The 57503-nt window shown below is 61.6% G+C and carries 46 protein-coding genes (1 of these 46 only partly in view); 21 read left to right on the forward strand and 25 right to left on the reverse strand.

Annotated features, from left to right (window positions below; translation table 11 throughout):
* Positions 1-86: 86 nt before the first annotated feature.
* Positions 87-1121: a hypothetical protein gene (locus tag J3R75_RS14485; protein WP_307262867.1), complete on the reverse strand. Its 1035-nt coding sequence runs from the start codon at positions 1119-1121 to the stop codon at positions 87-89.
* 319 nt (positions 1122-1440) lie between these two features.
* Between J3R75_RS14485 and J3R75_RS14490 the strand changes: the two genes are divergently transcribed.
* From J3R75_RS14490 to J3R75_RS14525, 8 genes are all read left to right on the forward strand, one after another.
* Entirely contained in the window at positions 1441-2265 is an 825-nt protein-coding gene (locus J3R75_RS14490; protein ID WP_307262869.1) for a hypothetical protein, read from the forward strand.
* Positions 2262-4259, forward strand: coding sequence for an ATP-dependent DNA helicase (locus J3R75_RS14495; RefSeq protein ID WP_307262872.1), 1998 nt, complete (start codon positions 2262-2264; stop codon positions 4257-4259). The genes J3R75_RS14490 and J3R75_RS14495 overlap by 4 nt, the downstream gene beginning before the upstream one ends.
* Before the next feature lie 36 nt (positions 4260-4295).
* A complete protein-coding gene (locus tag J3R75_RS14500; protein WP_307262874.1) occupies positions 4296-5315 on the forward strand; it encodes an AEC family transporter in 1020 nt (339 codons plus the stop codon).
* A gap of 102 nt (positions 5316-5417) precedes the next feature.
* Positions 5418-6116: a zinc metallopeptidase gene (locus J3R75_RS14505; protein ID WP_307262876.1), complete on the forward strand. Its 699-nt coding sequence runs from the start codon at positions 5418-5420 to the stop codon at positions 6114-6116.
* A 23-nt stretch (positions 6117-6139) separates the two neighbouring features.
* Entirely contained in the window at positions 6140-6694 is a 555-nt protein-coding gene (locus J3R75_RS14510; protein WP_307262879.1) for a DUF2760 domain-containing protein, read from the forward strand.
* 74 nt (positions 6695-6768) lie between these two features.
* Complete coding sequence (locus tag J3R75_RS14515; RefSeq protein WP_307262881.1) at positions 6769-7590, forward strand: biotin--[acetyl-CoA-carboxylase] ligase; 822 nt, start codon at positions 6769-6771, stop codon at positions 7588-7590.
* Between the two features lie 137 nt (positions 7591-7727).
* The gene (locus tag J3R75_RS14520; protein ID WP_307262884.1) at positions 7728-8405 is read left to right on the forward strand and encodes a flavodoxin family protein; all 678 of its coding nucleotides are present in this window, start codon (positions 7728-7730) and stop codon (positions 8403-8405) included.
* A 714-nt stretch (positions 8406-9119) separates the two neighbouring features.
* Complete coding sequence (locus tag J3R75_RS14525) at positions 9120-9791, forward strand: prepilin-type N-terminal cleavage/methylation domain-containing protein (protein WP_307262886.1); 672 nt, start codon at positions 9120-9122, stop codon at positions 9789-9791.
* A 117-nt stretch (positions 9792-9908) separates the two neighbouring features.
* Here J3R75_RS14525 and J3R75_RS14530 read toward each other — a convergent pair whose 3' ends face one another.
* From J3R75_RS14530 to J3R75_RS14600, 15 genes are all read right to left on the reverse strand, one after another.
* Positions 9909-10697, reverse strand: coding sequence for an ankyrin repeat domain-containing protein (locus J3R75_RS14530; RefSeq protein ID WP_307262889.1), 789 nt, complete (start codon positions 10695-10697; stop codon positions 9909-9911).
* 112 nt (positions 10698-10809) lie between these two features.
* The gene (locus J3R75_RS14535) at positions 10810-11325 is read right to left on the reverse strand and encodes a peptide chain release factor family protein (RefSeq protein ID WP_307262891.1); all 516 of its coding nucleotides are present in this window, start codon (positions 11323-11325) and stop codon (positions 10810-10812) included.
* Between the two features lie 46 nt (positions 11326-11371).
* A complete protein-coding gene (locus J3R75_RS14540; protein WP_307262895.1) occupies positions 11372-12181 on the reverse strand; it encodes an amidohydrolase family protein in 810 nt (269 codons plus the stop codon).
* 169 nt (positions 12182-12350) lie between these two features.
* The gene (locus J3R75_RS14545; RefSeq protein WP_307262897.1) at positions 12351-15452 is read right to left on the reverse strand and encodes an efflux RND transporter permease subunit; all 3102 of its coding nucleotides are present in this window, start codon (positions 15450-15452) and stop codon (positions 12351-12353) included.
* A 15-nt stretch (positions 15453-15467) separates the two neighbouring features.
* A complete protein-coding gene (locus J3R75_RS14550) occupies positions 15468-17168 on the reverse strand; it encodes an efflux RND transporter periplasmic adaptor subunit (protein ID WP_307262900.1) in 1701 nt (566 codons plus the stop codon).
* On the reverse strand, positions 17165-18481 hold the full coding sequence (locus J3R75_RS14555) for a TolC family protein (protein WP_307262903.1): 1317 nt from the start codon (positions 18479-18481) through the stop codon (positions 17165-17167). Before J3R75_RS14555 ends, J3R75_RS14550 begins: the two co-directional genes overlap by 4 nt.
* Positions 18482-18576: 95 nt before the next feature.
* A complete protein-coding gene (locus J3R75_RS14560) occupies positions 18577-19041 on the reverse strand; it encodes a hypothetical protein (RefSeq protein WP_307262905.1) in 465 nt (154 codons plus the stop codon).
* Between the two features lie 85 nt (positions 19042-19126).
* Positions 19127-19972, reverse strand: coding sequence for a cell division protein FtsQ/DivIB (locus J3R75_RS14565; protein WP_307262908.1), 846 nt, complete (start codon positions 19970-19972; stop codon positions 19127-19129).
* Positions 19973-19975: 3 nt separating this feature from the next.
* Positions 19976-21442: a 30S ribosomal protein S12 methylthiotransferase RimO gene (gene rimO / locus J3R75_RS14570; protein WP_307262909.1), complete on the reverse strand. Its 1467-nt coding sequence runs from the start codon at positions 21440-21442 to the stop codon at positions 19976-19978.
* A gap of 54 nt (positions 21443-21496) precedes the next feature.
* Positions 21497-22483, reverse strand: coding sequence for a serine hydrolase domain-containing protein (locus J3R75_RS14575; RefSeq protein WP_307262912.1), 987 nt, complete (start codon positions 22481-22483; stop codon positions 21497-21499).
* 173 nt (positions 22484-22656) lie between these two features.
* Complete coding sequence (locus tag J3R75_RS14580; RefSeq protein ID WP_307262914.1) at positions 22657-23688, reverse strand: lactonase family protein; 1032 nt, start codon at positions 23686-23688, stop codon at positions 22657-22659.
* 60 nt (positions 23689-23748) lie between these two features.
* The gene (locus J3R75_RS14585) at positions 23749-23886 is read right to left on the reverse strand and encodes a hypothetical protein (RefSeq protein ID WP_307262916.1); all 138 of its coding nucleotides are present in this window, start codon (positions 23884-23886) and stop codon (positions 23749-23751) included.
* The gene (locus J3R75_RS14590; protein WP_307262920.1) at positions 23879-25306 is read right to left on the reverse strand and encodes an FAD-binding oxidoreductase; all 1428 of its coding nucleotides are present in this window, start codon (positions 25304-25306) and stop codon (positions 23879-23881) included. Before J3R75_RS14590 ends, J3R75_RS14585 begins: the two co-directional genes overlap by 8 nt.
* Positions 25307-25335: 29 nt before the next feature.
* Entirely contained in the window at positions 25336-26334 is a 999-nt protein-coding gene (locus J3R75_RS14595; RefSeq protein ID WP_307262923.1) for an electron transfer flavoprotein subunit alpha/FixB family protein, read from the reverse strand.
* Entirely contained in the window at positions 26331-27131 is an 801-nt protein-coding gene (locus J3R75_RS14600; protein WP_307262925.1) for an electron transfer flavoprotein subunit beta/FixA family protein, read from the reverse strand. Before J3R75_RS14600 ends, J3R75_RS14595 begins: the two co-directional genes overlap by 4 nt.
* A gap of 42 nt (positions 27132-27173) precedes the next feature.
* On the opposite strand from J3R75_RS14600, the gene J3R75_RS14605 reads away from it, so the two are divergent.
* The 3 genes from J3R75_RS14605 (at position 27174) to J3R75_RS14615 (ending at position 29337) form a co-directional block, all read left to right on the forward strand.
* Positions 27174-27722, forward strand: coding sequence for a hypothetical protein (locus tag J3R75_RS14605; protein WP_307262928.1), 549 nt, complete (start codon positions 27174-27176; stop codon positions 27720-27722).
* A gap of 54 nt (positions 27723-27776) precedes the next feature.
* Positions 27777-28535 carry an exodeoxyribonuclease III gene (locus J3R75_RS14610; RefSeq protein WP_307262932.1) on the forward strand — a complete coding sequence of 253 codons (759 nt, stop codon included), beginning with the start codon at positions 27777-27779 and terminating at the stop codon, positions 28533-28535.
* An 82-nt stretch (positions 28536-28617) separates the two neighbouring features.
* Entirely contained in the window at positions 28618-29337 is a 720-nt protein-coding gene (locus J3R75_RS14615; RefSeq protein WP_307262934.1) for a TrmH family RNA methyltransferase, read from the forward strand.
* Between the two features lie 691 nt (positions 29338-30028).
* Here the strand turns inward: J3R75_RS14615 and J3R75_RS14620 are convergent.
* Complete coding sequence (locus J3R75_RS14620) at positions 30029-33817, reverse strand: hypothetical protein (RefSeq protein ID WP_307262936.1); 3789 nt, start codon at positions 33815-33817, stop codon at positions 30029-30031.
* 22 nt (positions 33818-33839) lie between these two features.
* Positions 33840-34322 carry a hypothetical protein gene (locus J3R75_RS14625; RefSeq protein WP_307262938.1) on the reverse strand — a complete coding sequence of 161 codons (483 nt, stop codon included), beginning with the start codon at positions 34320-34322 and terminating at the stop codon, positions 33840-33842.
* Between the two features lie 594 nt (positions 34323-34916).
* Here J3R75_RS14625 and J3R75_RS14630 point away from each other — a divergent pair.
* The 4 genes from J3R75_RS14630 (at position 34917) to argS (ending at position 38924) form a co-directional block, all read left to right on the forward strand.
* Positions 34917-35249 (forward strand): flagellar basal body-associated FliL family protein, encoded by a 333-nt coding sequence (locus J3R75_RS14630; RefSeq protein WP_307262940.1) that lies wholly within the window; start codon positions 34917-34919, stop codon positions 35247-35249.
* 141 nt (positions 35250-35390) lie between these two features.
* A complete protein-coding gene (locus tag J3R75_RS14635; RefSeq protein ID WP_307262943.1) occupies positions 35391-35690 on the forward strand; it encodes a hypothetical protein in 300 nt (99 codons plus the stop codon).
* A gap of 20 nt (positions 35691-35710) precedes the next feature.
* Complete coding sequence (hisD, locus tag J3R75_RS14640) at positions 35711-37000, forward strand: histidinol dehydrogenase (RefSeq protein WP_307262945.1); 1290 nt, start codon at positions 35711-35713, stop codon at positions 36998-37000.
* A gap of 136 nt (positions 37001-37136) precedes the next feature.
* The gene (gene argS / locus J3R75_RS14645) at positions 37137-38924 is read left to right on the forward strand and encodes an arginine--tRNA ligase (protein ID WP_307262949.1); all 1788 of its coding nucleotides are present in this window, start codon (positions 37137-37139) and stop codon (positions 38922-38924) included.
* 269 nt (positions 38925-39193) lie between these two features.
* Here the strand turns inward: argS and J3R75_RS14650 are convergent, their stop codons facing one another.
* Positions 39194-40597 carry an SGNH/GDSL hydrolase family protein gene (locus tag J3R75_RS14650; RefSeq protein WP_307262951.1) on the reverse strand — a complete coding sequence of 468 codons (1404 nt, stop codon included), beginning with the start codon at positions 40595-40597 and terminating at the stop codon, positions 39194-39196.
* Positions 40598-40682: 85 nt separating this feature from the next.
* Entirely contained in the window at positions 40683-43322 is a 2640-nt protein-coding gene (locus tag J3R75_RS14655; RefSeq protein ID WP_307262953.1) for a DUF5696 domain-containing protein, read from the reverse strand.
* 606 nt (positions 43323-43928) lie between these two features.
* Here J3R75_RS14655 and J3R75_RS14660 point away from each other — a divergent pair.
* The 3 genes from J3R75_RS14660 (at position 43929) to J3R75_RS14670 (ending at position 47347) form a co-directional block, all read left to right on the forward strand.
* Positions 43929-44996, forward strand: coding sequence for a class I mannose-6-phosphate isomerase (locus tag J3R75_RS14660; protein WP_307262956.1), 1068 nt, complete (start codon positions 43929-43931; stop codon positions 44994-44996).
* A gap of 73 nt (positions 44997-45069) precedes the next feature.
* Positions 45070-46971, forward strand: coding sequence for a glycoside hydrolase 5 family protein (locus tag J3R75_RS14665; protein ID WP_307262959.1), 1902 nt, complete (start codon positions 45070-45072; stop codon positions 46969-46971).
* A gap of 109 nt (positions 46972-47080) precedes the next feature.
* The gene (locus J3R75_RS14670) at positions 47081-47347 is read left to right on the forward strand and encodes a hypothetical protein (protein WP_307262962.1); all 267 of its coding nucleotides are present in this window, start codon (positions 47081-47083) and stop codon (positions 47345-47347) included.
* A 133-nt stretch (positions 47348-47480) separates the two neighbouring features.
* Here J3R75_RS14670 and J3R75_RS14675 read toward each other — a convergent pair whose 3' ends face one another.
* The 4 genes from J3R75_RS14675 to J3R75_RS14690 all read right to left on the reverse strand — a co-directional run bounded on the left by J3R75_RS14675 (position 47481) and on the right by J3R75_RS14690 (position 53179).
* Positions 47481-48596 carry a DNA adenine methylase gene (locus J3R75_RS14675; RefSeq protein ID WP_307262965.1) on the reverse strand — a complete coding sequence of 372 codons (1116 nt, stop codon included), beginning with the start codon at positions 48594-48596 and terminating at the stop codon, positions 47481-47483.
* 27 nt (positions 48597-48623) lie between these two features.
* Complete coding sequence (locus J3R75_RS14680) at positions 48624-49787, reverse strand: mandelate racemase/muconate lactonizing enzyme family protein (RefSeq protein ID WP_307262967.1); 1164 nt, start codon at positions 49785-49787, stop codon at positions 48624-48626.
* A gap of 1409 nt (positions 49788-51196) precedes the next feature.
* On the reverse strand, positions 51197-51913 hold the full coding sequence (locus J3R75_RS14685) for a DUF1559 family PulG-like putative transporter (protein WP_307262970.1): 717 nt from the start codon (positions 51911-51913) through the stop codon (positions 51197-51199).
* A 516-nt stretch (positions 51914-52429) separates the two neighbouring features.
* On the reverse strand, positions 52430-53179 hold the full coding sequence (locus J3R75_RS14690; protein ID WP_307262974.1) for a hypothetical protein: 750 nt from the start codon (positions 53177-53179) through the stop codon (positions 52430-52432).
* Positions 53180-53375: 196 nt separating this feature from the next.
* Between J3R75_RS14690 and J3R75_RS14695 the strand changes: the two genes are divergently transcribed.
* The 3 genes from J3R75_RS14695 (at position 53376) to J3R75_RS14705 (ending at position 55053) form a co-directional block, all read left to right on the forward strand.
* Positions 53376-53747, forward strand: coding sequence for a hypothetical protein (locus J3R75_RS14695; protein ID WP_307262977.1), 372 nt, complete (start codon positions 53376-53378; stop codon positions 53745-53747).
* A 144-nt stretch (positions 53748-53891) separates the two neighbouring features.
* The gene (locus J3R75_RS14700; RefSeq protein WP_307262978.1) at positions 53892-54233 is read left to right on the forward strand and encodes a hypothetical protein; all 342 of its coding nucleotides are present in this window, start codon (positions 53892-53894) and stop codon (positions 54231-54233) included.
* 133 nt (positions 54234-54366) lie between these two features.
* Positions 54367-55053, forward strand: a complete 687-nt coding sequence (locus J3R75_RS14705; RefSeq protein WP_307262981.1) for a DUF1559 family PulG-like putative transporter — start codon at positions 54367-54369, stop codon at positions 55051-55053.
* A 506-nt stretch (positions 55054-55559) separates the two neighbouring features.
* On the opposite strand, the gene J3R75_RS14710 is transcribed toward J3R75_RS14705, so the two are convergent.
* Positions 55560-57503, reverse strand: the 3' portion of a protein-coding gene (locus J3R75_RS14710) for a dipeptide ABC transporter ATP-binding protein (RefSeq protein ID WP_307262984.1). 60 nt of this gene lie beyond the right edge of the window; the window shows 1944 of its 2004 coding nt (coding positions 61-2004); the start codon falls outside the window, past its right edge; the stop codon is at positions 55560-55562.

Genomic DNA, 57503 nt, shown 5'->3' on the forward strand with positions numbered 1-57503 from the left:
GGATAGAAAGTAGGCGGTTATGCGCAGATCGCAAGCAGCGTGCGGGGATTTTTGGATAGCGTCGCGTCCGATTGGAGAACGGCGTGTCACTGCGGTAGTGTGGACAGTTTCATGTAGAGTTGTTCTTTGCCGTAGCTGCCGCTGTTGTAATAGAGCGCCATGCGGCCGTCGGGGAGACAGAGTAGGTGTTGGCGCCAGAGATTGACGCCTTCGCCCTGGGCGATGGCGTCAGCGGGGATGTCATCAACCCACTCAATGGGATCGGGGCACCAGGTCCAGCCGCGCACAGGGTATTCGTCGTCGCAGTAGGCGAAGCCGCCGAGGCTTGGGGGTGGCTCTTCGCGGTGGACGGCCTGGTCGCCGCTGAGGGGAGCCGTCGGCGAGGCATTGATGACGGCAAGCCAGCGATGACTGCGGCCGGGAATGAGCTGCAGGCCGCCGACCCAGCCGGAACTCCAATGGCCGGCTTGCTGGCAGGGCGGCAGGATCACGCCGAGCTTGCGCGCGTGGCTGTCGCCAATGCCCTGCACGGCGACGCCCTGCGCTGAGCCGCGTGGACTGAACTCGCGCGCCTGGGGCTGTAGCGGATAGCCCATGTAAAAATAGAGAAATTCCTGCCGGTCGGCGAAGTAGTAGCCGGTGACGGCGTCGCAATGCTTGGCGTCAAAATCGTTGTCGGCACCGCGGTCGATGAGCGGCGTCGTTTCCAGTGTCCAGGGTCCGGCGAGTTTTTCGGCGTGGGCGCGTTGGATGATCTTATTGTGGCCGGTGTAGCTGACGGTGACCAGCCAGAAGCGGCCGTCGACTTTTGCGGCGCGGTTGGGCTGCAAGGCGTCCATGACCACAAAGGGCTTATGGGTGCGACCACCGAGGAGCGCCTCGGGATTGCTGAATAGCAGTGGGCCTTGGAACTGCCACTGGCCGGGGCCGATATTTTCACGGCTGGGGCAGATGGCCTGGGCGTGTCCGGGGGGGCTGAAAAACAGCACCATGCGCCAGCCGGGAATGTCGTCGTCCCAGACAATGCAGGGATCGCCCGCGACGCTGCTGCCTTTTTCGGTCTTCATCCGTTCCAGAATCATCCCCTGCCGTTCCCATTGCGTTGGAATGTCGTAGCGCATCGTCCTTCTCCTCACAAATAACGCGAGTTTGTCCTTGTTCACATCTGGATACACGGTCTGCCAGCTTGTCGCGGCCCGTCGCGGCGTGGTGGCGCTACGGTGAAGGCCGCGCATAAACATATACGCTCGGATAGACGGCGAAAGGGCCGCAGTGCGCTTTTGCCGTTATTCGCGGACGGATCGGACGGATCGGACGGATCGGTCTGATCGGTCTGATCGGACTGACCGGAAATGGCTCTGGCTGATTTGATGTTGCCTGTTCCAGCGTGTATCTTTCGAGTTACGCCCGTTGCATAATCGCGCCTTTTTGGAGGTATGGATGGACACATCCGACAAACAATCGCAAAGATCCTCAGATAGCCTTTTTGCCGAGCGTGATGTCACGCATTCAGTCGAGGCAGTGAAGCTCTGCTGGGAGATGGAAAAGGCCCGTCGCCGCCGCTTGTTGTTGCGGGTGGTTCTGCCGATCATGCTGGTCGTTATGGGCGTGGCGGTCTATATGCTGACGCGGTCCGAGTTCGGCAAGCAGCTATTCAGTGGCCATAGCCATTCCGGCGGTTGCTGTGGGAGCGACGGGCCCATGGCGGAAAACGCCGCCGATTACAAGGGCCCTGGGCGTTTTGAAGGCTACGAGGGCGCCAAGATCAAGATATTGGCCATTATTCCCGGCGGGACGCCGCGTTATGGCGATTTCACTCGCGTGCTGCTGGACGCCATTGACAACAAGCCCAGCGAGTTCCATGTGCAGCTCATCGACCTCTTTGACCTCAACGAGGAGAGCGCCAAGGAGTTGGTCGGCGCCTACTGCACGGCGATTGTCATCAACGACCAGCGAGAATTCACCGTGCCCGATGGCGACGGCGGCACGCGCGCGGTGACCTTCATGGAGAATGTCAACCAGGATTTGTCCGCGCAGGATTTGGTCACCGTGCTCAATCAGCTGCATGCCGAGCATTACGGGCCGTCGGCGAAGCCGGTGGTGACTCTGCCGGAGCCCGAGCCTGAGCCCGAGGCGGTGAAGAGCGATCCGCTGCCGAAAGTCGTCCCGGCAAATCATGTGCACGACGAAGGCGCGGACGAGGCTGCAGACGGCGATGCACCAGTGATCCGCCTGACTTTGCCGACGATGAAGGCTGGCGAATGAGTGTTGCGCAGACGGAGGCATTCTTTGGCGCGGACTCGCCATTGCGCTTGGCGTCCAGCACCAAGGCGGGTTTTAGTTATGAGCCACGGCCCCAGCAGGTCGCCATGGCGAAGGCGGTAGCCGAAGCCCTGGACGACGGTGCGAACCTCTGTGTCGAGGCCCCAACGGGCGTCGGCAAGACCTTTGCCTACTTGGTTCCGGCCTACTATTATGCCTTGGCCACTGGCAAGCCCGTGGTCGTCAGTACGCACACGATCAATCTCCAGGAACAAATCATCGGCCGCGACATTCCGCTGCTGGAGAGGATGCTCGACGTGGAAATCCGCGCCGAAGTCGCCAAGGGCCGCGGCAATTACCTGTGCCTGCGGCGCCTGAACCAGCTGGCCGATATGGACCAGACGCTGTTGCCCGATGACTCGATCCTTGGTGAGCTCGGGCGGCTGCTGCGTTGGGCCGAAAAAACCAGCAATGGCGACCGCGGCGATTTCCCGGGGGGATTGTCGCCGGTACTGTGGAGCAGCGTTTGCTGCGAGCGTGGGACCTGCACCAACAAGCAGTGCACCTTTTATCGCAGCTGCTTTCTGATGAAAGTGCGGCGGAGCGTCCACCAGGCGCAGATCGTGGTCGCCAATCACGCGCTGTTTTTCAGTGCGCTGGCTATGAGCAACGACGACGGCGTTAGCGGCTGCGCGGACCCCGAGCAGGTGTCGGACAGCATCCTGCCGGACTACTCGGCGGTGATACTCGACGAGGGGCACACGCTGGAAGACTGCGCGGCGTCGCACCTCGGCCTGCGGGCCGACACCTTCGTCATCCTTCGTTTGCTCGGCCGCTTGTATTCCGACGAGCGCAAGACTGGCATGCTCATGGCCGAAAGCGCTGCCCCGGCGCGGGCGGCGGTAAGCGACTGCCGGCGGCGCGCCGTGCTGTTCTTTCAGCGTCTGAACGACTGGCTGGCCGACCAGCGCCAGAATCCCCTGCGCTACACGGTGCCGGGGCACATCAACAACTACCTGGCTGAGCCGCTGCGTCGCCTTGATTACGAGCTGCGGCAGCTGATTCAGCGTGAAGACGACCAGAGCACCAAGCAGGAACTCACGGCTGCTGCCGACGAACTCAAGGACCAGTGTGCCGCCCTGGACAGCTTCTTTACCATGGAGCTGCCCGAATACGTGTATTGGTTCGAACGGCAGGGCCGGGATGGCCAGGACATCAGCTTCAACGTTGTGCCGGTTGATGTGGCGCCGATCATGCGTGGCATGCTTTTCTCCCGCCCGCCGGTGATTATCACCAGTGCGACGCTCGCCGTGGATGGCAACATCGGCTACTTCCAGCATCGTCTGGGTGCCGAAGAGGCGCGGACGCTGATACTCGACACGCCCTTTGACTTCAGCCGCCAAGTCACCTTGCACATCTGTAATCACATGCCCGATCCGCGCGCTGCGGCCGAGGCCTTTCAGGAGGAGGCGGCCAAGTATATCCAGCATTATCTGCGCCTGACCCACGGCCGGGCTTTCGTGCTCTTCACCAGCTACAACATGATGCACGAGATCGCCATGCGCCTGGAAGACTTCTGCGCCGAAGAGCATCTCACCATGATGATTCAGGGCGAAGGCATGACGCCGCGCAAAATGTTGGAGAGCTTCAAGCAGACCGAAGGCGCGGTCATCCTCGGCACCGCCAGCTTCTGGACCGGCGTTGATGTGCCAGGAGATGCGCTCAGCAATGTGATTATCACCCGCCTGCCTTTTGCCGTGCCCGACCACCCGCTCAGCGCCGCGAGGACCGAAAAAGCCGAGCGCGAAGGGCGCAATTCTTTCTTCGAGTACTCGCTGCCTGACGCCGTGCTCAAATTCCGTCAGGGCTTCGGCCGCCTGATCCGCACCAAGGACGACACGGGCATCGTGGTCATACTCGACAGCCGCATCGTTACTAAGCGCTACGGGCGCGTCTTCCTCAATTCCATCCCGGCCTGTCCGGTGGAGATGTTCTAGGGCAGCGGTATGCGTGTTAGTATCCAAGGAGTTCCGGTGACGATATTTCTGGTCAGTTTTTTGTCGGTAGCCAAGTTGGTCCTGGTGGTTTTACTGGGCGTCGTTCTTGGCAAGCGTGGCGTCATCACGAAGGAAGGCCGGGCCTGCTTGAGCAACATCATCATGATGGTGATGCTGCCGTGTCTGCTGGTGGCGTCGCTGAGCCAGAATGCCAGCGTGGAGAATCTCGGCAAGCTACCCATGCTGATGGTGGCTGCGGCGGTGTACGTCGCTTTCGGTTTGCTTGTTGCGGCGCTGCTGCGGCGCGTGTTCCGCATTGGTCCGGAGAACGCGCGGATCATCGGTGCGGCGACGTCTTTTGGCAACGCCAGCTATTTACCGTTGCCGTTGCTAGCGGCGGTATGCGCTAGTGCGCCGGTGTTTGCCGACGATCCCAGCGGCGCGCTCAGCCGGAGCGTCGCCTACGTGTCGATCTTTCTCATGTGTCATTCGCCATTGTTATGGCTGGTGGCCTTTCCCTATTTGTCCGGCCATTCCTGGCGGGAGCTACGGCTGCGGCAGGTGCTGAATATGCCCATTTTGGCCTCGACGACGGGGGTGATCCTGGGAACCGTGCCGTTTTTACGCGCTCTAATAGTAGATGCCGACGCGCCGTTGCGCATTGTGATTGACAGCTGCGAACTCGTTAGCCAGGGGGTTTTTCCCTGTGCGTTGCTGGTCCTCGGGGCCACGCTAGCGCAACGTTTACCTACTGGCGAGAGTGTGCCGTTACGGGTTTTCAGTGTTGTCGCGCTGGGCAAACTGGTGTTGATGCCCGTGCTGGGCTTCTTCTTCACCATGGCGCTGTGGCGCGGCGGGCTGATCCCCGACGACCCGGTGTGCGTGCTGGTGCTGATGCTGGAGGCGGCGGTGCCGCCGGCGAACAATTTGATTATCATGTGTCAGATGCATCAGCGGGGGGAGGCCGTGATGGCTCGCGTCCTGCTGGTGATGTACTGCTTGGCCGTGCCGTCGCTGACCATTGCCATGATGTGCTTCTTGAAGGTGATCAGCTGAACCGGTCGGTTACGACATAGTTATACGAACAACAAATAGCGCTGCGGTTGCCGGTGGGCTGGTTGCTCCGGCGGTGCTGGTGTAAGAAGATGGAGGTGCGCAATGTTTCTAGGTTTCGATCCCTTGTATTGGATGCTAGCCCTGCCGGGGCTGTTACTGTCCATGCTGGCGTTGTTTTATGTCAAGTCGGCCTTCAGCCAGTATTCGCGGGTGCGTTCGCAGCGCGGGCTGACGGGCGCCGAGGCTGCTGCGGCCATGTTGCAGCGCGCTGGCGTGAACGATGTCCGCATTGAGCGCGTCGGGGGCTTTCTGAGTGATCATTACGATCCCACGGCGAAGACGCTGCGGTTGTCACCGGACGTCTATGGCAGCGAGTCGCTGGCGGCGATCGGCGTGGCCTGCCATGAAGCCGGCCATGCCCTGCAGCATGCCGACAACTACGCGTGGCTGGGCTTGCGGACGAGCCTGGTGCCCCTGGCGAGCTTTGGCAGCAACTTCTCCTACATACTCTTCTTCATCGGACTCTTCCTGAAGAGCATGTTCATGGTAAAAGTGGGCGTGCTGCTGTTTGCAGCGGCGGTGCTGTTCACGATTGTGACGCTGCCGGTGGAATGGAATGCCAGCGCGCGCGCCAAGGTGGCGATGGTCAATGGTGGCATTGTCACCCATGAGGAACGCGACGCTGCGGCGAGCGTTCTCAACGCGGCGTTTCTGACCTACGTCGCCGGCGCCGTCAGCGCCATTCTGACCCTACTGTACTTCCTCCTGCGCTCCGGCCTCCTGGGCGGCCGCAGAGACTGATAGCGAGCATAAAGGATACGAGCATGGGACATTTTACACAGGCATGGCGGGCATTCTGGCAGATCATTCGCTCACCGAAAGCCGCCGAATACTGGGCGGCATTCGAAAAAGGCGCTGGCGTCGCGGCTTTGCCTGCGCCCGCCGCTGAAAAAGCGGGCGCTGACGCCCCGGTGGCCAAGGCCGTCGCGCCCAAAGCCCCGGCCGGCGCTGACGCCGTTTATACCCTGACCTTGTTGCAGCGCGAAGCGCGGCTGGTGGACTTTTTGCAGGAGGACATTGGCGCTTACAGTGACGAGCAGGTCGGCGCCGCCGTCCGCAAGATCCACGCGGATTCGCGGCAGGTCCTCACCAAGTATTTTGGGGTGATGGCTATTCGCGAAGAAGCCGAGCAGGACGCGCTCAGCGTCCCCGCCGGTTTTGATTCGCGGCGGCTGCGCCTCAGTGGCCGCGTTAGCGGTGACGGCCCCTACCAGGGCACGTTGGTGCACCGTGGCTGGGTGGCCACGAAAGTCGCCTTGCCGCAGCGCAATGACGGCGTGGACCCGGCGGTGATCTGTCCTGCCGAAGTGGAAATATGACCGACGCAGGCGTGGTTGCCGGCTGGCGCTGAAGATCTTGGGCGGCAGCTGGTGCGACCGGGCAGGGGAGTGACATGAGTATGGACAATGCACTGACATCGGCGCCGCCGTCGGCCGCCGCGGTGACGCCGTTGTTGACGACACGCTTTTTGGGTCGGCAGTTCATCTACGAACAGGAGCTGGTATCGACCAATCGCAGCGCTCTGGAGTTGGCCGAGGCGGGTTGCCCGGCCGGGCTGATCGTCGTCGCCGAGACGCAGAGTGGCGGCCGCGGCCGCATGACCCGCAGCTGGTTTTCGCCGCCTGGGCGCAATCTGTACTTTTCGTTCGTGCTGCGACCGAGCATTGAGCCGGCGATGGTTCCGCAGCTGGCTCTGCTGGCTGCGCTGTCCTTGCGGCGGGCGCTGCTGGAGCAATGTCCGAGCTGGCCCCTCAAATGCAAGTGGCCGAATGACCTGTGGGCCGACGGGCGCAAAATCAGCGGCATTCTTTGCGAAATGAACTGTCGCGACATGAAGACCAGCCACGTGGTCGTTGGCATTGGCGTCAATGTCAATGTCAGCCGCGAGGAACTGCCGCCGGAATTGCGTGACAGCGCCGGGTCGCTCTGCCAACTGGCTGGCCGGGCCTTGCCCCGCGCTGACATCCTGGCGGCTATCCTCAACCACTTTGAAAGCGATTACAACCAGTGGCTCGCTGACGGCGGGCTTACGGCGTTCCTCGATGAATGGCGGAGCGCGTCCGTGCTCGATAACTGCGCTGTCAAGGTCGAACAAAATGGCCAGCTTCACCAAGGCGTCGCCCGAGGCATCACCCCCGAGGGCTTCTTGCGTTTGGAACAGGCCGACGGGAGTATACGGACTATTCACGCCGGTGACGTGCACGTGCTGAGATAAACAGAAGATCAGACCGATCGGACTGATCGGACTGATCGGACTGATCCGGCAGACTTGATCGGTCGGATCAGTCGGATCCGTCGGATACGTCCGCGAAGAAAACAGAAGATACGTCCGCGAAAAGGAGACAAGGGCAAATGAAGATTCGCATTGTGGGTTTGAACTGCAGTCCGCGTACGGAGAGCAACAGCGCGGCGATTCTGGACAAGTCGGTCGAGATGGCCAACGCGAAGCTTGGCGGCGCGATTGATTTTGAGCGCGTCAATCTGCGCGAATGCAAATTTGATGCCTGTCTCGCCTGTGGCGTATGCGGAAAGCGCAAGGATCGCGAGGAGTTCATGCCCTGCGTGCAGCATGACGATCTCGACGCTGTGATGGAAAAGCTGGTCGCCGCCGACGGCATTGTCGTTGCCACGCCGGTGTATTTTGGTCTGCCTTCGGACCTGTTTTCCAAGTTCATCATGCGCACGCGCTACCTGCGCCACCAGGATTTCAAGTTGGCGAACAAGGCCGTGGCGGTGATGGCTATCGCGGGCCGTCGTTCCGGCGGTGCCGAGACGACGATTATATCGACGTGGCTGCCCTTTATACGCCATGGCTGTTTGATTGTGGGCAACGGCGACCAGACCTGCCAGTTTGGCACCATGGGCTGGGCTGGGCCGAGTGGGCAGATCCTCACGGACGACTGGGGCATGGAGCAGGCCGAACAGACCATGCGCCGGGTCTATGAAGTCGCCTCGCTGGTCAAGGCCGGTACTGGCACTCTCAATCATCAGTGCCCCATGCGCTTCTCATACCAAGCCGGGACGCGCTGAAGGGGGCGACAATAATAGCGCAAGAGCTGGTTGCACAGGGCAGGCTGGTGGCCGTGTCTTCATGAAGGAGTGGCCACCGTTTTTGTGTCCTTGCCTGACCGTGTTCATCGGGAGCAGTGCGTCATCAGTATTGGCCCCCTAAGCGACATGGCGAGGAAATGGTCCCACGCTCATGACGAGCATATCAGAATTCTTGCGTGAGCAATTGTTTCTTCCAGGTAATCGGTCTGTCATTGATAACCAAAACTGTGGTGCCTCTACGAGGCACTGTCTGTTGGCAGGCTGCGTCCCCAGGCTAAAGCCTGGGGTTAAGCATGGTTAAGCGCCTACGGCGCAAAAACATGGATATTGAATGATGGTGGTTTTTGGCCCGAACCGGATAAAGCAGGTTGCCTGATCGGCCAAGTTCGGCCCGGAGGGCCGCACCATGCATAGCCCCGGGTGAGGCGCCCGGAGGGCGCCGCAACCCGGGGTATGATAGCAAGTTAGAATTGCGCCCGGAGGGCGCCACATTGGCGAGGCACGCCGCGTCCCACGCGCCAGCGAGAGGCATGCCGTGCATCCGTTATCAATCACTGACCGATTACTCTTCCAGTATAAAACATTTTCAAGACGCTTGTTATTTATGGGGAAAGTAACTATAATTCGCGTTAGCTATGTCTATTGCACAATGGTCATGAGGATAAGAATTGCACTACACAGGAGATTGCAGATATGAAGTCGCGTCGATTTACCTTGATTGAACTGCTCGTGGTGATTGCCATCATCGCCATATTGGCGGCCATGTTATTGCCTGCCTTGGCCAAAGCGCGGGAGAAAGCCCGCAGCATCAGCTGCATCAACAATTACAAGCAGCTCGGGGTGTACATGATCATGTACACGGACGACAATGCCGGTCTCTACGCCGCACATGATTGGGGTGTGCGCTTTTACAACGATTACATGAACAAAACGACCGAGGGCTGTGCCCGTTGTCCATCTTTTCCGGCGACCAGTACACTTACCAGTGGCACGGTGAGGCCCATCAATTGCAGTTACTCGGTATCGGGCGTTTGGTGGAACTATACGGTGAAACTCTTTGCCATCTACTACACGGGGCGCACGAACGAACGCGTAAGCACGTCGGAGGTCACGCTGCCCTCGCAGAAGATTTATCTCACCGAGCGCTACTTGAGCACCTACGACCGGAGCACCATCAATACCACTCAGCTGATGAATGATCGTTATATGAGCAACATCCACGGCGGCTACTCGAACGTATTGCTTGCTGACGGCCATGCTCGCGCGGTCAAGCTCCCAGGCGATGTGGCGCCGCTGGGCCAAAAGCAGAGCTGGCCGAGCAGCGCGGCCTATATCGCCGACGACACGACCAATCTCGGGCTCTGAGCACACCGGCGGCGGCGCTGGCGGTACTGCGCCACTGGCGGGATACGCAGGATGCACAGAACGGGCCGGCATGACGCGTGGCGCGATGAACGCGCTGGACGTCATGCCGGCCTTTGCTTACTTTGCGTGTTGGCGGCGGTATTTGGCGAGGATTTCCAGGTATTGATTTTTCAGGTCGGTAGCGTGTTTGCTGCGTGCCTGGATCAGTTTGTCGGCGTTTTCGGCATCCGGGTGCCATGATGTCGCGAGGGTTTCGGCCAGATGGTCGATGTAGCGGGTGATGGGAAAATTCTTTTGGCATTCTGTCGGGCAGAATTTGGGCTGGTCGTAGGCGATGGCACCGAGGGCGAGGACGTACTCGAACATTGCCGGCTGTTGTGAGTCCACGGCCAGGTGCAGTGCGCTGAGGCCTTCCCAAGTGTAGCCTTGCCAGGGCATTTTGCAGTCCTCAATGAGGTACTTGGCCAGTTCGACATTGCCGCTGTTGATGGCGTTTTGGGCGAGATTGACGCCGGTGTCGTCAAGGGCGAAGGGATTGGCGCCGGCCTGCAGGAGATACTTGACGACGTTGGTGGCGCCGGCGGCGGCGGCGTAGAGCAGCGGCGTGTCTTCAGGGCCGTATGGGTAGTCGAGGGGGTCGACCCTGGCCAGTTTGGCTTCCTGGTGGAGGAATTTGATGATATTGAGGGAGCCCTGTTCGGCGGCGTCGAGCATGCAGCAGTCCATGAGGTCGGCCAGGGCGTCGGTGGTTTTTGCCGGTGTTTTGAGCAGTGCTGCCAGCGCTCGCTTGAGGCCGGGGAGATTGTTGTCATAGACCATGTCTAGTACGCGCTGTTCAGCCGGGGGGAAATCCGGTGTGCCGTCAAGACCGCCTTTTTGGGGAAGGTAGTTGCTATAGTCATTCATGAGTGGATGGCCTTTCAACAATGGGTTTAGGGGGAATGTCAAGCCGGTTATTGCAGAGGCGTGGTAAGAATGGGGTAACTCTCTCTGTGCAGTGGGTTGTGTTGAGTTGTGGTTACTGCCGGAGCGGCGGGAGGTTGCGTTTGGTCCGTTCCTGATTGATTTTCTGCCAGAGCGCGGGCGACTTGGCCAGTTCCTTGTTGAAGCGGCCCGTGCTCATGCCAAGTGCTGCCGCCGCGTCGGCGATGCGGTAGTCGGCGGCGTGCAGGGCGTCCAGCGCGTGCGCGGCCCAGAGCGCGAAGAGGGCGTTGTTGACGCTGGGCGCGTGCTCAGCGGCGGTGGCTTCGGTGGTCGGTGTCGGCGTGGTTTCCAGGCGGATGGCCAGGGCGATTTCCATGCGCAATTTGCGCAGGGCGTGTTGGCGGTTGAGGTGCTGCGAGCGGCTGCTGTCGTCCATGGCGCTGACGCCGGTGAGGTGGTGTGTGAGCTGCACGGCCGATTCGGTCTTGTTGCGCTTTTGGCCGCCGGGGCCTACGCCGCGGCGGGTGTCGCAACGGCAGAGTCGGAAGAGCTCGTCGTCGCTCATGCTTAGCCATTGATCGCGATGCGTGTTGGCGTTGGCGCTGTCCATGCTTCGTTGGTCCTTGTATGCTGTGCGGCGTTGCTTGTTTCCGTGGTCAGGCCGACTGCAGTACTGGCCAGAGTCGCGCGGCGTTGCCCCAGAAGATGCGTTCCGTATCCGCTGCGGGCAGTGCCAGGCTCATAATGTCGGCGACGGCTTCCCGGAGGTCCTGCCATGGCGAGTCGGTACCGAAGAGAATCTTGTCGGCGCCGTGGGCACGAATGATGCGGGACAACTGATGCGGATCGCGCATGAAGGGCTTGGCGAAGGCCGTGTCCATCAGGACGGCGCTACCGACGAGGTGTCGCTCGACGTCGTCCCATGAGCGCCAGCCGCCTAGGTGCGCCGCGATGATGGTCAGGCCAGGATGACGGCGGGATAATTCCACGAAGTCTGGCGGCGATGAATGAAAGGGCGGCTCGAAACCGATGTCCTGGCCGGCGTGGATGATCACGGGCAGGGACAATTCCTCGCAGCGTTGCCAGATGGGCTCCAGCCGCTCTTCCAGCAGGAAGAACTCCTGGTACTCGGGATGGAATTTGACGCCGCGCAGGCCGAGCTCGTGAATGCGGGTGATTTCGTCTTGCGGCGCGGTGACTGCCGGGTGCATGCCGCCCATGGAGAGCATGGGCAGGCTGTTCTGTTTGGCGACGCGGTCGTTGACCGAATGGACTTGGTCTGGCCGGGTCACCACCGGGCAGTTCAGCCAAGCCGTGTAGCCGGCCTCACGCGCTTTAGCAGCCAGACCGGCCGCCGTGCCGTCCGTAAAAACCGGTATGCCGCAGGAATTCTTGCGCAGATGCGCCAGGGCCTGCGCGGCTATCTTGTCGGGAAAAACGTGGGTGTGGACATCGAAGATCTTCATGGCGCTCATTCCTGTCGGTCAGAACTGATGGTATGTGACAGCAGATGAATTTACCCCGCTTTTCAGCGATTGTGCGCGTCGGGCGTGTTTTTTCTTGGAACAGAGTCGGCTGGTGGCGCGCCCGCAGCGGCGTGTTGAGCAGCTGCGGGCGCGGGGTGTTTCGTACGCGTCAGATTTTGTTGCGGCGTTCTTCGACGGCGCTATAGACGGCGGGGATGACGAGTAGCGTCAGGGCGGTGGCGGTGGCTAGTCCGAAGACCACGACGGTGGCCAGTGGCCGTTGCACATCGGAGCCGACGCCTCGGGCCATGAGTAGCGGGAGGAGCCCGAGCACGGTGGTAAGTGCGGTCATCAGCACGGGGCTGAGGCGGAGCATGGAGCCTTTGCGGACGGCGTCGTGCAGGGGAATGCCACTGGCGCGGAGGTCATTGTAATGTGTGACCAGCACGATGCCATTCTGCATGGCGATGCCGAACAGCGCAATGAAGCCCACTGCGGCAGGCACGGACAGATACTCGCCGAAGAGGAGCAGCCCGACGACGCCGCCGCATAGCGCCAGCGGTACGTTGGCGACGATGATCAGCGCGTGGCGGAAGCTCCCAAAGGCCAGCCAGAGCAGCACCATGACTGCCAGTATTACCACCGGCACAATTAGCGCCAGGCGGGACATTGCCCGCTGCTGGTTCTCGAACTGGCCGCCGAATTCGACCATGTAGCCAACCGGCAAGGACACGGCTTCGGCAATGCGCTGGCGCGCGTCAGCCACCACGCTGCCCAGGTCGCGGCCGCGAATGTTGCCCTGGACCAGCCAGTAGCGCTGGTTGTTCTCGCGGTTGATCTGGATGGGGCCGACGTCGTGGCGGATGTCCGCCAGCTGCTTCAGGGGCAACTTCACGCCGTCGGCATTGGCGATCATGATGTCGCCGATGGCCTCGGGGCTGCTCCGGTAGTCATCCTGGTAGCGCACAAACACGCCGTAGCGCCGGGTATTGAGAAAGATGGTGTCGACGACTTCGCCACCGACGGCGAGCTCGACGGTCTCCAGTAGGTCGTGGATGGCCACGCCATGGCGGGCGCAGGCAGCGCGATCGGCGACAATTTGCAGCTGTGGCTGGCCGCTGTTCTGTTCCAGGGAGAGATCGACCAGCCCTGGCACCGTCGTTACGGCTTGTCGGACGGCTTCCGCCAGCCGGCGCAGTTCGGCGAGGTCTTCGCCATAGACCTTGATGGCAAGCTGGGCTTTGCTGCCGGAGAGCAGTTCATCAAAGGCGTTCTGGATGGGCTGGGTGAAGTTGAGCTGGACGCCGGGGAATTGCGCGAGGTGTTTGGCCAGAGCCGCGACCAGGTCGTCTTTGCGCTGGAAGCGCTGCCAGCTGGCCATCGGCGTGAGTTCGAGCTGGATTTCGGCGGTATTGACCGGGTGCGGGTGGCTGCCGGCTTCGGGGCGGCCGATGCGGGATACTGTCCGGCTAACCTCCGGGAATTCCATGATGGCCCGTTCCATGCGCATGACGGTATCGGTGCCGTCTTCGAGCGCGATGGCCGGTGCCATGGTGACGCCGATGAGGATGGAGCCTTCGTCGAGGGTGGGGATGAACTCGCTGCCCAGGCGCGGCAGCATCAGGCCGCTGCCCAGCAGGACCAGCACGCTCAGAACCAGGACGAGGGCGCGGTGGCCGAGGACCCAGCGTAGCTGCGACTCGTAGAGGCGCTTCAGCACCCGAATTAGCCACAGCTCGCGGCTGGCGGCGCGGGGCTTCAGCAGGACCTGGCACAGCACCGGCGCGAGCAGCAGGGCTGCCAGCAGTGATCCGAGCAGCGCGTAGCTGATCGCGTAGGCCATCGGCGCAAACATCTTGCCTTCCACGCCCGTGAGGGTGAAGATGGGCAGGAAGACGCTGATGATGATGGCGATGGACATGACGATGGGTCGGCTCACTTCCTTTGCGGCGGCGGCGATGTGGGCCATTCTGCCCTCAGGCGTCGCGGTTGTGCCCTGGAGGCGCCGGGTGATGGCCTCGACCATGACGATGGTGCCGTCGCCTAGCATGCCGATGGCGATGGCGATGCCGCCCAGAGACATGAGATTGGCCGACAGGCCCTGCCAGCCCATGCCCAGAATCGCCACCGCCGCGCTCATCGGTAGGGCTACGGCGACGATCAGCGCCGCGCGCCAGTTGCCCAAAAACAGAATCAGCACGGCGATGACCAGCAGAGCGCCTTGCAGTAGCGCCTTCTTGATGGTGCCGGTTGCGTTGCTGACCAGCTCCGATTGATCGTAGTAGGGCACCAGCGTTACACCGGCCGGGAGAGTCGCCTGGACCGATACTACCCGTTCGTGCAGGCGGGCGATGACCTCCGAGGTGTTGGCGCCGTAGAGTTTCAGGACCAGGCCGGACACCACTTCGCGTTCCCCATTGACCGTGACGACGCCGCGGCGCAGCTCCGGACCATAGCGGACATCGGCGATGTCGCCCAGGCTGAGCGACGACGCGCCGTCGTGGCGCAGCGGCAGTTGGCGCAGATCGTCCAGCGTCGCCAGCAGCCCCAGGCCGCGCACCAGGTGTTCTTCCTGGCCCATGACGACAAACTGCGCGCCGACGTTGCGGTTGTTCGTCTGTAGGGCCGTGACGACGTCGTCCATGCCGAGGCCGTGGGCATCCAAACGGCGGGGATCGACCAGCACCTGGTACTGCAAAACATGGCCGCCGATGGCGAGGATGTCCGTGACGCCGGGCACGCTCTGCAGCTGGTATTTGACGACCCAGTCATTGAGTTCACGCAGCCAGAGGTCGAGGGGCTTGTCACCACAGTCCACGATGGCCGGATCGGCCTGCAGATAGTAGAGAAAAATCTGCCCGAGACCGGTGGCAATGGGCCCGATGGCCGGTGCGGTGTCCAGCTCTGGTAGTTGGTTGCTGACGGCGGCGAGGCGTTCGCTCACGACCTGACGGGCGAAATAGATATCCACGTCGTCGGCGAAATACACGTAGATCACGGCCATGCCGAAGGCCGACGTGGACTTGATGCGGGTCACCCCGGGCAGGCCGTTCATGGCGGTTTCAATGGGGAAGCTCACCAGTCGTTCCATTTCTTCCGGGGCGAAGCCGTGGGCTTCGGCGAAGATTGGGACGAGGACGGGTGAGGTGTCGGGAAAGGCGTCCACGGGCAGTTGCCGGTAGTGGTGAATGCCCAGTCCGAGGATGACGGCGCTGAGAAGCAAAATCAAAGCAGGCCGGCGCAGAGCCAGGCCGATAATGGGATCGATCATCGTGTCCTCCTATGCTCAGTGGCCGTGTCCGGCATGTGGGTCCAGCGCGCTGGTGACCAGCTTGGCTTTCAGGGTGTAAGCGCCGGCGGCGACGTAGGTCGTGCCTGCGTTCAGGCCGCTGGCGATGGCCACGCGTTCGCTGTCGCCCGGGCCGAGCTGCACGGGCTGTGCCGTGAAGGCGTCGCCGGCGGGTACGAAAACCACGCTTTCGCCGTCGATGTTCTGGATGGCGTTGCGGGGCACGACGACCGGGTAGGTCGTGTTGTTCGTGCGCAGTCGCGCCTCGACGGCAGCGCCGGGACGCCAGTGGCCAGCGGTGTCGGTCAGTTCTGCGCGTACCGTGGCGGCGCGGGTTGCCGGGTCAAGGACAGCGGAAATCATGCGGATAGGCGCGCGGGTTTCGTCGTCGCGATGCACGCTGCAGATGGTGATGTTCTGCCCGACGGCGATGCCGTCCAGATCCTGGGCATAAACGAGCAATTCGACCCAGACGCTGCTGGTGTCGGCCAGCGTGAACAGCGCGCTGTCGGCGCCCACTCGTTCGCCGGTTGTACTGGAGCGGCTCAGAATCGTCCCGGCGAACGCGGCGCGGACTTCGCAGCGGGCGAGGTCGGCTTCGGGTGGCAGCGCCTCGGCGTTGTCGACCATGGCGGCCAGGGCGCTGAGTGCCTCGTCGTTTTCGCCGGCGACGCGCAGGCGCAGCGCGGCGCAGTTGGCGGCGAAGCGTTTTTCCTGAGCGTCGGCACGGGCGCTTTCCCAGGCGAGTCGTTCTTCGTAGACGGCGCTGTCGCGCAGGGCCCGGTAATGGGCTGACGCCTTGGCGTAGGCCGTCTGGGCGTTGAGTAAGTCTTCTTCGCTGCCGATGGCCTTTTGGCGCAGGCGTTCTTCGCGTTCGGCATTCAGCCGCAGCTGTTCCAGCTCGCTGTAGGCATCGACGAGCTGTGCCAGGCGCTCGCCCAGGTCGTCGGCGGAAAAGTCCGCCAGCGCCGCCAGCGCCGGCTTTTCCGCGAGGTAAGTCACCAGTCGTTGCGTGTTGCGCTGGACGAGTTCGGCGCGCTGGGCATGCCTGTCGGCCAGCGTCGCCTGCTGCAGCTTGCTGAGATAGTCAAGGCGCATATCCGCCAGTTCGCTGCTGCGGAGCAGCGCCAGGAGTTGTCCGGCGGCGACGCGGTCGCCTTCGCTGACCAGCATTTGTGCTATGACGCCCGCTACCGGCGTGGTGATTTGCGCTTGGCGCTCGCGATTGAGCACGATTTGACCGCGCAGGAGCTTCTCCTGCGCGATATCCCCGCCAGCTGCAACGGCCAGCTCAATGCCGGCATGACGACGTTCCGCCGCCGAGAGGGTCAGGCCGCCAGAAGCGTCGCCAGAGCCCGGACCGTGGTCATGCCCGGCGTGGGCGTCTTCCGCGTCTTCGGCGTGGTCAGCGTGATCGGCGTCGTCTTCCGCGTGGGCAGAATCGGCCTTTGCATGGTCGGCGTGGTCGGCGTGGTCGGCGTTTGCCGGGGCCATCTTGGTGTCTTTTGCGTGATCATCGTGGTCATCGTGGTCGGTGGTACAGTCTGGTCCATGTGCGTGTCCGGCGTTGTTATTGTCCAGTGCTTGTTTGGCGCCAATGGTCGCGATGGCCGCGATGATCAGCAAGGCGATGACGATCTTGCCGGCGAGGCCTTTGCGGTGACCTCCGTGTGCTATGTTCGGTTGGTTCTCGGTCATTGTCTTTTATCCTCAAATGAAGGTGATGACGTTTCAGTATTCAGTTGGCCGATGAGTCGCTTGATGCCGTTCAGGTGCTGATGCACTTCGGCGAGGGCATCGATGTATTCGCTGTTGAGTTCCTGCCATGCCTGTTGGACGCTCAACAGCGCCAGGTAGCTGCCGCGGCCCAGGCGATGGGACTCGCTGGCGTCAGTCAGCGCGCGCTGTGCGTGGGGGAGCAACCCGTCACGAATGGCCGTTGCGGCCGCGACGGCTGTCTTGGCACTGAGCCACTCCTGTTCCAGTTCGGCCTGCAGTGCCAGCTGCGTGGTTGTGGCCTCGGCGCGCGCGCGGGCGACGCCATGCAGAGCGGCTATGCGGTTGCCGCGGTTACGATCAAAAAGCGGCAGTGGCATGGACAGACCAAGCTTCGCCAGGTGTTCGCCGCTGCCGCGCTCGTAGCTGTAGCCGACGGACAGCGTCAGGTCCGGCATGGCAGCGCGATCTTCGCTGGCCAGCTCGGCGGCGGCTACGCGCTCGGCTTGCGCTGCGTGTTGCCAGGCGGCGCTGTCCGGCAGGCGCGCCAGGAGTTCTGCCATGGTCGGCAGTGGCGGCAATGCGCGCAGGTCGCCCGTGATGGGCCGGTTCCTGAACGCATTGGCCTGTGGCCCAAGCTGCGCCAGCAACGCGGCACGACTGCGGTCGACGGCACTGATCGCTCGGAGCACGGCCAATTCCTGTCGGGCCAGTTCCATCTCAGCTTGACTGAGTTCCTGCGGGGCATCTTTGCCGGCCTGGACTCTTTCAGCCACGCAGTTGCGCGCGCTACGGGCGCTGTCGGTGGCGGCGTGTAGGAACGCCAGTCGTTCCTGGGCTGCGAGCACGGACAGGAAGTCCTCTCGCAGGGCGGCGAGCGCGTCCTGTTCGGCAATGCTGTTTTCCCAGCGCTGTTCTTCGGCCGTCATGGCTGCCAGGTGCTGACGGCGGCGGCGTTTGCCCCCGAGCTCAAAGGGCTGGTTGAGTTGAATCGCGTAAGTCGTTTCTGCCAGGCGATTGCCAGGGCCCTCGGTGGCGACGTCTTCCATCTCCACTTCCAGCTCGGGATTGGGCAACGCGGCGGCCTGGTCGATTAGGCTCAGCGCAGCAGCGTAGCCGGCATGCCGGGCCGTGCTGGCCGGGTGCGTGGCAAGGACAAGTGCTTCAAGTTCAGCAAGAGTCACCGGCGTCTGGGGCGACGTCGGCGCAGTGGCCGCGTGATCATCAGCGCGGCTGGCGGTGGCCAGAATCAGGCATAGAAATGCCAGAGGGCCAAAAAGGCTCGTTCGTGTCATGACAATCCTCTGTTTTTAGTCGTTCGACAAATCGTGCCATGCTGGCCCCGCTGGGGCCCGTTGGGCATGACTCGAGTCTACAGCTAAAACAGGGATCATAGACGCAAGACTGTCGTCCTGATGCTCACTATATGCGGCGGCACGCAGGTGGGACGGCGGTCCGGAGGAAGGAGAGAATTACAGGGAGAGAAGACCGGCGGCTGGCCGGGCGGGAGAAGATAAGCAATGGGCGCCTTGACGCCGGCATTGGCTTTCGCGAGACGGTGCCAGGTGGCGCGTTCGGCGGCGTCCAGGGGATAATCCGTGCAGCTTTCGGCTGCCAAACCCGGCTGGTCGTAGCTGGGTCCAGAGTGTTGCTGGAGTTCGCTGTGGCCGTGGCCGGGCTCGGCTTGCGGGAGGTGTTCGCTGCGGCCGTGGCAGTGGCCGGCGTTGGCGTTTTCCAAGGCGACGTGGCCGTCCGCGCCGACGCATACCACCATGGCAGCAGTGGTTGGCTGTGCGGCGGTCAGAGTGAGCAGCCAGATAAGGGCGAGAAGGGTGGTGAGTGGACGGTGACGCATGCGGTGAATAGACAATGCTTGTACGTGCATGTTCCCCGTGCACGATCAGAAAATGCCGGCGAGCGGAAAATAGGCGTGGCTGTCGCTACGGCGTCAGGGGGATGTTTCGTTCGTAGGTGACGTTTATGGTGCCGATGGTGCCACGGCGTTCTTTTTTCATGTTGACGATGTCGTTGAGGCGTTTGAAGGCTGCATCCATATTGGCAAGGGGCACGACGACTTCAGAGCCGGCGCGAAAGACGGTGCCGCCTGGGGTGGCGCGGAGAATGAGTCGGAAATGGCGCTGGCTGTAGTCGAGTTGGATGAGGGCGATATCGCAGTAGGCCATGTCGTCGTGAGTGGCGACGAAGCGCAGCAGTCGTAGGGCACCGAGGAGCATGAAGTCATCGGTGCGGGTTCCCTGTTCAAGCTTGCCGGGGTTGCGGATGCCGGTGATTTGCGGTAATGTCGCTGGCACGCCCTTGATGCCCTGGTAGGGGAGGATGAAGCCATTGCGGTCGATGAGTAGCGTCGGGATGCAACGCAGGGTCGCTTCTGGGGTGCATTCGCTGAATTGGATATTGAGGGTGTCGGGAATGACTCGGCGGACTTCCGCGCTGTGGACGAGCGGCTCGGCAAGCAGGCGTTTGCGGATCTTGCCGATGTCGATGGCGAGGAGATTGCAGTGGCCGATATCCACGCCCATTTCGCTGAGAATGGTCAGCACGCGATCGCGGGAGTAATTCGCCGTCGGGGCGGTGGTGACGTGCAGGAGCGTGAAATGGGGGTTGTTGACGTAAAAATGGCGGCGGACGGCTTTGCCGGCAAAGACCAGGCCGGTGATGGCGATGGCGAAGAGCGTGAGGCTGATGACGACCCGCACGGCGATGCGGGTCGAGCGGTTGTCTCTGGAGACATTGGCGGGTAGTTTCTTTTTATCCCTGATTGGCATGATTTACCTTGCGGTTTTACGGCGTTTGCCTGCTGGGGCGGCGCTTTTTGCGGTGGCCTTGCCATCGGGTTCGGCGGGGCTGATTTCGGCATCGAGGTCGTAGATGTCGGCGCCGGTGATGACGACGTCGGCGAAGCACGGCTGCAGGCATGGCTGACTGGCGCGGGTTTTGACGGTGATGAGCTGGTCGACGTCTGGCGCATCGCCGGTGCTGCGGGCTTGCCAGTGCCGTTTGTCCACGGGTTCTTCGAGGAGCACGCGGAGTTTTTTGCCGACCATGGCGGCATTTTTGCGCGCGGAGACATACTGCTGGGCAAGGAGGAGTTCTTCTCGGCGGGCCATCGCGATTTCTTCGGGAACGAGTCCTTCGTGGATATCCATGGCGGGGGTATTTTCCTCGGGCGAGAAGGCGAAAGCGCCGAGGCGATCGAAGCCGTAGGACTTGACGAATTCGAGGAGTTCCTGGAAGTCCGCGTCGGTTTCACCGGGGAAGCCGACCAGGAAGGTGGTGCGGACGGTGAGTTCGGGATATTGGTCGTGGATTTTGGTCATGAGGGCGCGGGTCTGGTCGCTGTCCATGCCACGGCGCATAGCTTTGAGGATTGGCGTGCTGAGGTGTTGCAGGGGCATGTCGAGATAGGGCACGACGTGTTTGCCGTGGGCGAGGATGTCGAGCAGTTCGTCGTTGACGTAGAGCGGGTGGGTGTAGAGCACGCGCAGCCAAAAATCGCCGGGGATGGCATCGCAACGGCGGAGGAGCTCGGCCAGGGTGCTGCCGTCTTTGCGGTCGAGGCCGTAGCGGGAACTGTCTTGGGCGATGAAGTTGATTTCCAGCGCGCCTTGCTCAAGGAGCTGATGGCATTCGCTGACGACGGAGTCCATGCTGCGGCTGCGCTGATTGCCGCGGATGCCCGGGATGGCGCAGTAGGCGCAGCGGTGGTCGCAGCCTTCGGCGATCTTCACGTAGGCGAAGGCGCTGGGCGTGAGTGTCAGTCGCGGCGTGGTGTGGTCATAGAGATAGGTGGGCAGGGGCAGGGCGCCAAGGTCGCTGCCGCGCGGCGTAGGGGCAGAAGAAGCCGCCGTGCGCTTGCCGCCGGCGTTGAAGGCGGCAGTAATTTTGGCGGCGACGCTGGTGATGTCGTCCAAGCCGATAAACAGGTCCACGCCGGGGTAGTCTTTGCGGCATTGCGGGAGATTGCGCTGGACGAGGCAGCCGGCGACGGCGACCAGGCGTTTGCGGCCGCGCGGGGCCTGTTTCTTCCAGACGATAGCGTCGCGGACGGCCTGGTCGGCCTCGTCGCGGGCATCGCGGATAAAACTGCAGGTATTGACGAGCGTCACGTCTGCGTCGTCGGGCGATTCGGCCAAGTAGAGGCCATTGGCGACGAGGTCGCCGCACATGACCTCGGTGTCCACGAGGTTCTTGGCACAACCGAGACTGACGATGCTGACGGTGATGGCGTTGGGCATGGCAAGGAACTTTCTGTTGCAAAAGAGGGCGGCGGCAGGGCGCCAGGCAGTGGTTTAGCAGTCCGCGTAGAATTCGCCGATGGTGCGGAAGGCGTCGTCGTTGCCGACGCCGCAGCGGTTAGCGATGAAGGCCACGATGAGGTTGGCTTCGGGATCGCACCACAGGACGCTACCGGCGGCGCCGCCGTGGAGGAAGGCGCGTTGGGGCTGGTGGTTGAAGATGAGCTCCTTATTCCAGCCGCGGCTGCGGATGAGAAAAGCCTTGTTGTTGTCGGGCGTACGGAGGATGTCGGCTTCGCGCATGGCCTCGAAGGTCGGCTGGGACATAAGGCGGCCGGGAGTGATGACGGCATCGGCGAAGTTCATGAGGTCGTTGCAGGTGGACCAGAGGCCGGCACCGCAGATTTCCGCGGCGCAGAATTCGTCCAGCGGGATGGTCGTAAAATTGCAGGGGATGGTCTTGGCCAGGTCGGCTGGACAGAAGGACGTGTTGGGCATGCCGCAGGGCGTGAAAATCCAGTCCTGGAGGACCTCTTGGGCGCTGGCGCGGGCACCGACGCTGAGCAGGACCTGGCGGATGAGCTGGTAGGGGCTGGTGCGATAGGACGCCGCCGTGCGCGGCGCCCACTGAAAACCAGCTGCGACGAGCTCGGCAGGACTCGATTTATGCCAGGGGCAGTCCTTCAGGCCCGTGCGGTGCAGAAAGACGTCTTCGACGCGGAGGGCGAGGAAGTCGCCGCCGGCGGCCTTGAGCTCGGGGATGAAATGGTGGAGCGGGTCGTCCCAGCGCAGAAGCCGCTGATCGACCATGCGGGCGATGGCGGTGCCGACAATCGCCTTGGTGATGGAGAAGATCATCAGCGGCGTCTCCCGCAGAGTCGCCGCGTCCTGCTCCGGCAATGCGCTCATGACCTCGCCGCGCTCCTGCCCGAACTGGCGGGCGCCGAGCATCACCACGTCGAATTTCTTTTCGTCGAGGCAGAGCCGGGCGCTGTTGAGGGCTCGTGTGAAGGTCGTGTCGTTGACTGTCGGGTAGATCATGGCTTTTCTAGGGCTTGATGTTGTTGATGCCGCCGGGACGGCGGCGGTCCCAGGATGAATGCCGCCGGGACGGCGGCGGTCCCAGGATTGGTGCCGCCGGGACGGCGGCGGTCCCAGGATGAATGCCGCCGGGGACATTGATTTGTGAGATATTGTCCGTTATCCGCCGGGGTTTACCAGTGGATGCAGAGTGGTCGCGGCAGGGTGGTGATGACATTGCCGTCGGGGGTGAGCTTGCCGGATTTGGCGTCGTAGTCGTAGAAGAATATGGAGTCGGAGAACTCGTTGGTGGCGGCGAATTTCGACCAGCCGGGGAGGAAATTGATATCGCGGGGGCTGCTGCCGCCGGTAAGGACGAGGTCGGTCATGGTCATGCCGCCTTGGCCATCGAGGGCGTAGACGGCGATGGAGTCGTAGCCGCGGTTGGAGACGAAGAGGAATTTTTCGTCTTGGGACAGGCGGATGGCTGCGACCTTGGTGGCGTCGGTGAAGGTTGCCGGCAGAGTCGGTTTGAGCTGGATGGCGGTGAAGACGCCATCGGCGTAGCGCATGGAGACGACGGTGTTGCCGAGCTCGTTGGCCAGGTAGGCAATTTTGCCGCTGCGGTCGAAGATGAGATGGCGCGGGCCTGATCCGGCTGGCACATCGGAGAAGGTCTTGACGCCGCTGGCGACGATGCCGCGTGTTGGGTCGACCGGGTAGCATTTCACGGCGTCGATGCCGAGATCGACGACGCAGAGGTACTTGCCATCGGGGGCCATTTGGGTGAAGTGGGTGTGCGGGCCTTCCTGGCGTTTTTCATTGGGGCCGTGTCCCTCGTGTTGAATCACCTGGGTGAGGGCCTTGAGGGCGCCGTTCTCCAGGGCGAATTCGGTGACGCTGCCGCTGCGGTAGTTGGCGGTGAAGAGGAACTTGCCGCTGGGGTCGGTGCAGAGGAAGCAGCTGCTCAGGCCCTTGGCGTCCATGCTGTTGAGGAAGGTCAGCGAATTGTCGTCGTTGATTTGGAATGCCGCCACGCCGCCGTTGTCGCCGATGGCGCAGGTCGAGTAGAGGAACTTGCGGTCTGGCGAGTAGGCCAGGTAGTTGGCGCTGTTGAGCTGGTTGAAGCCGAGCTGGCGCGGGCGCCCTTGGTCCATGACGTAACGATAGATACCGCCCTGGGGGGTGTTTGCACAGGCCGCGAGGTAAAATTCCTGACTTTTCATGCTGGTTGCTCCGATGGCCGTTGGCCGCTTGTGGTTGGGGTGAAAAGACGGGGATGGACGTTAGCTTGAGCGTTGTTGCCAGTCGTATTCCTGGTCGACGCAGACAAAATGCCGGTGGACGCTGGCGCCGTCAACAGCAATGGGTATGACGCGGGTCCTTTGGGTTGGGCTGAGGTGCGACAGCGTGCGTTCAATCAAAAATTTTACCTGGATTCATGATGCCGTTGGGGTCCAAAGCCGTCTTGATATTGCGCATCATGAGCATGAATCCCGGGTCGGCGACTGCAGCGAGGTACTTTTTGCGCTTGTGGCCGATGCCGTGTTCGCCCGAGATGTGGCCGCCGATTTTGGCGATGGCCTTGTACATGTCCATGAGAATCTCCGGCAGGACGCCGTGCCAGTGCTCGAAAGTCCATTCCGGTGGCATGACTGGCGTGGCGTGCAGATTGCCGTCGCCGGCATGGCCGTAGCAGGGGATTTTCACGCCGTATTTGGCGGAGATTTCGTTCACGGCCGCGCTGGCGGCGGGAATGGCCGCGATAGGCACGACGATGTCCTCGAGGCTCTGATGCGGCGAGAAGACCTTGAAGGCCTCGGCTACGGCGCGACGGATGCGCCAGATGCGCTCGGAATTCACGTGGGTGTCAGCGACGTACACGTTCGTGGCACCGGCAGCCAGGCATTGTTCACCGATGACATCGTAGTCGTGCTCGACCTGCTTCTCGTCCGCGCCATCGACGGTGATGAGCAGCATGGCGCCGGCGTCGGCGCAGGGGAGGCTCTCGTTGAGGTATTCGCAGGACGTCGCGAAGGACAGTCGGTCCATGAACTCGACGGCGGTCGGGATGATGCCGCCCTCGGTCATGATTTTCGGCACGGCGGCGACCGCTTCGTCGATAGTTTTGAAGAGACAGAGCATGTCCACCGACGCCTTGGGCAGCGGTAGCAGCTTCAGGATGATCTTGGTGAAGACGCCGAGGATGCCCTCGGAACCGACCATGAGCTGCAGGAGATTGAGGCCGGACACGTCTTTCACCAGCTTGCCGCCGAGGCTGACCAGCTCGCCGGTGGGCGAGACCATGTCGATGCCGAGGACGTAACGGCCGGTGACGCCGTACTTGACCGCCTTGCCGCCGCCGGCGTTTTCGGCGACGTTGCCGCCGATGGTGCAGGTCTCGAGGCTCATGGGGTAGCCGGCATAGAAGAGTCCGTAGGGGCGCAGCGCTTCGTTGATTTCCGAGGTGATGACGCCGGGTTCGACGGTGATGGTGAGGTTGGCGCGGTCAATTTCCAGAATGCGGTTCATCCGGCCGAAATCCAGGACGATGCCGCCAAAGAGCGGCACGGCGCCGCCGGAGAGACCGCTGCCGGCGCCGCGAGCCGTTACCGGAATGCGTTCGCGGTTGGCGACGCGGACCAGCTGGGCGAGTTCCTCGGCATTGCCGGGACGGGCGACCAGCTCGGGATTGCGTGTTTCGCAGTCCGCGGCTTCGTCGCGTGAGAAGGGTTCGAGGCGCTCGGGGTCGTTGAAGATGATATTGCTGGCGCCGAGAAGGTCGCTGAGTTCCTTGACGACGTTGGTGCTGATGGGCTGATAACTGTGGGTGGCGCTGTTCATGGTGGGTGATGACTCCTCGTGGCGCGCGGTCAGGACTGCTTGGCGGCGGCAATTTTAGCGGTGAGCATGGGCAGCAGGGTGAAGAGGTCCCCGCATAGGCCGATCTCGGCGTAATTGAAGATCGGCGCCTCGGAATCGCTGTTGATGGCGATGATGGTCTCGGAGGTTTGCATGCCGGCGAGATGCTGCACGGTGCCGGATACGCCGACGGCGATGTACAGCTTTGGCGACACGGTCTTGCCTGACAGGCCGACCTGCGCCGGGTAGGGCAGCCAACCACGATCGACGGCCTCGCGGCTCGCGCCGACCGCGCCGTCAAGGACGTTGGCGAGTTTGCGGGCCAGTTCGACATTGTCGCCCTTTTTGAAGCCACGGCCTACCGCGACCACGACGTCGGCGTCCTGAATCGCCTGGGTTTCCACTGCCGGCGTGTAGTCCACGCGACGGACGCGGCTCTTGAGCAAGTCCGCCGGCGGCTGCCAGCGGTCAATGCGGCCAGTACGGCCGGAGATGCTGGGTGCGGGCCGTGTGGAATGGGGTCGGACCGTCGCCATTTGGGGGCGCCGTTCGGGCGTCTTGATGGTCGCCATGATATTGCCGCCGGCGGCCGGGCGGGTTTGCAGGAGATTGCCGGTGTCGGCTTCAATCTGCAGGCCGGTGCAGTCGGCGGTGAGACCGGCGCGAAGGGGGCCGGCGACGCAGGGCATCACGGTGCGCCCCGTGCTGGTGGCTGCGGCGATGAGAATTTCGGGTTGTTCTTTGACGATTAGTGCCTGCAGGCATTTGTCGTAGGGCTCGGGCAGAAAATGGCGCAGCTCGGGGGCTGACGCGTGCAGGACGCGGTCGCAGCCGCGGTCGATGAGTGTCTGCAGTTCGGCATCGCTGAGATTATCGCCGAGGATGACGGCGCAGAGCTCGGTGCCGCGCTGGTCGGCAAGCTCGCGGCCGCGAGTGATCAATTCGTAACTGACGTCGGCGACTTTGCCCTCGCGTTGTTCGGCGAGGATCCACACGGCTTTCGGGCTCATATCAGGCCTTTCTCCTTCAGCAGACACACAACGCGATCGACGGCTTTTTCGGCCTGAGCGGGGTCCATTGCTGGTAATTTTTCACACTTCTTGAGGTGGCTGGGGCGGAAGATTTTGACGACGCGGGTGGGGGAGGCTTTCAGGCCGGTGTCGTCCTGACTGACGCCGAGGTCCTGGGCACTCATGATGTCGATGTCTTTGGCACGGGAGAGGCGTTTGCCTTGCAGGGTTGGCAGTCTGGGTACGGCGGCTTCCTTGAGCACGCAGGCGAGGGCGGGGCCGTCGATTTCGACGGTTTCGTAGCCGTCTTCAAGCATGCGCCTGGCGCGCCAACCGCCAGCGATCTGCTCAATGTGGCTGACGAAGCTGATCACCGGCAGGTCGAGGAAGGCGCCCATGGCCGGGCCGGTCTGGCCGGTCTCGCCGTCGGTCGCGCGTTCGCCGCAAAGGATCAGATCGGGCAGACCGAGCTTCCTGACGGCTGCAGCCAGGGTGAAGGCCGTGCACCAAGTGTCGGAACCGGCAAAGGCGCGGTCCGACAGCAGGACGCCGTGATCAACGCCGAGCGCCATGGCCTCGCGCAGGACCTTCGTCGCCGCCGGTGGCCCCATGCTCAAGCAGACGATCTCGCATTTTTCCTTCGCGGCTTCTTTGATCAGCAACGCGCATTCGATGGCGTGGAGGTCCAGCGGATTGATGACCGAACTGGCCGCCTCGCGGATGAGCGTGCCGGTCGTTTCGTCCATGCGCGTGGCTTGGCTCTCCGGCACCTGCTTGATAAGGACAATTATTTTCATGTCAAGTCTTGGGGTTGGTGAAAATGACAAAACGGATGATCAATGAGTAAACCTAAAAATCTAGTGGACAACGGCCAACTCCGCAAGCTCAAAACTGAGAAAAAGCCCCCAAGGGCAGTCCTGCGCGGGGTGGACAAGGTGGACAAGGTGGACAAGGTGGACAAGGTGGACAAGGTGGACAAGGTGGACAAGGTGGACAAGGTGGACAAGGTGGACAAGGTGGCAGTGGGGCAGTGGGGCAGTGGGGCAGTGGGGCAGTGGGGCAGTGGGGCAGTGGGGCAGTGGGGCAGTGGGGCAGTGGGGCAGTGGGGCAGTGGGGCAGTGGGGCAGTGGGGCAGTGGGGCAGTGGGGCAGTGGGGCAGTGGGGGCAGTGGGGCAGTGGGGCAGTGGGGCAGTGGGGCAGTGGGGCAGTGGGGCAGTGGGGCAGTGGGGCAGTGGGGCAGTGGGGCAGTGGGGCAGTGGGGCAGTGGGGCAGTGGGGCAGTGGGGCAGTGGGGCAGTGGGGCAGTGGGGCGTCAGCGTTTCATTATCACAGTTGGTACAAGAAAGGCCGGTGCGGGCGTCTGCGTTAACGGCGGCGGGGTTATATTAGCGCGTGCGAAATAACGAGTTGTGTTTTAGGCATGCTAAGGAGAGCAGTCGGATCATGAAAATCATCTCATGGAATGTGAATGGTATTCGGGCTTGTCAGACGAAGGGCCTGGTGCCGTGGATGATCGCTAGTGGCGCGGATTGTCTGTGCTTTCAGGAAACCAAGGCCAACCGCGAACAGCTCAATGACGAGATGCTCGCCGTTGCTGACTACAAGGCCGTCTTCGCCTCGGCGGAGAAGAAGGGCTACAGCGGCGTGGCGACCTATTACCGGCAGGAGCCGCTGTCGGTGAATCTCCTAGGCGCGGCGGAATTTGATCAGGAAGGGCGGACGTTGATTCTTGAATTCGAGGACTTTTTCCTGCTGAACTGCTACTTCCCCAACAGCCAAGACGGCGGCGCCCGCCTGGATTACAAGCTGGCCTTCTGCGCCGCCGCGCTGGAAAAATGCCGCGAGCTTTGCGCGACGGGCAAGCACATCGTGATGTGTGGCGACTATAACATCGCGCATCAGCCCATTGATCTGGCCCGCCCGAAGGAAAATGAAACCAGCGCCGGCTATCTGCCCGAGGAGCGCGAATGGATGAGCACCTTCCTCAATGCGGGTTATGTGGACAGCTTCCGGCTTTTCGATTCCTCGCCCGGCAAATACACGTGGTGGTCGTTTCGGGCGCGGGCTCGCGAACGGAATGTCGGCTGGAGAATAGACTACCATTGCGTGGACGAGGCGTTCCGCGATCGCGTCAAAAGCGCGGCGATTTTTCCCGAGGTGATGGGCTCGGATCACTGCCCCGTGAGTATTGAACTGGCCTAGACAGCACGTGCCGGCAGTGGCGACGGTGAGCGACGGTGAGCGATAGCGACGAGAGATTTGTGAGAAAGAACGAGGAAATGATATGGCAGTGCCTTTAGATTGCATTTATGGCATCAATCCGGTTTTTGAAGCGGTGCGGGCCGGCCGGCGACAGATTTCCCGCGTCTGGCTGAACAAGGATGGGGGCAACAACCCGCGTTTGCGTAAGCTGGCGCAGTTTCTGGATAGCCGCCAGGAGCCGGTGGCATGGGTTGACCGCGCCGCGCTCTTCGAACTCTGCGGCACGCGCGAACACCAGGGCGTAGTGCTGGAGGCCAGCGCGTTCGAATACACGCCCTTTGCCGACATGCTGGAGTCGCCGCGGCTGGTGCTGCTTGATTCTATCGAAGACCCGCACAATGTCGGCGCCATCATGCGTACCGCCGAGGCCTTGGGCTGGGGCGACGTGCTGCTGCCGCGGCGCGGGTCGCCGCTGATTTTGCCCTCGGTGGCGAAGGCCTCCGCCGGCGCTTGCGAGTACCTGCGCATCGCCGTGAATTGCTCAGCGAACCAGTACATGAAAATTGCCCAGGAGGCCGGTTACGCCGTTGCGGCCCTGGACGGGTCGGGCAAGGTCTCGCTGGAGGACGTCCGCGCTGCTGCGCCGGCGAAGCTGCTGCTGGTGGTGGGTGGCGAGGACTCCGGCGTCAGCCAGTTCATCATCAACAACGCCGAATATGTCGTCGCCATTCCGCAAAAGGGCCGCATCAATTCACTCAATGCCTCTGTGGCGGCGGGCCTGGCGCTGTACGTGCTGGGGTGAGGTCGCCGCCATCCGGCAGGGGGCGGCATGGCAAGCAAGCAGGGGAACACGGGACGATAGGGCGTTTTTCACTGGGCGGCGCGGCGATGGTATGCTCTCCGACGGATCGGTCTGATCGGTCGTCTTTGGCTACTGCTGAGTGCTGTAGGCGTTCGGACGTTTTGTGGGGGTGGCGCCCTCCGGGGGCTGGCTTTCTTGGCTTCGTCCACCCTGGGTTGCGGCGCCCTTCGGGCACCTCACCCAGGATTATGCATGGTGCGGCCCTCCGGGCCGAATCTGGTGGGTTTGGTGGATCGGACCGATCTACTGTCTTTTATCGCGGACGGATCGGACCGATCGGACGGATCGGACGGATCGGACCGATCAGACGACTTGATCAGTCGGATCGGTCGGATCAGTCGGATCATCTTTCTGGTTATCGCGGACGGATCGGACCGATCTACTGTCTTTTATCGCGGACGGATCGGACGGATCGGACGGATCTACTGTCTTTTATCGCGGACGGATCGGACGGATCGGACCGATCGGACTGATCGGACGACTTGATCAGTCGGATCGGTCGGATCAGTCGGATCATCTTTCTGGTTATCGCGGACGGATCGGACGGATCGGACCGATCAGACGACTTGATCAGTCGGATCAGTCGGATCAGTCGGATCAGTCGGATCAGTCGGATCAGTCTGGTTGCCGTTCAGGGTGCGACGCGCCAGATTTTGATTGCCTTACTGACAGCTGGCTCTGGCCATGGGTTGAGGTAGAGGTACTCGATGGTAGCGCCGACGCTGTTGATAGCACTGCCCCACGGCGGTTTGAAGCCGCCGAGATGGAAGAAGAAGCCGGTGCCGCCGCAGCGCACGGCTTCGAGATAGCCCTCTTCGCCGAGAAGCGCCTTGACCAGCACCAGCGGCGAGTCGTTGCCGAGAATGGGCCGTTGCACGCCGGCGTTTTCGGCGGTGATGATGGCAGCCCGTTCTGGGTCCAGCCACTGCTTGCCGGCGTCGGTGAGGGCGAGGGGCTGTGGCAGATCGCTGACGGGGAGCATGGCGCAGGTGAAGCCGAGGCTATTGGCGCCGCTACTGTGGATCGCGTTGGTCTGCCAGCTACCGTCGCTTTGCTGCGCTGTGAAGTGGTAGAGCGGGTAGCCGCCGCCGGCCTGCCACCAGATGCCGCCCGTCTGTACGTAGTTGCGCATGAGGTCAAGCATGGCGCTGTAGGGCATGTCGGCTTTGCCGAAAAAGAACTCGCCGCTGGTGTTGATGATGGCAAAAGGCCGCTGTTCCGCCGGGGCTTGTAGCGCTGCGAGCAGATCGGCGATCGTGCGGATGGCGCTGACTTCCAGGCCGCTCTTGGCGAATTGCGCGGGCAGTTCGTCTTGCCAGCGCGCCAGCGTGCTGCGGAAGTCGTCATTGCCGACGCCATCTAGCGCCAGCAGCGCGACGCGGCGCGGCGTGGCGGCGTTTTTCGCCGGGGCGATTTTGGGCAGTGTCGCCAGTGACGGCAGGTCTTCGGCCTGCCAGGCCAGCGTCGTGGCGCTGCTGTCGTTGCGGACGGCGAGTTTGTCGCGGCGGTCGTCTTCGTTGAGCAGCTCGTCCACGCCGGTGGTCCAGGCTACGGGCAAGGCGGCCGCGAGGCTGTCGCGGTCGCGGCCCAAGATGGCGCCGTTGAGACGCTGGTTCTTGAAGGCGAGAGCGAAGCCCACGTACTGGCTGCCATCGTTGGTCTGCAGGGAGGCCGCCTTGGCGCGGGGGCTGCTGACGTAGAAACCGTAGGGCGGCAGAGTGTGCTTTTCCAGCCAGCGTTTTTCGTTGTCGGGCAGGGGAATGGCCGCCAGGATGGGCGTCAGCTCGCAGGGCGCGTCTTCGAGGTTGGCGATGACCACGATGTCGCCAGCGAAGCGCGTGCAGGTGACTTGGTGGGGCCGGTCCAGGCCGAGTTGGAAGCGCGGGTAGCTGAAGTCCAGGAGTTTTTTGCCGGCGTAGTCGGCGGCGACGGTTTTCTGGATGGCATCAAGCCAATGCAGCCAGCGTTTGCGGGCGGGATTTTTTTCGAAGCCGAGTGACCAGCGGTAGCTCATGCTGTAGCCGAAGGCCAGTGCGTAGCTAAGCTGATCGGGATCGTCAATGAAATGCCCGAGGTCGTGGGTGGTGAACAGACATTGGTGGTGCGAGAGGTAGGAGAGGGTGGGGAAGAACTGCCATTCGTCTTGCGGGAAACGGAATTTGGCGTGGCGGGTGCGATATTTGCCGCGTGCGGGGATGGTCCCCCAGGCGCAGCCGCAGAGCATGGTTTCGAAATTGACGACGCGGTCGTGGCCGTCTTCGGTGGCCAGCGGCACGTGCTCGGCGTCTTCCATGGAGAGCGAGTGCATGCCGTCCATGGCGCTGGCTTTGCGGGGTTCGAGCGCGTGGTAGTTCCAGCGCCAGGAACGGGCGCCGACCTGGTCCTGGAGGATAATGTCGCTGGGGTAGGTGACACTCATGTCGTGGCGGACTTCGCGGTGGATGGCCTGGACGGCCGGGTGCCAGAAACAGACGCCGTAGCCGGCATTGCTGGCGTATTGCTCGCGGCTGAGTTTGCCTTCGCGATTGAAAGCCAGCGGCGCTTCGCCCTCGCGCTCAAAAGTCGGCCCTTTGGGATCAATGCACCACCAAGACGTGTTGGTGTAGGGCATCATCAGATGGCCGAGTTCATGGCCGGCGCGGTAGAAGCGCGTGAGGTCTTTGGGGGATCCCCACCATGCCTTGGGCGGCAGGTGGTCGGGGTACTGTTTGTCAAAGCCACCGTGGAGATATTCAGTGAAGTGGATGATGTTGGGCGCCGGGATGTCGGCCATGGTCTGGATTTGGATGTCGGCGGTGGCACCGCCCATACGCACCAGCACGGCGTTCTTGAGTTTCTCCAGCTGTTCTGGATTGCGGACCTTCGCTTCGAGCGAGCCGGCGATTTCATTGACGCGGGCGTATTCGTCCAAAGCCGGCTGGGGCGTCGCGAAGCCGAACTGGCAGCGGTAAATGGGCGACTGCCAGGCCATGCCGGGCTCGATGGCGTCATTCCAGCCGTGGCTCAGCGCCGCGCCGGCGGGATCGCCCCCGGTTCTCAGCGAGCAAGGCACCGCCACGCGTTCGCGGTCCCATGGCTTGCGCATCATGGGCTGGATGCCGAAGAGGGCGATGCCGCTGCGCCGATAGTCCACGAAGACGAAGTCGGCCACGGCGCTGGGGTACTGCACGCTGAAGCTGAGGTAGGGCTTGGGTTCCAGGAAATAGTAGAAAGAATAGCCGCCGGCTTCCCACCAGAGGCCGCCGCGGCGGACGTAGTCGCGCAGCCGATCAAGGTCGGCCATCAGCTCTTCGGCGCTATGACTGGGGAACCACTCGCCATAGGGATTGAGGATCATGGCGAAGTCGTTGCCGGCCATGGCGGCGCGCATTTGCGTGGCGTTTTCGATGATGGCCAGTTCGGCGCCGGCGAGTCTCCAGAAGGACGAGTTGGCGATGGCCTGCTGCCATTCGTCAACCGCCACGGGCGTCCAGCCGCCTTTCGGGGGGCCGTTGCGCAGGGCGATGATGGCGACCTTCTTGCCACGGAGAGCGTCGGGATGCTGACTGACATAGCCCTGCATGGTCGCGGTCATGATGGTGGTGAAAAGTCCTCGGCCCTGGTCATTGCCTTCGGCGTTTTTGGCACCGATGCGGAACAGCAGGCCTTTGCCGCCGAAATCGTTGGCGCACAGCGCCGGGCCGTCGGCGTTCTCCAGCAGCGACAGCGTGTATTGGCCTGGAGCCGAGGCACGGTTGACGGTCATCTTCTTGCCGGCGAGGTTGGCGATGGCGTCTTCGGAGTACCATTTGCGGCCCTCTTCGGTGATGCTCAACGGCGCCATGGGCAGATTGTCGTCGAGCTGATTCAGGGGGCCGCCGAAGAGCTGTTCGTAGCCCTTGGTGCCGCTGCCGGCAGGGATGAAGGTCTGGTTGTCGCCCTTGCGGTGATCGCCGTAGAAAGCCGGCAGGAAGGCATAGCCCATCCCCTCGGCGCCGCGCTCGGGAAAGACCACTTTGACCATGTCCCGGGTGGGAAAATTGATCTGTGCAGGAACGGTGATGCGCAGGATGGGCCGGTCGTTGCGGACGACTTCGGCGCTGACATCAAAATGCTTGGCCGCGAAGGCGAAGTGGATGTTCAGGGCGATGGCTTCGGATTGATACTGCAGCGTCAGGCGGTCCTTGCTGTCATTCCAGCGGCTCTGCATTTTGCCATTCCATGGCGCTGCCATGAAAGCGCGGGTGTCAAGGGTGTCATTTTCAAAGCTGAGCTGCCAGAGTGAATTGCCGCCGGTGGCGGTGGTGTTGTCGATTTTGTCCACGATGGTGAGAATGGCGCCGTCGGATTCGCGGAGGCTGAGTGAATAGGCGTCGTTGCCGAATTGGATGTCGGCGCTGCAGGCGGCGGCGACAAGCAGGGCGGTTAGAAATGCGCGCATGGTCTTCTCCTGATGATGAGGGCTAGGCAATTGTTGTGGTGGATTGGTGATGACGGCAAAACATGCTCACTGCCTTTTTGACGGCGAGGTAGGCCGGCAGGCATAGCAGGCAGTAAAAGGGCAGGTAGGCCCAGCCAAGCAGCAGGGCAAAGATCATTTGGGCGCCATCGGCGGTGTTAATGCTTAGGGCGCGGACTTCCGGGGGCATGGCGCTGTAGTCATCATACGGTGCAGCAAGTTCGCGGACGTAGGACCAGTAGCTGTGCACGCCCGTATTGACCAGCAGCCAGCTGATCATGGGCAGGGTGACCGTCAGTGTCAAGAACAGCATGCGATACACGCGCTCAGGAGTCGGCCGCAGCACGCCCCGCGCGTCCTTGTGCATCTGGCGAGCGGCGACGGGATCGCGATAGGCGAGCCAGTGCAGGCTGTAATATAGCAATGGAAAGAGCAGAAAGAGCCACAGGGCAAAGAGATAGCTCGCATGGGATAACTGCAGAATCATAGGCGCAGAGGAGATTTTTGACTGCTTGGGAAGACGCGCGACAAGTAAACCCCTCAATGTACTTGACGCAGCCGCGATTGCCACATTATCCCGCTCACATGCTGGAAAAAGCTGCAGACAATATTCATGGACAGGATGGACAGGATGGACAGGATGGACAGGATGGACAGGATGGACAGGATGGACAGGATGGACAGGATGGACAGGTAATTCAAGCGTCCATAGCGTCCATAGCGTCCATAGCGTCCATAGCGTCCATAGCGTCCATAGCGTCCATAGCGCAGAGGACGTTTTTTTGGGGCGCTGGCAAAAAAACTGAATTTATCTGGAACCTGGCGTCATTATCGGCTGTCGTATTAGATGCAGCTTGATGATGTGGGAATTACCCCATCAGCAAGCGCCGCCGCAGCCGGCGTTACTGAGCGAGAACAGCATAAGCGCGCCGGCTGCGAAGTTTTTTGGCAATTAACGCCGCGCGGCCCTTGTGAAGGCTAGGGAAAGTGGCGATAATATAGACAACAGGTGTTGCCCGTGCAGTTGTGATGATGACTGTGGTCGGGCTGGTGTGAGAAAGAGCGGTAACGGGAGTAGACGATGAAAGCCCTGATAGTGATTCTGCTGATCGTGCTGGGTATAATCGCCTACGTGTTGGTCGGTGGTGACAGCAGCAAGAAGGGCCGAAAAAGACCCGCACCCGAGCAGACCACCGTTACCGCCCCTGCACAGCCAGCGGTACAAGCACCGCAACCGCAAGCTGAGCAAACGCAATCACAACCAAGCACGGGCAGCACCGTATCGAGTGAAATCAGCGGCGTAATCAACTACGGTATCGGAGCAACGCAGATCCAAGCAAAGAAAAGCATGACATCAAAAATCAAGAACATCAGCGAGAAACAAAATCGCGATCTTGACAACGAACTGCGCTGAGCTGACGACCAACACAGTGATTACGCTTAACAAGCCCAACAATGCTATCGACCGCGGAAGCGAGACGGCGTTGTTGGGCTATATTTTTGCCCGCGCCGGATGGCGTGTTGAAGTCGCCACTAAGGAAGAACGGAGCGTAGCATGGCCGTGCCTCTGAATCGCCTGGAAGGCCGCAAATTCTGCGTGGTTTTCGTCAAGTTGGTCGACCCGGTGACCGAGCGGGTGCAGCTGCAGTGCCTGCGTGGGCGGGCGAGTATTGATCGCGGCAAAGTGAGCGTCTACAACGAACACGGCGCGGTCTTCACGCTGCCCAGCGTGTCGTTGAAAAATATTATGGCCAATGACGGCACGGAGTTACTCCAAGACGCGGAGTATTTCTGCTTTGTGCGCGTTGATGACAGTATGCAATTGGTAAACAAGGACAGCGAGCTGTTCCTGTAGAGCGAAGGGACGAACCCAACATGGACATTATCCGTCTCGCCGACGGCGGTTACGAAGCCAAGCTGGCACCGCTGATGAACCGCAGTGCCTTTGATGCGGACATTGACCGCAGTGTGGCCGAGATTTTGGCGGCGGTGCGCAGCTGCGGCGACGCCGCATTGAGCGAGTACGCCAGCCGTTTTGACCATGTGACGTTGACGCCGGTGCAATTTCAGGTGACGGCGGACGAGATTGCTGCCGCCGCCGGGCTGATTGACGACGCGACCCGCGCCGCCGTGGACGTGGCCTGTCGGCAAGTGACGGTCTTTTCTCGCGAGCGCCTGCCCAAGGCCTGGCAGTTTTCACCGCGTGCGGGGGTGATGCTCGGCGAGCAATTTGCGCCGATGGACCGCGTGGGCTGCTACGTGCCGGGCGGCACGGCGCCGCTGATTTCGACGGTGGTGCACACCGTGGCGCTGGCGGCGGCGGCGGGCGTGAAGGACATCGTCGTGGTGACCCCGCCCGGGAAAGACGGCCGCGTCAATCCGGCGTTGCTCTATGCCTGCAAGGTCGCTGGGGCGACGGAAGTGTATCGCCTCGGCGGCGTCTATGCGGTGGCGGCGCTGGCTTATGGCACGGCGACGATTCCCAAGGTGGAAAAAATTGTCGGGCCGGGCAATGCCTATGTTACGGCGGCCAAACGCCAGCTTTACGGCGAAGTGGCGTTGGACTTGGTCGCCGGGCCGTCGGAAATCATGATCATTGCCGACGACAGCGCCGATGCGCGTTATATCGCGGCGGATATGCTGTCGCAGGCCGAGCACGGCTCCGGCCGCGAGCAGGCCGTGTTGCTTAGTACTAACGCCGCGCTGCTGCCGGCCGTTGCCGCCGAGTTGAAGCGCCAGAGCGCGACGTTGTCGCGCGCGGCCTGTGTCGAAGCGGTGTTGGCCAAGGGCGTTTTTCTGATCGAAGTCGCGGATTTAGCGGCGGCGGCGGCATTGGCGAGTCGTTATGCTCCGGAGCACTTGGAGCTGATGACCCGCGATGCCGAGGCGTTGGCGGGCCGGATTACCGCCGCCGGGGCGATATTTTTGGGTCCGTGGACGCCGGAGCCGGTTGGCGATTTTGTTGCCGGCCCGAGCCACGTGTTGCCCACGGGCGGCGCCGGGCGTTATTTCAGCGGCCTGACGGTCGAGCATTTTTTCCGTCGCATGAGTCTGGTCCGTTACGACCGGGCGGCATTGTTGGCCGAGTTACCGCACATCCGGCAGTTCGCGCTGTGCGAAGGCCTGGATGCGCACGGCAATAGCGCGGCCATCCGCGCGGAATGACGCGGGCCTACGGCAGGCGGCGCGTTTCTCGCGCCGGGTTGCGCGGGTTAACGACATTCGCCTCGTGCTAGGGCACTGTGACGGCAGTAATATTCATCTCTACCTGTGTTTTCAGCCAACGTGACGGACTATGACCATGAAATTTGCCTTTTTTGCCGACCTGAGTGATTTTTTGCAGAGCCAGTACGGCGTGAGTGTGCCGGAGATCCCGGTGGAGCTTTGTCCGCCGCAGTTCACGGGCGACATCACGGTGAATTGTTTTCCGTTGGCGAAGGCCCTGCGCCGCAATCCCATGGAGCTGGCGGCGGCGCTGTGCGCGCAGTTGGCTAGTCATAGCGATATTGAGGCCGTGTCGGCGGTGAAGGCTTTTGTGAATATCACCCTGCGGCCGGCGGCGCTGATGCGCGACACCGTTGCCGATCGCGACGCATTGCTGGCGGCGGTGGCGTTGCCCGCAGTGGAGCGCCGGCGCGTATTGATCGAGTTTTCGGCGCCGAACACCAACAAGCCGCAGCATCTTGGGCATGTGCGGAACAACACGGTGGGGATGGCGACGGCGTCGATCCTGGAGCGTGCTGGCCACGACGTGGTGCGGGTAAATTTGGTCAACGACCGTGGCATTCACATCTGCAAGTCCATGCTGGCCTATCAGCGTTTTGGCGCGGGCGTCACGCCGGCCAGCAGTGGCAAAAAAGGCGACCATCTGGTTGGCGATTTCTATGTCGCCTATGATAAAGAACTGCGCAAGCAGCTGGCGGCGCTGCGCCTGGACAAGCCGGCGTTGGCGGACAAGACCGACGAGGAGCTCTTCCTGGAAACCGAGATCGGCATGGCTGCGCAGGAGATGCTCCGCGCCTGGGAGCAGAATGACCCGGCGGTACGCGCGTTGTGGGAGACCATGAACCAGTGGGTTTTTGACGGCTTTGCGGTCACTTACCGGCGCATGGGCGTGGAATTCGAGCGCACCTATCTGGAAAGCCAGACCTACATGCTCGGTAAGGACATTATTCGCGACGGCTTGGAACGCGGCGTGTTCAAGAAACGCGATGACGGCGCGGTCATCATTGAGTTTGACGACCCGTCGCTGGGCACGAAAGTCGTGTTGCGCAGCGACGGCACCAGCGTCTATGTCACTCAGGACATTGGTACGACCATGCTCAAGCAGAATGACTTCCAGCCTGACCAGCAGATATGGGTTGTTGGCGACGAGCAGATACGCCATTTCAAGGTGCTTTTTGCGATTCTCAAGGCCCTCGGCTACAGCTGGGCCGACCAGCTGACGCACATGGCTTACGGTATGGTTAATCTGCCCAGCGGCAAGATGAAAAGTCGCGAAGGTACCGTCGTGGATGCCGACGAGCTGTTTGATGAAATGGAAACGCTGGCTCGCGATGCCACGGTCGAAAAGGCTGGCGATGACCTCCCGGAGAATCTCGATGAGCGCGCCCGAGTCATCAGCATGGCCGCGCTCAAATTCATGCTGTTGAAGGTCAATCCCAAGACGACGATCATGTTTGATCCGCAGGCGTCGATCAAATTCGAGGGCGACACCGGGCCGTACGTCCTGTACGCATACGCGCGCATCTGCTCAATGCTGCGCAAGGCTGCCGCGGCCAGCGATGTCACCGCCGGCGCGCTGGACTGGGCCCTGCTCAAGGAGCCCGCCGAACGGATGCTGGCGCTGCGTTGCGCGCTCTATCCGGAGCTGCTGCAGAAAGCCGCGCGGGACCTGGACAGCTCGGCCCTCGCTGGCTACTTGCTGGATTTAGCCAAGGACTTTAGCGGTTTCTACCGCAACTGCCCGGTGCTCAATGCTGACGATGCGTCTCTGCGGACGACGCGGCTGGCGCTAAGCGAGACCGTGCGGGTCATCCTCGCCGATGGCTTGCGGGCACTGACCATCAACACGCTCGAAAGCATGTAAGCGCGGCCTGAAAGCATAGTTGGCTTTTGCGAGGGGGAGGAAAGGGGCGTCGCCCCTTTCCTCCCCCTCGCGCTCCCCCACCTATCCCATTTCGGCTCAGCGCCTTGCGGATGTCGTTCTGCGACATCCGCAAGGCGCTGAGCGTCAGCAGTATAAGCTGATTATTTTTCTGCTGATATACGACGCGCAAAAAGTCGCCACACCGGCGTGTTATTGGGGCACTTTGGGTGACAAGCCCTTGTCGCGTTGCTGGTGATCTGTTCAATGTGTTATTGCTCGGTAGCGGTTTTTCCCCAGGTGGCGGGTGGCTGGTGGGCGTTGAAGTGGCTGATGGGCAGCGCCTGGCCGTCTTGCGGTACCATGCGCAGCACATGCGGTCCGTTGGCGATACCCTGCAGCAGCACCGTGGGCAGTTGCACGCTGTCCATAGTGCGGACGCGCGCCAAGGTCATGCGCAGCTGATCGGCTGCGGGAATGGTGGCTGGGAAGACGGGGAAAGACGTGAAGTTGATGCTGCATTTTTCCGGGTATATCGGCTCCAGTTGCTTGGCGAAGTAGCGGAACATGAAATTGCCGATCCAGAGATTTGCGGGCATGAAAAGTGTGCCATTGGTGGAGGTGAAGTCCTGGTCGCTCCAGCCTTCGCCCTGCGGGCCGGATAGGGAGCCGCTGAGGGAGAAGTGGATGCGCTTGCCATCGGGCGAGCAATCCGGCAGGAACGCCATGGTCCAGTCTTCAGCTTGGAGGAGGCCGCGCTTCTGCACGTTCATGATGGCCGGCCGTTCGGTGATGAAGCCTTTCGGGCGCGTGATGTGCCAGAGCTCGGGGACTGCCTCGACGGGCTGGCCGTCCAGGAAGAGCTTGACGGGTACTGGCGCGGCGCCGGTCGTGGTCGCGCAGCTGAGATAATTGCCGTTGAAGCGGAGGGTGAGGGACTGGTCGGCGGCGTTGACCGTCACCGCTGGATCGGCCAGGGTGATTGTCTGCACTGTGCCTGCCGCACTGGGATTGTCGCCAAGGGCTGGGACGCGGACCAGTTCTTCGCCGATGAATTGCGCCATGAGCTTTTCGCCGTCGGTGTTGAGGTGAATGGCATCGCGCAGCAGTTCCTTGCCGCTGAAGTTGTTCGCTTCGCAGTGCCGCGCCCATTTGGCGCGCACATCGACCAACGCGGTCTGGCAGCTCTCGGCGGTGCGTTTGATGTCGGCGACGCGCTGGGTCATGTCGGTGACTTTATCGCCGTTGAAGCTGAAGTGGCTGGTCCAAAGGACCACTTCGGTCGTGGTCCGCTGTTTGACGCGGCGGATAATTTCCTCGTAAAGCGAGGTCGGCCCGTAGGTGTGGAAGATGAGCAGATCCGGGTAGTAGTAGTACAGATCGTGTTCGGCCGTGTGAATCAGCCAGCTGGATTCAAAGCTGCCCATGGACGGATTGATGAACTGGAAGCGAGCGTTGGGGAAGCGGGCTACGAGCATGTCGGCGACCTGTGTCGTCCACGCCTGGCAGGTGATGGACTGGCCGTAGAACATCACTCGGATCGTTGCCGGATTTTCCTGCGTGGACTCTGCGGCGCGCTTCATGGTCCGCTGGATGTAGGCGATGCTGGGATTTTCGGCGGCGAGTGCGCAGCCCATGAGAGTCATGGCTGCCAGAGCGGTGAGTTTCAGACGCATAGCGGGAACCTCGTGGTTGCTGGTAAGGTGATAGGGCGAGAGGGGGCGTGGGCGAGGGGGCGTGGGCGAGGGGGCGTCAGGGGTGTCACTTGAGATCGACGACGGCCTCGCGGGGGACATTCAGGGCTTGACCGCGCCAGCTGATGTCCGGCGCGCCGAAGCCGTGAAAGATGCGCAACTTCCGCGCCTTGGTGAGGGTCTGGCCATCGGCGGCGTGGATGCAGAACAGCGCCTGGTCGGGATAGTCGCGGCCGCCCCAGCGGCTGGCGTAGAAGCCAGTGAAGCGCGGCGCTTCGACAAGGACGCCCCAGGTGGGCAGGACGACGTCGCCGCCGTAGAGCGAGGCGACGGTCTGGTTTTGCTTGCTGGTATTGACGACGACCGTGACTTGCGCGTCGCCCGTGCCGTAGACGGCGCGTTTGAGCAGGCGATCCGGGCTGAGGTACTCGAATTTAGTGAGGCGCAGGTGGGTGGTGGCCTCATTGAGTGGTCCGAGCAGCTCCTGGGTATTTTTGATGAAGACGTCCATGGCGTGCATGCCGTCGGCCCAGCCCTTGTCGCTGCGGGTGTAGGTGGCGTGGCATAGGTCCTTGTCCACATCGCCCGGGGTGAAAGCCAGTTCGGGCTTGAGGGCGAGGGTGCCGAGGAGGACGCGGTTTTGGCTGTCACTCTTGCTCAGTTTGGCGCGAGCGGAGACATCCTTGAGACTAAAGAGACCGGCATACACCTTGACGCTATCGGCCTTGACGCTTTCGGGTATCTCGACGCGGAAGGGGCCGGCCTTGATTACCTGGCCCGGTTGCCAAGTCGAGGTCGCCGGGGACAGCTCGTGGTCGTTTTGGAAGAGGATATTTGGGCCTGCGACGAAATGGACGAATGCGCGCCAGTTGTTGGCATCGCTGCCGTCGGCCTGCCAGGAGTAGGAGATGGTGAAGGCCCGGTCGCCGTCGGCTTTGAACTGGTCCACGCTGGGAACAAAATCAATGGTGCGTGCTTGGTGTTCGGCTTTCCAGTAGAGGTGGTCGGGCATGCTGTGGTAGTGGAGGGTGCGGGCGCAGAGGGCGTGGTGGGCGACGTACTCGGCGGCCATGTCGGCCGAGTAGCCATATTTACCGTGGGCGATCTGGCAGTCGTGATAGACCATTTCCCAGAAGGGAATGACCTCTGCGCCAAGTTTTTCGGGCACGAGATTGTGAAAATAGCGTCCCGAGACACCGACGAGGCCTTCGAACCAGTCGCTGTGTGGCAGGGCCCATTCCCGGCCGCATTCGCTGCCGAAGAGGCCGAAGGTCTCGCGAGAGAAATCGCTCAGTTTTTGTTTCCAGGCGATATCGCTGTTGCGGTCGAGGGGATGTGCCGGGTCCTTGCATTCGCGGGGGCCGACAGCGTAGGTGGTGTCGATGAAGTAGCACCATGGCCCGAAGAGCTTTTGCACGGCGGGGAGATTCTGCGGCCGTGCGGCCAGCTCGACCTGCTTGGGGGCGCAGACCATGTAGGCCCGTCCGCCAAGCCAGCGGCCGCCTTTGATGACATTGCCGGCGGCGTCCTTTTCCAGCATGGCCGGGTTCCAGCTGGGGGCGTCGGCGTACATGTCCTGGTAGTTGTCATGGAAGGCGGCGACGTAGCCGAGAGACTGGATGCGGCTGACGGCGTCGGCCAGGGCGGCGTTGCCGCCGCATTCGGGGTTGGCGGGCAGGGCGTCGGGATGGCGGCAGTCGTAGCCGCCTTCCGTCCAGCCGCCGATGATGAAGAGGCATTTTTCGATCTGCAGGTCATTGCGGATATGTTCGGCGATTTGCGCGGCTTCATCGAAAGACCAGCGGACCTTGACGGATTCTTCTGCGGTACTGTTTTCGTTCATGCGTCTGGCGAGGCAGGTCCAGAGCTTGACATTGGCGGCGCCGCCGAGGAGTGCGGCGTGGGGATTGCGGCGGGCCTTTTCGCCCATAGTGACGGCGAGGCCTTTGTGTTCGGCGATGCGGCGGTAGTTTTCCGCGATGCTGTTCCAGTCGCCGTTGCCCAGCGGGGTGAGGCGGATACTGCGCGCGCTGTTGCGCATGACCACGTCACAGTTGAGACGCTGTTTGACCTCGCCTGTTTGTGGCTGGGTGGATTGCAGCTCGGGGAAGACATAGGCGTCATCCCAGTCCATGATCAGCGCCGAGCCTTTTTTGACGAAGCCCATCATATTCATGTGGCAGCCTTCGTAGTCTGAAGTCCCAAAGGTCCGCTTGAAACTCACGCCACTGTCGGCAGGGAAGAGTAGGCCTTCGCGGCAGGGGACGACGACGCAGCCGGTGTCGGTATCGCTGATCTGCAGGGCGTCGCCGAAGATACGGAAGCCGCTTTTGAGCTCGTCGCCGTCGTAGGAGAAGACAGCCGTGCGGCCGCCGTCGACCAGCGTAATGCCGGCGCTGACGCCATTTTTCTTGCTCAGGGTGACGCCGCTGAGGCGGCCTTGCGCGTCGTGCGCGAGGACGCTTTGCGAGAAGCCGCCGGCGAACGCCGTTGCCGAGCCGATGGCCGCCGTGCCGGTCGATGGCCAGCTGCCGCCGGAGCGGCGGTCGGTCAGGGACCAGGCGCCGGTGGCGGGCTGGATGGTGACGATCATGCTGTCACTGACGAGTTCGATCGCGGCGGGTTGCTCCTGGGCTTTCATGGCGGCGGTACCTCCCAACAGGATGATGGCGGTGGCAAGGTGGCACGATATGTGGCGATGGCTCATAGTGCGAACTCCGGGATGAATGGTTGCATTGGCGCAAGGGTGCGGTGTGCGCGGGTACCTCGGGTTACCGGCTGGCCGGTATGGGCTGGTGAGGACAAAGAAGGTAGCGCCGAATTGGGCGTGCTGCAAGCAGTTTTCACGGTATCGCAGCAGTCGGGAGCAGTCGATTTTTGTAGGGGCGGACCTGCGTGTCCGCCCTGGTCGATGGCAGTCGATAGCAGTCGATAGCAGTCGATAGCAGTCGATAGCAGTCGATGGCAGTCGATGGCAGTCGATGGCAGTCGATGGCAGTCGATAGCAGTCGATAGCAGTCGATAGCAGTCGATAGCAGTCGATGACATTCGATGGCAGTCGATAGCAGTCGATGGCAGTCGATAGCAGTCGATGGCAGTCGATAGCAGTCGATGGCAGTCGATAGCAGTCGATGGCAGTCGATGGCAGTCGATGGCAGTCGATAGCAGTCGATGGCAGTCGAAGGAGTTATCCCCGTGTTGCATGGTGGTAAAATGATGCTCCGCTGGTAGATTTAAGGCACTTTTGCGCTCTCCTTCGCGTCCTGTCGGTCCCCGGGAATTCTTGCTGACACTTTAGGAAGGCGGTCTTCACATGATATCCGTAGTCAAATTTTTGCCCAACCGCGTGCAACGCCTCTATCATGGCGGCAGCGGTATTGATCGTCTGCGTGGTCTGGCTGAGCCGGTGGACAGCCGTTACCCCGAGGACTGGATAGCGTCCTGCATTGACGGCAATGGCCGCGAATTTCACTCCATCGGGCACGGCATCAGCAAAGCGTTGGTAGATGGGACGCAGTGGGATTTTCCCGCCTTGCTGCATCGCCGTGGCGAGGAGCTCCTTGGGCCCGAGCATCTCCAGCGCTATGGCGAGACGCCGGCGGTGCTGACCAAGTTGCTTGATGCTGCCGAGCGCCTGCCGTTGCAGGTCCATCCCACCAGAGCCGACGCGGCCAAGTATTTCAACAGCTCTTTCGGCAAGACCGAGGCGTGGATCGTGTTGGCGACGCGGGTGATCAATGGCGAGGAGCCCTACTTGCTGGTGGGCTTCAACGAGCAGCTCGACCGCGAGCGTTTTGTCCAGGAGTCCCTGGCCGGCGAGTATTGCGAGGGCCTGGGCATGCTCCATAAGTTACTGGTGAAGCCGGGCGACGTGGTGGTGATCTATGGCGGTTTGCCGCATGCCATCGGTTCCGGCGTGACCATGGTGGAGGTCATGGAGCCCAGCGATCTGGTCATCGTGCCCGAGCGGAATTGCTGTGGGCGCATCCTCGACGACGCCAAGCGCTACGCCGGCTTGGACGGCGCGACCGCCATGTCGCTGTTCGATTATACCGCGTACAGCGCAGCGGCACTGCGGCAGCGCTGCTGCCCACAGCCGGCGCTGGTGGCTACGCAGGGCGCGAGCACGCTGCGCACGCTCATTCCCCGTGCCAGCTGCGGCTACTTCGCCGCGCAGGAATTGACACTGGCGGGCAGCTGGCAGCTGGACCTCGCCAGCGAGCGCTGCTTCCGCATCGGCATCGTCGTCGATGGGTGCGTCACCATGGGTGGCGAGAGCTTCATGCCCGGCGAGAGTTTTATGATTCCCTATGCGGCTACGACGGGCGACTTGTCCGGCTCTGGTCGCTTGCTGTTTATTCTGCCACCCGACTGTCACTGAGCGCCTGGCGTATTGGTCGCGGTGGCCAAGTCGCGCGCACTGTCAAGCTGCACACCCTGAAAATGATGAGGTTATGATCATGTTGGAATCCGGTCGTTTTGTTCTTGGCGTGAATTACTGGGCATCGCAGACCGCGATGGACATGTGGTCGAAATGGGACGCCGCCGACATTGAAAAGGACTTTGCGGCGTTGGCCGCGCAGGGCGTGGAGGTTCTGCGGGTCTTTCCACGTTGGGACGACTTCCAGCCCATCCGGCTCTACTGCTCGGCGGGCGCGCCGGGCGGCACCGCCAAGGAAATCCGCTTGGGCGACCAGCGCCTGCCGGAGACTCCCGCCGGTCAGTGTGGCATGAGCGAGGAGATGATGGAGCGCTTTGAGATCTTCGCCGATCTTGCTGAAAAGTACCATCTGAAGCTTGTCGTCGCGCTACTGACCGGCCACATGACCTTCGGGCTCTTCATTCCTCGCGCTCTGGAGGGCATTGATCTCTTCACGCACCCGCGCGCCTTGCGCTGGGAGGCCAAATTTCTGCAATACTTCGTTGCGCGCATGAAGCATCATCCGGCGATCTGGGCTTGGGAGTCGGGCAATGAAAGCAATTTCATCTCGCAGGCGTCCAGCCGCGATGCTGCTTGGAGCTGGATCCACTACATCCATAGCACGATTCGTCTTGCCGACCAGAGCCGGCCAATCATTGGCGTCAGCGGCCTGGAAATCGTCGACGGTCCCAATCGCCGCTGGCTGCTTGAAGACCATGCGGAGTTGTCGGACATTCTGTCGGTGCACCCTTACGGCATTTGGGGCAGCGCGTCCTACGAGGAGTTCACGCACATCCGTAATCTGATGTTCTGCGTGGCGCAGAATCGTGTCTGCGAGGACATCGGCGGCAAACCGAGTTTTGTTGAAGAAACGGGTCTGTGGCGCCCCATCGCGGTGACCAAGAAGGTCCTCGGGCAGGTCGTTCGCGCCATGCTGTGGAATCTCTGGGCCAACGACTGTCGCGGGCTGCTCTGGTGGTGTGCGTTTGATCAGGACCGCTTTGACATGGCGCCCTACGGCTGGAATGAGCCTGGTCTGGAGCACGGCATTCTCACTGGCGATCGCGAGGTCATGCCCATTGCTCAGACCATGAAGACGTTCCGTGATTTCATCGACCAGCTGCCCTTCGGGCCGTTGCCCAAAGTTCGGCCTGACGCCGTGTGCATTGTCAGCGACCAGGAAGTCGCCCACGGCGCGATGATTCTCGCCCGGCAGGCCGGCATCAATCTGCAGTTCTGCTCGCCGACCAGGCCTTTCCCGGATGCGCCGTGCTACTTCTTGCCTTCGGCGAAGGGACGGGCCTTCCTGAGCACCGCGCAGTGGGAGGCGCTCTTGGCGCGTGTTCGCGCCGGCGCAACCCTGTACATGGCTCTCGAGGACACCTATCTGTCGCATCTGGAGGATGTCACTGGCGCTGGCGTGGTGGCGCGGCGCGCAGTCAACAGCACGTTGCATGCGGTCTTCAATGATTTCACGGTTGACGTGCCGGTGAAGGTCAGATACGACTTCGAGGTGACCAGCGCGAAAACCCTCGGCAATGACGCCGATGGCATGCCCATCTTCTTCGAGGCGCAATACGGCTTGGGACGCATCCTGACGCTGGCGTTCCCCCTGGAACGGACCTGCATCGAACGCACGGGGCTTTTCGCTGGCGATGCCTGGAAAATTTATGCCGCGATTTTGCCCAAGCAGCGCCTGGTTGCCAGCAGCAACCCGATGCTGGTTATCACCGAACATCCGTTCGCTGACGGCCGTTGCGCTTGCGTCCTGGTCAATAACTCCGCCGCGCCTATCAGCGAGGCCGTGGTGGTAGCCGATGGCTGGACGGTGCAGGGCGCATACGCCGACCTCGGCTCGGCGACTTTCGCCGACGGCGCGCTCAGCCTGCCACCTAACGCCGGCATCGTCCTCGAACTGCGGCAAGAAGCGCGGTAGGGGCTTTTGGCTCGGGCAAGCAGAGGTTCCGCATGAAGGCCGACAATACTGAGACAGGGTGTTCACAACTAGTTTGATGAGCTATGACATTGCGTTGGAGGTGACTGCCATGAGTGACCAGGCGCCGGTATTCGCATTTCTTTCCCCGCGCAAGAATGACGCTCCCGAAACAATCTCCCTGAAGGAGAACAAGCAGTATGATATTGACTTGGGTGACAGCCGGATTCTGCATGTCACCATTGAGAATACGACCAAGACAAAACCACAGCAAGTCTTGACGGAAGAACAGAAGCGCGTGCGGACGCAGGTGGGATTTGCGGCCTTGTGTTTGCTCTTGGCCATCTGTATGCTGTGTTTTCTGCTGGCATCACTGTGATTTTGGGGACAGCATCGCCCCTAGCACCGAAGGGACTATCTAAGCCCGACCTGGACAGGTGTCGCGACAGATGCCGTCCCGCCCGGGTGCTCGGTGGCCTTGCTACTCCCGTCGCGCAAGTTCCAGGCGGCGGTCACTGTTTTTCGACGAGGTAGAGGAATTCGGTGACGTGAATGGCGCGTTGGCGGAGATTGCGGCTGCCGCGGTAGGTGTTGTAGGGGATTTTGAGGAGGGTGACGCGGCCGTGGCGGCGGATTTCGGCGAGGAATTCCCGGTGGGGGATGAATCCCTCGGAGTTATAGGACAGGAGGATGAATTTGGCCTGGCAGGAGCGGATGAGGTCGAAGAGGGCGCCTTTGGCGCGTCGGTGCAGGTTGAAGGGGCTGCGCTGCCAGTTGTCGGGTATGCCCGAGATGGCGCTGAGGTTCTGCGGCCGTTGGTAGTCGCAAAGCAGATTGAGCATGAAGTAATTCGACCCGTAGGGATGCTGGTTGTAGGGCGGATCGAGGTAGGCCAGGTCGAATTCGGGCAGCTGCGGGCAGGGGAAGAAGGTCGTGGCGTCCAGGCGGGTGACGCAGCTGTCGTTGCAGAAATTTGAGAAGAGCGGAAACTGCAACGACATATTCTTGAGGATGCGCCCCAGGGCGTTGTGGCGACGACCGCCGAACTGGCCGGTGCCGTCGGCATTTTTGTAGAAGCCCTTGAAGATGCCTGCGGTGTTGGTGTGGATGGACGCCGCGGCCAGAAGCGGCGCGAGAAAGAATGGCTGGACCTCGTCTGGCAAGGTTGCGATGGCTTGGCGGGCGCTGTCGAGGAAGAGTGCATTCTGGCGGGTATAGAAGACGCGTTCGCCGGGCTGGATGCGCTGATCGTCAGCAGGTGCGTAGAGCTCGCTGATGAAGCCCGGGCGGGGCCCGGCGGCGAGTTGGCGTTGCAGGGTGGCGAAATGCTGGCGGAGGCGGAGGCGGTCAACGACCTCATTGTTGGCCAGGTAGCAGCGGTTGATAACGCTGCAGAAGGGCTCGAGGTCGTTGGCGACGAGGAATTCGGCGTGCTGCTTGAAATAGCGGGCGACCACGCCGCTGCCGGAGAAGAGGTCCAGGCAGCTCAGGCGCTTTTTGCCCAGGCGTTTCTTCACCATGGCGACGGCTTGGCCGATGTGTGCCAGGAGCAGGCGTTTATTGCCGATATAGGTGATGATCTGTTCCTGGAGGAACGCCGGATTTTCGTGTTTTGCGTCCCGTGTCATGCAACAGCCCCCCTGAGTGTGCTGTGACTACCAGTCGCAGATGGCGCCGTCGGGGCGATGGAGGGTCGGCGTGCCGGCGACGATACGGGGGTGCTGGCGGCAAAGGTCCAGATCGAGCTCGATGCCCCAGCCGGGGCCTTTGGGCAGATCGAGGTAGCCGTCTTTGACCTGCAGCGGCGTGGTGATGACCTCGTTGCGCCAGTCGTTGAGGAAGAGCCGCTCCTGGATGAGGAAGTTCGGGGCGACGGCGTCCAGATGCAGCGAGATGGCGGTGATGACGGGACTCATGGGGCAGTGCGGGGCGACGAAGCCGTCAAAGGCCTCGGCCAAATGGGCGATTTTGAGGCCTTCGAGGAGGCCGTGGCAATGCGCCAAGTCGGGCTGAGCGATGCAGATGGCGCGCTTCTCCAGCAGGCGGCGAAATTCCTGCAGGCGGGTAAGGCGTTCACCGGCGGCAATGGGGATGTTGACGCGCTGAGCGACCAGGGCCATGCCCTCTTCGTTTTCAGGTTGGACGGGTTCTTCGTAGAACATGAGATTGAGGTCTTCGAGGGCCTGGCCGACCTGGATGGCCAGTTGGGTGTCATAGCGGCCATGGCCGTCAAAAAGCAGGGGTGCATCAGGACCAACGGCGTTGCGGATGGTCTCGGCCGCGCGACGAATCTGGCGGACGACGCCGCTGTCGCGAATGGGCCAAGTCGGTACCGCGAGGCTGAATTTGAATGCCTGATAGCCGTAGGCGAGGGCCTCGGCGGCCTTGTCTTTGATGACTGCCGGGTCGGTGGCGCCGCCGGACCAGCCATTGGCGTAGACGCGGATGCGATCGCGGCAGGCACCGCCGAGCAGCTCGTAGACGGGCTTGTTGGCGGCTTTGCCGATGATGTCCCAACAGGCCAGTTCAATGCCCGAAATGGCTGAGGCCTTGACGACGCCGCCTTTCCAGAAGCGTTGGCGGATAAGCGCCTGCATGAGGTTGGCGATGCGAGTGGGATCTTTGCCGACAACGATGTCGTTTAGGTCGCTGAGGCAGCCGAGGATGGAGTCGTCGTGGCTTTCCAATGTGGCTTCGCCCAGGCCGCAAATGCCTTCGTCGGTGTGGACGATGATGAAGAAGTAGTTGCGGTTGGACAGTAGGCCGCAACCCGGCGTGGGGGCGCCGACAAGCAGCGGTTCAATGCGGGTGATTTTCATGGCGGGAGTCCTGGGAGGAGGTGGAGAGGGCGCGGGGGTGCAGGGCGCACACGGGTGAGGAGGGGAACTGATCGTGATCGGCAGGAGAAATATAGCCAGCTTTTGCCGCCTGACAGGCCCGACCAAGGAAAATGTGTGGGGATGGCGGGTGGACAGGGTGGACAGGGTGGACAGGGTGGACAGGGTGGACAGGGTGGACAGGGTGGACAGGGTGGACAGGGTGGACAGGGTGGACAGCAACGATGCTTTGCGCGGCAGAAACGGCGCCGAGGTCGTTTTGCAACTACAGACTTATGTCTGCATGTGAGCTTTGGTAGCCGGAGGTGCTGCGGGAATAAGGCATGAGAAAGCAGGCCGCTTGTGATTTTTATAGCATTATGGCAGAGGCGATGTGATTATTATTGCGTAAAACGCATAAACGCTATGCTTTTCTAATCCATCACTCATTGCTACCAGCCGTTTGCTGACGATAGTTGAGCCAGAAAAACACGCTGAAAGCGTGCGACATCGCAAGCAAGGAAAGTGAGTTCTATTGCCTCTTTGGCCCCAGTCAGCTTTGCCGACTGGGGCCGAATGGGCCGAGGAATACGAACATAGTCGCCGTTTTCTCCAGGGCTGCGCGCGCCTGCAGCGCGCTTGGAGTTTGGCATTTTGCGGCTCGGGAAAACCTTCCGGCTCTGGTCGGTTTTGAGCCGGAACGGAGAAAAACTGGCTTGGCTTTGGTGCGCCGTAGGCGCACTACTATGCTTAACCCCAGGCTTCAGCCTGGGGTGGACAACCACCACAAAACAGTGCCTCGTAGAGGCACTACAGTTTTGGCGTCCAAGGTGCATGTCGCTGCTGTTTTCGTTCTAGGGGTGAGAGAGAAAATGGTTGATAGCAAGCCGTTTTTTCGATGTTCCAAGATGGGGTTCCGGCTATACTGCCAGTTGGCACTGCTGGCGCAGTCGGTAGATCAAAAAGAACATTTTTCAGAGTCCTTGGCGAAAGTCAGGCAAAGTAGTGCCTCTACGAGGCACGGATTCCGGGAGGGAGCCATTTCCCCAGGCTAAAGCCTGGGGTTAAGCATGGTTAAGCGCCTACGGCGCAATGTCGAGTTTTGTCAAACTCCAGGCGCGCCTGCAGCGCGCTTGGTTCCGCCTGCTGCTGTGTCGTCTGTCACGGCGGGGGAGGGCAATGAAGCGTGCGAGGGTACGGCGGAATTCGTTTGCGGGGTTTTGCGAGAAGCGGCTGGAAGCCGCTGCTACTTTGGCTGCGCGCGCGTACGGCCTGCGCCATGGCCGGGAAATGGAAAGCCCCCACGCAACATGGGTTGTGGGGTAGAAGCCGGGAAATGGAAAGCCCCCGCGCAGCTTGCGTTGCGCGGGGGCTTGGAGCTAAGTGTCAGGCGTGCTTAGGCACGCTGGGACTTAGTAGCTGGAGCCGGTGTAGCGGGGGTTCCAGAACTGGCTGCTCGGGAGGGTCGCGGTGTCACTGACTTTGCCACCGGAAACCGTCATGTCTGCGCCGGGGATGGCGGACACTTTGACCGTGCCGACGTGGCCGTCACCGTAGGTAACGTTGCTGGACTCGCTGTGACGGGCCCAGATTTTGGGATTATTAGCGCTAGTATTTTTTGCCACGGCGGTGTGTTTTTCAATAAAGTGAGTAAGCTTGATGCTATTGTCCGCATTGGCCTCAATGATCATGGCCGTGGTGGAGGGGCTGACGTAGCTGCTGTCAGTCAAACCACCGCAGGCGGCGTTCATGCCGTAGTGGGTGATGATGTCAGCCGCGGCGGACGTCGGGCCGTCGCCGTCTTTGGTCCAAGCGTTCTTGGAGCAGCTGCCGCAGTTGAAGGACTTGATGTCGCCAACGTAGGGGGCAACCAAGAGCTGCCAGGCCAGAGTGCCGTTCTTGGCGTAGGGGGTCGAGACAGCAGCGGCGGCTTCGTAGTAGAGGCCGCTGTTCTGGTTGTCGTCGATGTACATACGGGCGCCGAGGCCGATCTGCTTCATGTTGCTGGTGCAGGAGATTTGGCGGGCCTTTTCGCGGGCTTTCGCCAGGGCAGGCAGCAGCATGGCGGCCAGGATGGCGATGATCGCGATAACAACCAACAGTTCAATCAGTGTAAAGGCTTTCTTCATTGTGGGTGGCTCCTTTCGAGACATTTTTTACAAGGGGGGGACTTTGGGGAACTTTGCGCAGGCCTTACGGACCGCACGACTTGATAGAGAAGAGATTTCAGAAGAAGAACCGGATCTAGTCTTGCCCTTTCTTTGGTTGAGAACCGTTCGTGTGCTCCAAAAATTGCCTGATTGCTTGTTCTAGGCTCTCAGTCACCCTCTCCTTTTCAACCTCTTCTGACTGACGCCCCATATTATACGAAAGTATTACGAGCGCAACAAGGGCAGAAGCAAAAAAAGTTATGTAGAGGAAACTTTTTGCGGACTATTTGCCTGTAGGAGCCTGACGGAAAAAATTAGCAGCGTGGAAATATAATATCTTAAGTTACTCAGGGAGAGTAGGTTGGTGGAAGAATGCAGGCTTGTTGGTCAAGCCGTTGGCGTCTAGCATTGAGGCTAAAACCAGCAGGATATTTCGTAATTGGTATTATTTCATTTATTTGATAATTACTGCAATTCTTTGTCTAATTCATTTATTTACTGGAACTTATAGTCTGAGAAGGTGACATTGATGCGTTGGGGGATGGCCATGCCGGCGGGGGCGATTTTGAGTGATTGGGTGATGATCATCATGGCTGGGCACTGGATGGTGCCGGTTGCACCGGTGGCGGTGATGGGGTCATGGCGAAGCTGCACCCAGACGGCGCTTTTGTCGCTGAAATCGAAGCGGAGTTCGGGGATGACCTTGCTATCCTTGCTGACTTTGAAGAGGGCGCGGGTGACGCTGAGATTGCCGAAGAGTTGTTCGCTGGGTGCTTTGACGCTGAACATGGGGGCGTTGGCGTCGGCTTTTTCCAGGTTGAGTTGCTCGTGGTCCTTGAGGTGGGCGGCGGCTTTGGCGAGGGCGCCGAGGGTCATGTCGGCCAGGGCTTTGGAGATGCCGCTGCTGTCGAGGAGCTGATTGGCCTGAGATTCCATCATTTGGCGCATCTGTTCGTCGGGGACATTGAGAACAGCTTTGGTGGAAAACTGGCCATTTTTAGCACTGAAGACGAAGTGCTTGATGTCAATCATGACGGGAAAGCCCATCTGCTGGGATTTTTGGGCGACGGCGGTCTGCAGGAGTTTTGCGATCTCAGGCGAGACCATGTTGACGGTGAAGGATTTGCTGAAGAGCTGTTCGTAGCCGTTGGCGGCGCTGGTTAGCAGCTCCCTGTCCTGGTCATCCAGGGCGAGGACAGAGAAGGTCAGGGATAGGGCGACGAATGCAGTCAACAGGCGTGTCATGATGTTCCCTCGGGTGGTGGTGTGGATTGGGGCAAGCGGCTGCGTAGGCAGCCCGTCCTTGTTTGGTCGCGCATTGTTTTAGCATGGCGCATGGCGATTGTCAAGCAGGGCGGCGGAGCGTTTTTTGTCTCACGCGAAGGCGCGAAGGCGCGAAGAAGGCGTTTTTATCCGCAGATTACGCAGATGAACGCAGATTATGGCGGCATGTCTTGCCGCTGCGCGGCAAGTCACGCCGCCGGCTTTAAGGCGCTTTTTTGTCTCACGCGAAGGCGCGCAGGCGCGGTCGTTCTGTGGCCCACGGCTTGCCGTGGGCTTTTTTGTCTCACGCGAAGGCGCGAAGACGCGAAGAAGGCGTTTTTATCCGCAGATTACGCAGATGAACGCAGATTATGGCGGCATGTCTTGCCGCTGCGCGGCAAGTCACGCCGCCGGCTTTAAGGCGCTATTTTGTCTCACGCGCAGGCGCGAAGACGCGAAGAAGGCGTTTTTATCCGCAGATTACGCAGATGAACGCAGATTATGGCGGCATGTCTTGCCGCTGCGCGGCAAGTCACGCCGCCGGCTTTAAGGCGCTATTTTGTCTCACGCGCTGGCGCGCAGGCGCGGTCGTTCTGTGGCCCACGGCTTGCCGTGGGCTTTTTTGTCTCACGCGAAGGCGCGAAGGCGCGAAGAAGGCGTTTTTATCCGCAGATTACGCAGATGAACGCAGATTATGGCGGCATGTCTTGCCGCTGCGCGGCAAGTCACGCCGCCGGCTTTAAGGCGCTATTTTGTCTCACGCGAAGGCGCGAAGACGCGGTCGTTCTGTGGCCCACGGCTTGCCGTGGGCTTTTTTGTCTCACGCGAAGGCGCGAAGGCGCGAAGAAGGCGTTTTTATCCGCAGATTACGCAGATGAACGCAGATTATGGCGGCATGTCTTGCCGCTGCGCGGCAAGTCACGCCGCCGGCTTTAAGGCGCTATTTTGTCTCACGCGCAGGCGCGCAGGCGCGCAGGCGCGCAGGCGCGCAGGCGCGCAGACGGCATTTTTGGAAAATGCGATTATTTTTGCATGAAGAAGAAAATTAGTCATGGTTATCAAGCATGACTCCTTGTTATGCGTTATATAATTGTGTATACTGAAGCCATTGTCAGAGAGTCAGTGATACCATCCAACGGCATATAGATACCAATAAGGAGAAATCGTCGATGACCAGAAAAGTCCTACATTTTACCCTAATTGAACTCTTGGTGGTGATTGCGATCATTGCCATTTTGGCGGCGATGCTGTTGCCGGCCTTAAGCAAGGCGCGGGAGAAGGCGCGGGCGATATCCTGCGCATCGAATCTGAAGCAGGTCGGGCTGGGCGTGATGATGTACAGCAACGATCATGACGATAGCATTGTCCCGGGTGCTTTCCGGCGGGCGCCCGCATATGCGGACGCGTCGGGGTCGACGAACTGGGACACGGCGTTGCGGGAGTTTAATTACGTTGGTGACAACAAGGCGTTTTTCTGTCCGAGTGTGACCGCGGCCATTACGGCGCCTCAAGAAGGCGGCTATGGTTGCAATTTGCGCCATGTGATGGCGGACTGCAATTGGAGCGCCAATATGGTGCATATGTCCAAGATCACGCGGCCGTCGGGGGTGCTGTCGGTGCTTGAGAGTACACAGGTGGCAGAGATGACGCGCGGGTACCGCTTTACATTCTGTACGGCAACGGGTTGTGCGGCCTATCCGACCTGGGCGCCCGGGACTGGCGCGCCGTATTTTGCTATCTCGCAACGGCATGGTATGAGCAACAACGGCCTGTATATCGATGGACACGTCGGAGGCAACAAGTACCAAGGGCTGAGGACAAATGGAGACGACTGCTTCGGCCATACGACGAAGTAAGCCCGTCCTCGAGACTTTTTCCTCACGCGAAGGCGCGGTCGTTCTGTGGACCACGGCTTGCCGTGGGCTTTTTTGTCTCACGCGAAGACGCGAAGGCGCGAAGAAGGCGTTTTTATCCGCAGATTACGCAGATGAACGCAGATTATGGCGGCGTGTCTTGCCGCTGCGCGGCAAGTCACGCCGCCGGCTTTAAGGCGCTATTTTGTCTCACGCGAAGGCGCGGTCGTTCTGTGGCCCACGGCTTGCCGTGGGCTTTTTTGCCTCACGCGAAGACGCGAAGGCGCGGTCGTTCTATGGCCCACGGCTTGCCGTGGGCTTTTTTGCCTCACGCGAAGGCGCGAAGGCGCGAAGAAGGCGTTTTTATCCGCAGATTACGCAGATGAACGCAGATTATGGCGGCTTGTCTTGCCGCTGCGCGGCAAGTCAGGCCGCCGGCTATAAGGCGCTATTTTTGTCTCACGCGAAGGCGCGGTCGTTCCGTGGCCCACGGCTTGCCGTGGGCTTTATCAGCGTTGTGGGAAGAGGCAGTGGCAGTGGTGGGTCGGTGAGAGGGCGGTTTGCGGCGGCATGGCCTGTTGGCATTGGTCTTGGGCGATGGGGCAGCGGGTGTGGAATGGGCAGCCAGTGGGTGGGCTGGCGGGGCTGGGGACGTCGCCGCTGAGGCGCGGCGCAGGCCTTGTCGCATCGCTGCCGTCGATATGTGGTGCGGCGGCGAGTAGGGCGCGGGTATATGGGTGTGCGGGGGTATCGAGGACCTCGTGGGCGAGGCCTTCTTCGACGACATGGCCGAGGTACATGACGGCGACGCGGTCGGCGAGGTAGCCGACGACGCTGAGGTCGTGGGTGATGAAGAGGTACGCGAGGTGGAATTCGTGTTGGATGTCCTTGAGCAGATTGAGAATTTGGGCTTGGACGGAGACATCGAGGGCGCTGGTGCATTCATCGCAGATGACGACGTCGGGTTCGACGGCGAGGGCGCGGGCCAAGCCGATGCGCTGGCGCTGGCCGCCAGAGAACTGGTGCGGGTAGCGGCCGAGGGCGGCGGCGGGGAGGCCGACTTTGGCCATGATGGCTTCGGCGCGGGCGCGGCGTTCGGCGGCGTTGGCGCCGATGCGGTGTGCGTCCATGCCTTCGGTGATGCTTTCGCCGATGGTGAGGCGGGGATTGAGGCTGGAGAAGGGATCCTGGAAGATCATCTGGATGCGCTTGCGCACGGCATGCATGGCGTGGTGGTCGAGGGCGAGGACGTCGCCCGCGCCGCTGAGGACGGCCGCGCCGGCGGTGGCTTTGGCGAGGCGGACGAGCGCTTTGCCAACGGTGGTCTTGCCGCAGCCGGATTCGCCGACGAGGGCGAGGGTCTCGCCGCGGCGGAGCTGGAGACTGACGCCATCAACAGCGCGGACATGCCCTTGGACGCGGCTAAGGAAGCCGTGGTGGATGGGGAACCAGACGCGGAGATCGCGGATGTCCAGAAGGAGCTCGCCGGTGGCGATGGCGGGGATGGCGTCGGCGGGGATGGCTGCGGCCATGGCTTGGGTGGCGAAATGGCAGGCGGCGAGGTGCGCTTCGCCGACGGTGGTGTTGGCGGGGCGTTCGTCGCGGCAGCGTGGTTGGGCGAGTGGGCAGCGGGGCGCGAAGGGGCAGCCGGGGCCGATGTCGCTGAGTTTTGGGACGCTGCCGCTGATGCTGGCCAGGCGTTGGCCGCGCTGGCCGCTGTGGGGCAGCGAGCGCAGGAGCAGGCGCGTGTAAGGGTGGGCTGGCCGCGCGAAGAGCTCGTCGCGTGGGGCTTGTTCGACAATGCTGCCGGCGTACATGACGGCGATGCGGTCGGCCTGCTCGCGGACTAGAGCGAGGTTGTGGGTGATGAGCAGTACGGCGGTGCCGTATTCGTGGCGTAGGCGGGCAATGAGGTCCATGATCTGCGCCTGGACGGTGACGTCAAGGGCGGTGGTGGGTTCGTCGGCGATGAGCAGTTCGGGCTGACAGGCGAGAGCGATGGCGATCATCACGCGCTGGCGCATGCCGCCGGAGAGCTGGTGCGGGTAGTCGTCGTGGCGACTGGCGGGGTCGGGGATACCGACCTTGTCTAGAAGGGCGATGGCTTGCACGCGGGCGTCTTTGGCGCTGATGCCGCGGTGCAGGCGGAGGACTTCGGCGATCTGCCAGCCGACGGTGAGCACGGGATTGAGCGCGGTCATGGGCTCCTGGAAGATCATGGAGATGCGGTTGCCGCGGATTTGCCGCAGCTGGGCGTCGTTCATGCCGAGGACATCCTGGCCGTGAAAGAGGATGTGGCCCTGTTCGACGAGGGCGGCGGGACGCGGAAGCAGCCCGAGGATGGACAGCGCGGTGACGGATTTGCCAGAGCCGGATTCGCCGACGAGCGCGAGCATCTCGCCGGGGGCCATGCTGAAGCTGGCGCCGTCGACGGCGGGGACGCGTGCGGGGCC

The sequence above is a fragment of the Oligosphaera ethanolica genome (assembly GCF_030814695.1).
GTDB lineage: Bacteria > Verrucomicrobiota > Lentisphaeria > Oligosphaerales > Oligosphaeraceae > Oligosphaera > Oligosphaera ethanolica.

What these genes read in the sequence shown, in the direction of transcription:
- J3R75_RS14615 (WP_307262934.1), top strand. Translation starts at nt 28,618, where the DNA reads ATGGCAGTGCCTTTAGATTGCATTTATGGCATCAATCCGGTTTTTGAA.
- J3R75_RS14650 (WP_307262951.1), bottom strand. Translation starts at nt 40,597, where the DNA reads ATGCGTCTGAAACTCACCGCTCTGGCAGCCATGACTCTCATGGGCTGC.
- J3R75_RS14530 (WP_307262889.1), bottom strand. Translation starts at nt 10,697, where the DNA reads ATGAATGACTATAGCAACTACCTTCCCCAAAAAGGCGGTCTTGACGGC.
- J3R75_RS14560 (WP_307262905.1), bottom strand. Translation starts at nt 19,041, where the DNA reads ATGCGTCACCGTCCACTCACCACCCTTCTCGCCCTTATCTGGCTGCTC.
- J3R75_RS14610 (WP_307262932.1), top strand. Translation starts at nt 27,777, where the DNA reads ATGAAAATCATCTCATGGAATGTGAATGGTATTCGGGCTTGTCAGACG.
- J3R75_RS14605 (WP_307262928.1), top strand. Translation starts at nt 27,174, where the DNA reads ATGAGTAAACCTAAAAATCTAGTGGACAACGGCCAACTCCGCAAGCTC.
- J3R75_RS14625 (WP_307262938.1), bottom strand. Translation starts at nt 34,322, where the DNA reads ATGATTCTGCAGTTATCCCATGCGAGCTATCTCTTTGCCCTGTGGCTC.
- J3R75_RS14680 (WP_307262967.1), bottom strand. Translation starts at nt 49,787, where the DNA reads ATGAAAATCACCCGCATTGAACCGCTGCTTGTCGGCGCCCCCACGCCG.
- J3R75_RS14550 (WP_307262900.1), bottom strand. Translation starts at nt 17,168, where the DNA reads ATGACCGAGAACCAACCGAACATAGCACACGGAGGTCACCGCAAAGGC.
- J3R75_RS14490 (WP_307262869.1), top strand. Translation starts at nt 1,441, where the DNA reads ATGGACACATCCGACAAACAATCGCAAAGATCCTCAGATAGCCTTTTT.
- J3R75_RS14670 (WP_307262962.1), top strand. Translation starts at nt 47,081, where the DNA reads ATGAGTGACCAGGCGCCGGTATTCGCATTTCTTTCCCCGCGCAAGAAT.
- J3R75_RS14515 (WP_307262881.1), top strand. Translation starts at nt 6,769, where the DNA reads ATGAGTATGGACAATGCACTGACATCGGCGCCGCCGTCGGCCGCCGCG.
- J3R75_RS14540 (WP_307262895.1), bottom strand. Translation starts at nt 12,181, where the DNA reads ATGAAGATCTTCGATGTCCACACCCACGTTTTTCCCGACAAGATAGCC.
- J3R75_RS14580 (WP_307262914.1), bottom strand. Translation starts at nt 23,688, where the DNA reads ATGAAAAGTCAGGAATTTTACCTCGCGGCCTGTGCAAACACCCCCCAG.
- J3R75_RS14700 (WP_307262978.1), top strand. Translation starts at nt 53,892, where the DNA reads ATGGCGGCATGTCTTGCCGCTGCGCGGCAAGTCACGCCGCCGGCTTTA.
- J3R75_RS14485 (WP_307262867.1), bottom strand. Translation starts at nt 1,121, where the DNA reads ATGCGCTACGACATTCCAACGCAATGGGAACGGCAGGGGATGATTCTG.
- J3R75_RS14665 (WP_307262959.1), top strand. Translation starts at nt 45,070, where the DNA reads ATGATCATGTTGGAATCCGGTCGTTTTGTTCTTGGCGTGAATTACTGG.
- J3R75_RS14655 (WP_307262953.1), bottom strand. Translation starts at nt 43,322, where the DNA reads ATGAGCCATCGCCACATATCGTGCCACCTTGCCACCGCCATCATCCTG.
- J3R75_RS14630 (WP_307262940.1), top strand. Translation starts at nt 34,917, where the DNA reads ATGAAAGCCCTGATAGTGATTCTGCTGATCGTGCTGGGTATAATCGCC.
- J3R75_RS14705 (WP_307262981.1), top strand. Translation starts at nt 54,367, where the DNA reads ATGACCAGAAAAGTCCTACATTTTACCCTAATTGAACTCTTGGTGGTG.
- J3R75_RS14695 (WP_307262977.1), top strand. Translation starts at nt 53,376, where the DNA reads ATGGCGGCATGTCTTGCCGCTGCGCGGCAAGTCACGCCGCCGGCTTTA.
- J3R75_RS14535 (WP_307262891.1), bottom strand. Translation starts at nt 11,325, where the DNA reads ATGGACAGCGCCAACGCCAACACGCATCGCGATCAATGGCTAAGCATG.
- J3R75_RS14545 (WP_307262897.1), bottom strand. Translation starts at nt 15,452, where the DNA reads ATGATCGATCCCATTATCGGCCTGGCTCTGCGCCGGCCTGCTTTGATT.
- J3R75_RS14620 (WP_307262936.1), bottom strand. Translation starts at nt 33,817, where the DNA reads ATGCGCGCATTTCTAACCGCCCTGCTTGTCGCCGCCGCCTGCAGCGCC.
- rimO (WP_307262909.1), bottom strand. Translation starts at nt 21,442, where the DNA reads ATGCCCAACGCCATCACCGTCAGCATCGTCAGTCTCGGTTGTGCCAAG.
- J3R75_RS14520 (WP_307262884.1), top strand. Translation starts at nt 7,728, where the DNA reads ATGAAGATTCGCATTGTGGGTTTGAACTGCAGTCCGCGTACGGAGAGC.
- argS (WP_307262949.1), top strand. Translation starts at nt 37,137, where the DNA reads ATGAAATTTGCCTTTTTTGCCGACCTGAGTGATTTTTTGCAGAGCCAG.
- J3R75_RS14510 (WP_307262879.1), top strand. Translation starts at nt 6,140, where the DNA reads ATGGGACATTTTACACAGGCATGGCGGGCATTCTGGCAGATCATTCGC.
- J3R75_RS14690 (WP_307262974.1), bottom strand. Translation starts at nt 53,179, where the DNA reads ATGACACGCCTGTTGACTGCATTCGTCGCCCTATCCCTGACCTTCTCT.
- hisD (WP_307262945.1), top strand. Translation starts at nt 35,711, where the DNA reads ATGGACATTATCCGTCTCGCCGACGGCGGTTACGAAGCCAAGCTGGCA.
- J3R75_RS14575 (WP_307262912.1), bottom strand. Translation starts at nt 22,483, where the DNA reads ATGATCTACCCGACAGTCAACGACACGACCTTCACACGAGCCCTCAAC.
- J3R75_RS14675 (WP_307262965.1), bottom strand. Translation starts at nt 48,596, where the DNA reads ATGACACGGGACGCAAAACACGAAAATCCGGCGTTCCTCCAGGAACAG.
- J3R75_RS14555 (WP_307262903.1), bottom strand. Translation starts at nt 18,481, where the DNA reads ATGACACGAACGAGCCTTTTTGGCCCTCTGGCATTTCTATGCCTGATT.
- J3R75_RS14495 (WP_307262872.1), top strand. Translation starts at nt 2,262, where the DNA reads ATGAGTGTTGCGCAGACGGAGGCATTCTTTGGCGCGGACTCGCCATTG.
- J3R75_RS14565 (WP_307262908.1), bottom strand. Translation starts at nt 19,972, where the DNA reads ATGCCAATCAGGGATAAAAAGAAACTACCCGCCAATGTCTCCAGAGAC.
- J3R75_RS14525 (WP_307262886.1), top strand. Translation starts at nt 9,120, where the DNA reads ATGAAGTCGCGTCGATTTACCTTGATTGAACTGCTCGTGGTGATTGCC.
- J3R75_RS14600 (WP_307262925.1), bottom strand. Translation starts at nt 27,131, where the DNA reads ATGAAAATAATTGTCCTTATCAAGCAGGTGCCGGAGAGCCAAGCCACG.
- J3R75_RS14590 (WP_307262920.1), bottom strand. Translation starts at nt 25,306, where the DNA reads ATGAACAGCGCCACCCACAGTTATCAGCCCATCAGCACCAACGTCGTC.
- J3R75_RS14660 (WP_307262956.1), top strand. Translation starts at nt 43,929, where the DNA reads ATGATATCCGTAGTCAAATTTTTGCCCAACCGCGTGCAACGCCTCTAT.
- J3R75_RS14635 (WP_307262943.1), top strand. Translation starts at nt 35,391, where the DNA reads ATGGCCGTGCCTCTGAATCGCCTGGAAGGCCGCAAATTCTGCGTGGTT.
- J3R75_RS14505 (WP_307262876.1), top strand. Translation starts at nt 5,418, where the DNA reads ATGTTTCTAGGTTTCGATCCCTTGTATTGGATGCTAGCCCTGCCGGGG.
- J3R75_RS14595 (WP_307262923.1), bottom strand. Translation starts at nt 26,334, where the DNA reads ATGAGCCCGAAAGCCGTGTGGATCCTCGCCGAACAACGCGAGGGCAAA.
- J3R75_RS14685 (WP_307262970.1), bottom strand. Translation starts at nt 51,913, where the DNA reads ATGAAGAAAGCCTTTACACTGATTGAACTGTTGGTTGTTATCGCGATC.